General features: G+C 63.9%; 56 protein-coding genes (2 of these 56 cut by a window edge). 25 read left to right on the plus strand and 31 right to left on the minus strand.

What is annotated here, in order from left to right; genetic code table 11:
• A protein-coding gene (rsgA, locus tag H9627_RS02815; protein WP_191732525.1) for a ribosome small subunit-dependent GTPase A crosses the window boundary here: on the plus strand, nt 1–26 show its final stretch. 964 nt of this gene lie to the left of the window's left edge; only the last 26 of its 990 coding nucleotides appear in the window; its start codon lies off the left edge, out of view; the stop codon is at nt 24–26.
• On the opposite strand, the gene H9627_RS02820 is transcribed toward rsgA, so the two are convergent.
• Entirely contained in the window at nt 23–529 is a 507-nt protein-coding gene (locus H9627_RS02820; RefSeq protein ID WP_191732526.1) for a DUF6912 family protein, read from the minus strand. The genes rsgA and H9627_RS02820 overlap by 4 nt on opposite strands.
• Nucleotides 530–531: 2 nt before the next feature.
• Nucleotides 532–942 (minus strand): HAD family hydrolase, encoded by a 411-nt coding sequence (locus tag H9627_RS02825; RefSeq protein ID WP_191732527.1) that lies wholly within the window; start codon nt 940–942, stop codon nt 532–534.
• Between the two features lie 126 nt (nt 943–1,068).
• Here H9627_RS02825 and H9627_RS02830 point away from each other — a divergent pair, with 126 nt between their 5' ends.
• Complete coding sequence (locus H9627_RS02830) at nt 1,069–1,449, plus strand: Rv3235 family protein (protein WP_191732528.1); 381 nt, start codon at nt 1,069–1,071, stop codon at nt 1,447–1,449.
• Between the two features lie 9 nt (nt 1,450–1,458).
• Here the strand turns inward: H9627_RS02830 and secA are convergent, their stop codons facing one another.
• The 9 genes from secA to H9627_RS02875 all read right to left on the minus strand — a co-directional run bounded on the left by secA (nt 1,459) and on the right by H9627_RS02875 (nt 12,064).
• Nucleotides 1,459–3,996 (minus strand): preprotein translocase subunit SecA, encoded by a 2,538-nt coding sequence (gene secA / locus H9627_RS02835; protein ID WP_191732529.1) that lies wholly within the window; start codon nt 3,994–3,996, stop codon nt 1,459–1,461.
• 136 nt (nt 3,997–4,132) lie between these two features.
• Nucleotides 4,133–4,810 (minus strand): ribosome hibernation-promoting factor, HPF/YfiA family, encoded by a 678-nt coding sequence (gene hpf / locus H9627_RS02840; protein WP_191732530.1) that lies wholly within the window; start codon nt 4,808–4,810, stop codon nt 4,133–4,135.
• A gap of 150 nt (nt 4,811–4,960) precedes the next feature.
• Nucleotides 4,961–5,551 (minus strand): ComF family protein, encoded by a 591-nt coding sequence (locus H9627_RS02845; protein WP_191732531.1) that lies wholly within the window; start codon nt 5,549–5,551, stop codon nt 4,961–4,963.
• Complete coding sequence (gene lpqB / locus H9627_RS02850; protein ID WP_191732532.1) at nt 5,551–7,233, minus strand: MtrAB system accessory lipoprotein LpqB; 1,683 nt, start codon at nt 7,231–7,233, stop codon at nt 5,551–5,553. The genes H9627_RS02845 and lpqB overlap by 1 nt, the downstream gene beginning before the upstream one ends.
• Before the next feature lie 5 nt (nt 7,234–7,238).
• The gene (mtrB, locus tag H9627_RS02855; RefSeq protein WP_191732848.1) at nt 7,239–8,702 is read right to left on the minus strand and encodes an MtrAB system histidine kinase MtrB; all 1,464 of its coding nucleotides are present in this window, start codon (nt 8,700–8,702) and stop codon (nt 7,239–7,241) included.
• A gap of 136 nt (nt 8,703–8,838) precedes the next feature.
• Nucleotides 8,839–9,519, minus strand: coding sequence for an MtrAB system response regulator MtrA (gene mtrA, locus H9627_RS02860; RefSeq protein WP_191732533.1), 681 nt, complete (start codon nt 9,517–9,519; stop codon nt 8,839–8,841).
• A gap of 23 nt (nt 9,520–9,542) precedes the next feature.
• Nucleotides 9,543–10,154, minus strand: coding sequence for a dTMP kinase (locus tag H9627_RS02865; RefSeq protein ID WP_191732534.1), 612 nt, complete (start codon nt 10,152–10,154; stop codon nt 9,543–9,545).
• The gene (ahcY, locus tag H9627_RS02870; protein WP_191732535.1) at nt 10,154–11,590 is read right to left on the minus strand and encodes an adenosylhomocysteinase; all 1,437 of its coding nucleotides are present in this window, start codon (nt 11,588–11,590) and stop codon (nt 10,154–10,156) included. Before ahcY ends, H9627_RS02865 begins: the two co-directional genes overlap by 1 nt.
• Nucleotides 11,591–11,710: 120 nt before the next feature.
• Complete coding sequence (locus tag H9627_RS02875; protein ID WP_191732536.1) at nt 11,711–12,064, minus strand: hypothetical protein; 354 nt, start codon at nt 12,062–12,064, stop codon at nt 11,711–11,713.
• A gap of 216 nt (nt 12,065–12,280) precedes the next feature.
• On the opposite strand from H9627_RS02875, the gene H9627_RS02880 reads away from it, so the two are divergent.
• On the plus strand, nt 12,281–13,030 hold the full coding sequence (locus H9627_RS02880) for a hypothetical protein (protein ID WP_191732537.1): 750 nt from the start codon (nt 12,281–12,283) through the stop codon (nt 13,028–13,030).
• A gap of 133 nt (nt 13,031–13,163) precedes the next feature.
• Here the strand turns inward: H9627_RS02880 and manA are convergent, their stop codons facing one another.
• The 4 genes from manA to H9627_RS02900 all read right to left on the minus strand — a co-directional run bounded on the left by manA (nt 13,164) and on the right by H9627_RS02900 (nt 17,433).
• Nucleotides 13,164–14,354 (minus strand): mannose-6-phosphate isomerase, class I, encoded by a 1,191-nt coding sequence (gene manA, locus H9627_RS02885; RefSeq protein ID WP_191732538.1) that lies wholly within the window; start codon nt 14,352–14,354, stop codon nt 13,164–13,166.
• Nucleotides 14,355–15,344, minus strand: a complete 990-nt coding sequence (locus tag H9627_RS02890; protein ID WP_191732539.1) for a hypothetical protein — start codon at nt 15,342–15,344, stop codon at nt 14,355–14,357. It abuts the gene before it with no gap.
• Between the two features lie 120 nt (nt 15,345–15,464).
• Nucleotides 15,465–16,841 (minus strand): phosphomannomutase/phosphoglucomutase, encoded by a 1,377-nt coding sequence (locus H9627_RS02895; RefSeq protein WP_191732540.1) that lies wholly within the window; start codon nt 16,839–16,841, stop codon nt 15,465–15,467.
• Nucleotides 16,842–17,037: 196 nt separating this feature from the next.
• The gene (locus tag H9627_RS02900) at nt 17,038–17,433 is read right to left on the minus strand and encodes a DUF3499 domain-containing protein (RefSeq protein WP_191732541.1); all 396 of its coding nucleotides are present in this window, start codon (nt 17,431–17,433) and stop codon (nt 17,038–17,040) included.
• Between the two features lie 117 nt (nt 17,434–17,550).
• On the opposite strand from H9627_RS02900, the gene H9627_RS02905 reads away from it, so the two are divergent.
• Nucleotides 17,551–18,006: a metallopeptidase family protein gene (locus H9627_RS02905; RefSeq protein ID WP_191732542.1), complete on the plus strand. Its 456-nt coding sequence runs from the start codon at nt 17,551–17,553 to the stop codon at nt 18,004–18,006.
• Here H9627_RS02905 and H9627_RS02910 read toward each other — a convergent pair whose 3' ends face one another.
• The 4 genes from H9627_RS02910 to H9627_RS02925 form a co-directional block, all read right to left on the minus strand.
• Nucleotides 18,007–18,507 (minus strand): hypothetical protein, encoded by a 501-nt coding sequence (locus H9627_RS02910; protein WP_318247750.1) that lies wholly within the window; start codon nt 18,505–18,507, stop codon nt 18,007–18,009.
• Between the two features lie 200 nt (nt 18,508–18,707).
• On the minus strand, nt 18,708–18,962 hold the full coding sequence (locus H9627_RS02915; RefSeq protein WP_173362592.1) for a WhiB family transcriptional regulator: 255 nt from the start codon (nt 18,960–18,962) through the stop codon (nt 18,708–18,710).
• A 477-nt stretch (nt 18,963–19,439) separates the two neighbouring features.
• Nucleotides 19,440–20,558 (minus strand): mannose-1-phosphate guanylyltransferase, encoded by a 1,119-nt coding sequence (locus tag H9627_RS02920; protein WP_191732544.1) that lies wholly within the window; start codon nt 20,556–20,558, stop codon nt 19,440–19,442.
• Between the two features lie 180 nt (nt 20,559–20,738).
• Nucleotides 20,739–21,602: a glycosyltransferase family 2 protein gene (locus H9627_RS02925; RefSeq protein WP_191732849.1), complete on the minus strand. Its 864-nt coding sequence runs from the start codon at nt 21,600–21,602 to the stop codon at nt 20,739–20,741.
• Nucleotides 21,603–21,870: 268 nt separating this feature from the next.
• On the opposite strand from H9627_RS02925, the gene lcpA reads away from it, so the two are divergent.
• The 8 genes from lcpA to H9627_RS02965 all read left to right on the plus strand — a co-directional run bounded on the left by lcpA (nt 21,871) and on the right by H9627_RS02965 (nt 29,595).
• Nucleotides 21,871–23,445 (plus strand): arabinogalactan--peptidoglycan ligase LcpA, encoded by a 1,575-nt coding sequence (gene lcpA / locus H9627_RS02930; RefSeq protein ID WP_191732545.1) that lies wholly within the window; start codon nt 21,871–21,873, stop codon nt 23,443–23,445.
• Between the two features lie 82 nt (nt 23,446–23,527).
• On the plus strand, nt 23,528–24,181 hold the full coding sequence (locus tag H9627_RS02935; RefSeq protein WP_191732546.1) for a TIGR03089 family protein: 654 nt from the start codon (nt 23,528–23,530) through the stop codon (nt 24,179–24,181).
• 57 nt (nt 24,182–24,238) lie between these two features.
• Nucleotides 24,239–25,243, plus strand: coding sequence for an ABC transporter ATP-binding protein (locus H9627_RS02940; RefSeq protein ID WP_191732547.1), 1,005 nt, complete (start codon nt 24,239–24,241; stop codon nt 25,241–25,243).
• 134 nt (nt 25,244–25,377) lie between these two features.
• On the plus strand, nt 25,378–26,685 hold the full coding sequence (locus tag H9627_RS02945; protein ID WP_191732548.1) for an ABC transporter substrate-binding protein: 1,308 nt from the start codon (nt 25,378–25,380) through the stop codon (nt 26,683–26,685).
• 161 nt (nt 26,686–26,846) lie between these two features.
• Complete coding sequence (locus H9627_RS02950) at nt 26,847–27,332, plus strand: SRPBCC domain-containing protein (protein ID WP_191732549.1); 486 nt, start codon at nt 26,847–26,849, stop codon at nt 27,330–27,332.
• A 139-nt stretch (nt 27,333–27,471) separates the two neighbouring features.
• A complete protein-coding gene (locus H9627_RS02955) occupies nt 27,472–28,518 on the plus strand; it encodes a carbohydrate ABC transporter permease (protein ID WP_191732550.1) in 1,047 nt (348 codons plus the stop codon).
• Nucleotides 28,515–29,351, plus strand: coding sequence for a carbohydrate ABC transporter permease (locus tag H9627_RS02960; protein WP_191732551.1), 837 nt, complete (start codon nt 28,515–28,517; stop codon nt 29,349–29,351). The genes H9627_RS02955 and H9627_RS02960 overlap by 4 nt, the downstream gene beginning before the upstream one ends.
• Nucleotides 29,352–29,361: 10 nt before the next feature.
• On the plus strand, nt 29,362–29,595 hold the full coding sequence (locus H9627_RS02965; RefSeq protein ID WP_191732552.1) for a hypothetical protein: 234 nt from the start codon (nt 29,362–29,364) through the stop codon (nt 29,593–29,595).
• A gap of 432 nt (nt 29,596–30,027) precedes the next feature.
• On the opposite strand, the gene H9627_RS02970 is transcribed toward H9627_RS02965, so the two are convergent.
• From H9627_RS02970 to H9627_RS03000, 7 genes are all read right to left on the minus strand, one after another.
• Entirely contained in the window at nt 30,028–30,378 is a 351-nt protein-coding gene (locus H9627_RS02970; RefSeq protein ID WP_191732553.1) for a PIN domain-containing protein, read from the minus strand.
• A gap of 26 nt (nt 30,379–30,404) precedes the next feature.
• Nucleotides 30,405–30,845 (minus strand): helix-turn-helix domain-containing protein, encoded by a 441-nt coding sequence (locus H9627_RS02975; protein WP_191732554.1) that lies wholly within the window; start codon nt 30,843–30,845, stop codon nt 30,405–30,407.
• 180 nt (nt 30,846–31,025) lie between these two features.
• Nucleotides 31,026–31,472 carry a YdcF family protein gene (locus tag H9627_RS02980; protein ID WP_191732555.1) on the minus strand — a complete coding sequence of 149 codons (447 nt, stop codon included), beginning with the start codon at nt 31,470–31,472 and terminating at the stop codon, nt 31,026–31,028.
• A 15-nt stretch (nt 31,473–31,487) separates the two neighbouring features.
• Nucleotides 31,488–31,988: a 5-(carboxyamino)imidazole ribonucleotide mutase gene (purE, locus tag H9627_RS02985; RefSeq protein ID WP_191732556.1), complete on the minus strand. Its 501-nt coding sequence runs from the start codon at nt 31,986–31,988 to the stop codon at nt 31,488–31,490.
• A 135-nt stretch (nt 31,989–32,123) separates the two neighbouring features.
• Complete coding sequence (locus H9627_RS02990; RefSeq protein WP_191732557.1) at nt 32,124–33,356, minus strand: 5-(carboxyamino)imidazole ribonucleotide synthase; 1,233 nt, start codon at nt 33,354–33,356, stop codon at nt 32,124–32,126.
• 48 nt (nt 33,357–33,404) lie between these two features.
• Entirely contained in the window at nt 33,405–33,896 is a 492-nt protein-coding gene (locus H9627_RS02995; RefSeq protein ID WP_191732558.1) for a YdbT family protein, read from the minus strand.
• A gap of 10 nt (nt 33,897–33,906) precedes the next feature.
• Nucleotides 33,907–34,731, minus strand: a complete 825-nt coding sequence (locus H9627_RS03000) for a biotin--[acetyl-CoA-carboxylase] ligase (protein WP_191732559.1) — start codon at nt 34,729–34,731, stop codon at nt 33,907–33,909.
• Nucleotides 34,732–35,165: 434 nt separating this feature from the next.
• Here H9627_RS03000 and H9627_RS03005 point away from each other — a divergent pair, with 434 nt between their 5' ends.
• From H9627_RS03005 to H9627_RS03025, 5 genes are all read left to right on the plus strand, one after another.
• Nucleotides 35,166–36,797 (plus strand): acyl-CoA carboxylase subunit beta, encoded by a 1,632-nt coding sequence (locus H9627_RS03005; RefSeq protein WP_191732560.1) that lies wholly within the window; start codon nt 35,166–35,168, stop codon nt 36,795–36,797.
• Nucleotides 36,798–37,272: 475 nt separating this feature from the next.
• Nucleotides 37,273–38,886, plus strand: a complete 1,614-nt coding sequence (locus H9627_RS03010) for an acyl-CoA carboxylase subunit beta (protein ID WP_191732561.1) — start codon at nt 37,273–37,275, stop codon at nt 38,884–38,886.
• 65 nt (nt 38,887–38,951) lie between these two features.
• Nucleotides 38,952–39,191, plus strand: coding sequence for an acyl-CoA carboxylase subunit epsilon (locus tag H9627_RS03015; RefSeq protein WP_191732562.1), 240 nt, complete (start codon nt 38,952–38,954; stop codon nt 39,189–39,191).
• A gap of 80 nt (nt 39,192–39,271) precedes the next feature.
• Nucleotides 39,272–39,865: a Maf family protein gene (locus H9627_RS03020; RefSeq protein WP_191732563.1), complete on the plus strand. Its 594-nt coding sequence runs from the start codon at nt 39,272–39,274 to the stop codon at nt 39,863–39,865.
• Entirely contained in the window at nt 39,865–40,713 is an 849-nt protein-coding gene (locus H9627_RS03025) for an endonuclease/exonuclease/phosphatase family protein (RefSeq protein ID WP_191732564.1), read from the plus strand. Before H9627_RS03020 ends, H9627_RS03025 begins: the two co-directional genes overlap by 1 nt.
• On the opposite strand, the gene H9627_RS03030 is transcribed toward H9627_RS03025, so the two are convergent.
• Nucleotides 40,710–42,821: an acyltransferase family protein gene (locus tag H9627_RS03030; RefSeq protein ID WP_006769585.1), complete on the minus strand. Its 2,112-nt coding sequence runs from the start codon at nt 42,819–42,821 to the stop codon at nt 40,710–40,712. The genes H9627_RS03025 and H9627_RS03030 overlap by 4 nt on opposite strands.
• A gap of 73 nt (nt 42,822–42,894) precedes the next feature.
• Here H9627_RS03030 and H9627_RS03035 point away from each other — a divergent pair, with 73 nt between their 5' ends.
• On the plus strand, nt 42,895–43,311 hold the full coding sequence (locus tag H9627_RS03035; RefSeq protein ID WP_006769588.1) for a DUF3151 domain-containing protein: 417 nt from the start codon (nt 42,895–42,897) through the stop codon (nt 43,309–43,311).
• A gap of 145 nt (nt 43,312–43,456) precedes the next feature.
• On the plus strand, nt 43,457–44,665 hold the full coding sequence (locus H9627_RS03040) for an acetyl-CoA C-acetyltransferase (RefSeq protein ID WP_191732565.1): 1,209 nt from the start codon (nt 43,457–43,459) through the stop codon (nt 44,663–44,665).
• 60 nt (nt 44,666–44,725) lie between these two features.
• Here the strand turns inward: H9627_RS03040 and H9627_RS03045 are convergent, their stop codons facing one another.
• The gene (locus H9627_RS03045; RefSeq protein WP_191732566.1) at nt 44,726–45,826 is read right to left on the minus strand and encodes an MFS transporter; all 1,101 of its coding nucleotides are present in this window, start codon (nt 45,824–45,826) and stop codon (nt 44,726–44,728) included.
• Nucleotides 45,827–45,866: 40 nt separating this feature from the next.
• Entirely contained in the window at nt 45,867–47,129 is a 1,263-nt protein-coding gene (locus H9627_RS03050; RefSeq protein WP_006769591.1) for an acyl-CoA dehydrogenase family protein, read from the minus strand.
• Nucleotides 47,130–47,440: 311 nt separating this feature from the next.
• Between H9627_RS03050 and H9627_RS03055 the strand changes: the two genes are divergently transcribed.
• Together H9627_RS03055 and H9627_RS03060 are read left to right on the plus strand one after the other, a co-directional pair.
• Nucleotides 47,441–48,622: a TAXI family TRAP transporter solute-binding subunit gene (locus tag H9627_RS03055; RefSeq protein WP_191732567.1), complete on the plus strand. Its 1,182-nt coding sequence runs from the start codon at nt 47,441–47,443 to the stop codon at nt 48,620–48,622.
• A 17-nt stretch (nt 48,623–48,639) separates the two neighbouring features.
• Nucleotides 48,640–50,793, plus strand: a complete 2,154-nt coding sequence (locus H9627_RS03060; RefSeq protein ID WP_191732568.1) for a TRAP transporter permease — start codon at nt 48,640–48,642, stop codon at nt 50,791–50,793.
• A gap of 30 nt (nt 50,794–50,823) precedes the next feature.
• On the opposite strand, the gene H9627_RS03065 is transcribed toward H9627_RS03060, so the two are convergent.
• On the minus strand, nt 50,824–51,762 hold the full coding sequence (locus H9627_RS03065) for a LysR substrate-binding domain-containing protein (RefSeq protein ID WP_191732569.1): 939 nt from the start codon (nt 51,760–51,762) through the stop codon (nt 50,824–50,826).
• A 148-nt stretch (nt 51,763–51,910) separates the two neighbouring features.
• On the opposite strand from H9627_RS03065, the gene H9627_RS03070 reads away from it, so the two are divergent.
• From H9627_RS03070 to H9627_RS03085, 4 genes are read left to right on the plus strand one after another with little or no spacing between them, the layout of a single operon-like run.
• Nucleotides 51,911–53,125: a CaiB/BaiF CoA transferase family protein gene (locus H9627_RS03070; RefSeq protein WP_225213429.1), complete on the plus strand. Its 1,215-nt coding sequence runs from the start codon at nt 51,911–51,913 to the stop codon at nt 53,123–53,125.
• A 7-nt stretch (nt 53,126–53,132) separates the two neighbouring features.
• Nucleotides 53,133–53,549: an acyl-CoA thioesterase gene (locus H9627_RS03075; RefSeq protein ID WP_006769597.1), complete on the plus strand. Its 417-nt coding sequence runs from the start codon at nt 53,133–53,135 to the stop codon at nt 53,547–53,549.
• A 39-nt stretch (nt 53,550–53,588) separates the two neighbouring features.
• The gene (locus H9627_RS03080) at nt 53,589–54,821 is read left to right on the plus strand and encodes an acyl-CoA dehydrogenase family protein (RefSeq protein WP_191732571.1); all 1,233 of its coding nucleotides are present in this window, start codon (nt 53,589–53,591) and stop codon (nt 54,819–54,821) included.
• A gap of 33 nt (nt 54,822–54,854) precedes the next feature.
• On the plus strand, nt 54,855–57,101 hold the full coding sequence (locus H9627_RS03085) for a 3-hydroxyacyl-CoA dehydrogenase/enoyl-CoA hydratase family protein (RefSeq protein WP_191732572.1): 2,247 nt from the start codon (nt 54,855–54,857) through the stop codon (nt 57,099–57,101).
• A 63-nt stretch (nt 57,102–57,164) separates the two neighbouring features.
• Here H9627_RS03085 and H9627_RS03090 read toward each other — a convergent pair whose 3' ends face one another.
• Nucleotides 57,165–57,671 carry the final stretch of a Cj0069 family protein gene (locus H9627_RS03090; RefSeq protein ID WP_191732573.1) on the minus strand. It continues 555 nt past the right edge of the window, so only the last 507 of its 1,062 coding nucleotides appear in the window; the start codon falls outside the window, past its right edge — the gene reads right to left on this strand; the stop codon is at nt 57,165–57,167.

A 57,671-nucleotide genomic window follows, 5' to 3' on the forward strand; every position in this document is an offset into this window, starting at 1 on the left:
GCAGTAACGACGCCTGGGAGCTCTAGAGCAGCTCCACGAGGAAGGGCAGCTCCTCGGGGTCGTACCAGGCCATGAAGTTGTCCTGGGCGTCGCCGACGGTGAGTTCGGCATCTTCGTCACCAAGGTCGGAGGCGTCGATGACCTCGATGGCTGCCTTGGTGTCGGGCTCGGAGCTCTCCACGTCGATGTGGATGGCGGCGACATCGACGAGGTTGATGTGCGCGGGGGTCAGTTTCACCACGGATTCGCCGTTCTCGGGGACGAAGGTGATGTTCTTCTCGTCCACATCGACGGAGACGACGACGCGCCGGTAGGGGAACTGTTCCTCATCACCGACAGCCAGGAGGCGGAGGGATGCCTCGGCGGCGTCCTGGAAGGCGGCGTGGGCGATCTCCTCGTCGTCGCCTTCCGTGTAGTACTCGCGCAGCGCGGGGGTCACGGCGAAGCCGTAGCCGGAGCGGGCGGTGATGACGCTGGATTCATTGAGTCCGCGCAGGGTGCAGAAGGTCGCCGGGATGTAGACGCGCACGGTTAGAATTCCCCTTCGAGTCCGAAGAGACCGACGATCTCGACGACCGCGCGGTCGAACTGCTGGTAGTAGACACCCACAAGACCGTTCTCGACGGCGCCGCGGACGTTGAGGATGGAGTCGTCGACAAGCACGCAGTCCCGCATCGGGAGGTCGAGTGCGTCGGCTGCGGCCTGGAAGGCCTCGGTTTCGGGCTTCTCCGCGCCGATCTCGCCGGAGAGCAGGACCTTGTCCACCACGCCCTGGGTTTCGAGTTCACGGATGGGTGCTGCTGCAAGTCCCCCGGGATCGTTGCTGAGAACAGCGGTGCCCACCCCGTTCTTCCTGGCTGCGGCGAGGAGAGTCCTCCACCGCCGCTGGTCCTCATCTGCTCCATCGAGCACTCCGGCGTAATCCACAATCAGTCCGCGCACTTTTTCCCTTTCATTTTTGTCATTCTCATGCCATATTAGTCATAGTCTGTGTTCGAAGATTGTCGCACAGTTCAGGGGTGGTTGTCGTTTCAGGCCTTGGGAAGTCTCGTCCCGAGGAGTTTTGTCATGCTTCATCCCATTCCGGGTCTGACCCATCTGATGTATCTGGTGCCGGAACCGGCACCTGCTCCCCCACCACAGAAAACGCCCGTGCCCAGGGAGGTGTCGGGGCTGATCCGGGTGGCGCTGGATTCATTGTTCGGGCTACGTCCGGTCACCCAGCTGAACCACCGGCGTTTCGACGCGTCGGTGCGCTCCCACATCACCGCCCGGCAGCGGGCGGGGGACGCGGGCGTCGTCAAGCTCATCTCCTGTCATGTCCAGATGCATGAGCAGGTGGCGGAGGCATTCGGCAGTATCCGCTACGCAGGGGCGATAACAGCCTATGCCGCCCGGCTCGGGGAGTCGGGCGGCACGTGGCGGATGCTGAGCTTCAGAATGCTCTAGGCAAGATTGTTAAGCGTTGGCTTCCTCGTCCTGTTTGACGAACTGCTTGCGCATCAGGAACAGCTGGCGGACCGTCTCCTCCTTGATGGCCTCCTTCATGGCGTTGAACATGTCGCCACCCTCCTTCTGGTATTCCACCAGGGGGTCGCGCTGAGCCATGGCGCGCAAGCCGATGCCCTCCTTGAGGTAGTCCATCTCGTAGAGGTGTTCGCGCCACTTCTGGTCGATGACCGGCATGAGGACCATGCGTTCGATGTTGCGCATCTGGGCCTCGCCACCGAGAGCTGCGACGGCTTCCTCCAGCTTGGCGTATTCTGCGCGGGCGTCCTCCAGCAGTGCGGTGCGCAGGTCCTCGGCGGACAGCTCGCCGGGGGCGCCATACTCGGAACCGTCGACAAGCGACTGCCAGGTGAACGTCGGGCCGTAGAGGGCCTCGAGGGCATTCCAGAGCTTGTCCAGATCCCAGTCCTCGACATAACCGTTGGCGGTGGCCGCGGTGACGTAGGCGGAGACGGTCTCGTCAACCATGTTCTTGATGTAGTGGGAGATGTCGGAGGATTCGAGGATCTCGCGGCGCTCGCTGTAGATGACCTTGCGCTGCTCGTTCATCACCTCGTCGTACTTCAGGACGTTCTTGCGCATCTCGAAGTTCTGGTTCTCCACCTGCGCCTGCGCGCCCTTGATGGAGTTGGTAACGGTCTTGGACTCGATGGGGACATCATCGGGCACGTTCAGCCGGTTCATCATGTTCTCCATGGTGGGGCCGACGAAGCGGACCATGAGATCATCACGCATGGAGAGGTAGAAGCGGGTGGCTCCGGGGTCACCCTGACGGCCGGCACGGCCACGCAGCTGGTTGTCGATGCGGCGGGATTCGTGGCGTTCGGTGCCGAGCACGTAGAGGCCACCTGCCTCCCGGACCTTCTCGGCGCGTTCCTCACACCGCTGCTTCATCTTCGGCAGCTCCTCCTCCCAGGCTGCTTGGTAGGCCTCCTCATCCTCGAAGGGATCGAGGCCACGTTCGCGCAGCTTGATGTCGAGAAGGATGTCGGGGTTGCCACCGAGCACGATGTCGGTACCACGGCCGGCCATGTTGGTGGCGACGGTGACCGCGCTCGGCAGACCGGCCTGTGCGACGATCTGCGCCTCCTGCTCGTGGTGCTTGGCGTTGAGCACATTGTGCTTGATGCCCCGGCGGGTCAGCAGCTGCGAGAGGTACTCGGAGCGTTCGACGGAGACGGTGCCGACGAGGACGGGCTGGCCGTTCTCAATACGCTCGGCGATGTCATCGACCACGGCCGCGAACTTCGCCTCCTGGGTTTTGTACACCAGGTCGGTGAGGTCATCGCGCTGATTGTCGCGGTTGGTGGGGATCTGGATGACGTCGAGCTTGTAGATCTGGTGGAGCTCCGCGGCCTCGGTCTCGGCGGTACCGGTCATGCCGGACAGCTTCTCGTAGAGGCGGAAGTAGTTCTGGAGGGTGACGGTGGCCAGGGTCTGGTTTTCGTTCTTGATCTCCACCTTCTCCTTGGCCTCGATCGCCTGGTGCATGCCCTCGTTGTAACGGCGACCAGCCAGGACACGGCCGGTGAAACCGTCGACGATCATGACCTCACCGTTGCGCACGATGTAGTCTTTGTCGCGTTCGAAGAGTTCCTCGGCCTTGATGGCGTTGTTGAGGTAGCTGACCAGCTGGGAGTGCTCCGGTGCGTAGAGGTTGTCGATGCCGAGCAGGTCCTCGACCTTCTCCACACCCTCCTCCTTGATGCCCACGGTCTTCTTGCGGTGGTCCACCTCGTAGTGGATGTCGCGGGACAGCTGCGGGACGATCTGCGCGAAGACGTTGTACCACTGGGAGGAACCGTCAACCGGACCGGAGATGATCAGCGGGGTACGGGCCTCATCGATGAGGATGGAGTCAACCTCATCGACGATGGCGTAGTGGTGGCCGCGCTGCACCAGGTCGTTGAGGGAACGCGCCATGTTGTCACGCAGGTAGTCAAAGCCCAGTTCGTTGTTGGTGCCGTAGGTGATGTCGCAGTCGTAGGCCACCTTGCGCTCGGCGGGGCGCAGCTCGGAGAGGATGACACCGACGGACAGCCCCAACCAGCGGTGCACACGGCCCATCCACTCGGCGTCACGCTTGGCCAGGTAGTCATTGACCGTGACCACGTGGACACCCTTGCCCTCGAGGGCATTGAGGTAGGCGGGCAGCACACAGGTCAGGGTCTTGCCCTCACCGGTGCGCATCTCAGCGACGTTCCCGAAATGCAGGGCCGCGCCACCCATGATCTGCACCTTGTAGTGCTTCTGCCCCAGCACACGCCAGGAGGCCTCACGGGCGGTGGCGAAGGCGTCGAGGAAGATATCGTCGAGGGTTTCACCCTGGGCGAGCCGTTCCTTGAATTCCTCGGTCTTGGCCTTGAGCTCCTCATCAGTGAGGTTGGCATACTGGTCTTCCAGTGCGATGACCTGGTCAGCGATCTTCTGGAGTCGCTTCACGGCACGGCCTTCGCCGACGCGGAGCATCTTGGACAATCCAAACACGAGCAGTCGTCCTTATTGATAGCATTTCGGAAATTACAATGGGGAACCTACATTGTACGCACGGTTCCTACGAACACAGTACCCGCCACCCACGGTTCGCGGGTGACGGGTAGCTGTGATCTTGAGGGGGTTTTACCTATGAATCTTCGCTTGCGGACAGGGCAATCAGACCGTAATCGAAGGCGTGACGGCGGTAGACCACCGACGGCTGCTGGGTCTCCTCGTTGACGAAGAGGTAGAAATCGTGTCCGACGAGTTCCATCTCGGACAGTGCATCATCCACGCTCATCGGGGTGGCCGGGTGCTCCTTGGTGCGGACGATCTGGCCTGGGACCACATCATCGACCTTGTCGGCGTACGGATCAACATCGTACTTGCCCAGATCATCGGCCCCACGGGCCTCCTGGGACTCGGCGACGAGCTGTGCTCCGAGCTCACCGGTGCTCAGCGGTGCACGGTGTCCGGAACGGGAGATGCTGCGGCGTGCCTTGACCTTGCGCAGGGAGCGCTCCATCTTGGCCAGGGCGGTCTCCAGGGCAGCGTAGAAGCTGTCCTCCTTCGCCTCGGCGCGGGCGATGTGGCCCTTGCCGGTGGCGGTGATCTGGATACGGTCACTCTCATCCGCACGGCGTGGGTTCGGCTCGTGCTGGAGTTCCACGTGGAAGAAGGTCAAGGTCGGATCGAGGCGCTCAATCTTTGCCAGCTTCTTGTGCACTCGCTCAGCGAAGTGCTCAGGCACCTCAACGTTTCGTCCTGTGATGCTCACCTGGGTGTCAGGGCTCAAGGTGTCGTTGGTGTCAGCAGGTGTAGTCACGCTACTTCTCCTCCCAGTAGTGGCCATCACTTGCGTGTGAGTGGGATTACTTCCACGGTGATGACGGGATCAACTTCACCTCTCATAGTACGTCTGGTCATAACCAACGTGCCAACGGGGTCCCCTTTTAATGCGTGTTTGATGCATGATTCACGCGTGACAGTAGGTCAGAGCGCCTCTCACCAGCACACCTGCTGTTCTGAGGCTGTTGGCGGAGGCCTGCAGCGTGGCGCCCGTGGTGACCACATCATCGATGAGCAGCACCGGTGACGGTGGCACGCGCAGCAGTTCCACCCGCATGCTGCGCCGTCGTTCCTCCGCGCCGAGCCCCACGGAATCGGGCGTGCGGGACGGGATGCGGAGGCTGGGGTGCGTCGACAAGCGCGTTGCGGCACAGACCCGCTCGACGGGGTCGCCACCACGGCGGCGTCGGGAACGGTCCCGGGTGGGGGCCGGCACCAGGGTGATGTCGTGTTCGACCTCCCCGCGGGCCGCCAGATGGCTTATCGACGCCCGGATCACCGCCCCCACATGCGCGACCACGTCGCGCCGTCCCCGTTCCTTCATCGCGATGAGCACCGCCCGGTGGGGCCCGTTGTACGGAGACAACGACCACACCGGGAAATCCACATCCACCGACACCCGCTGCGGGGTGGCCCGCCACGCCGCACCGCACCTCGGGCACAACACCGCCCCCGGCACACCGCACCCTGCGCAGGTCACCGGGAGCAGCAGCTCCATCAGTAGGCCACCACCGCGGCCGAACGCACACCCAGCAAACCGGGGACCTCACGCCAGATCGTGTTGTCCGATGCCGGCAGCTGGAGCAGGGCGTGCGCATCGGTGGCGTAGATCGTGGAGGAGGAACTGGCCACGGACACCACCGGGGCGCTGATGTTGCCGCTCGGCAGGGCGCTGGCGCCGGAGCCGTCGATCTCCACGCGCCAGATCGGCAGTTCGGGCATCGACGTGCCCACCAGGAGCGACCCGTCCTGCCGCCAGGCCAGACTCAGGGCGGTCTCCCGCAGCACCGGGGCGACCTCCACAATGTTGGTCACCCCACGTTCCCCCGGTGACGGCCGGGTGACCACACCCATGTAGACCCGGCCCTCGATGATCATCGCCGCCCGCACACCGGTACGCGACAACTGGAATTCCGAGATCGCCCCGGTCACGCCCTCCGGGAGGGTGATCTCCACCTCGGTCTGCACCAGCTCCCGGGTGGTGGAGGACCGGGTCACCCGCACCGGTGTGTCACCGTCGGCCACAGCCCACAGCGCATTGGCCGCGTGTTCGAAGGTCGGCCGGGTGATGGTGTCCGCGGTGAGCACATCGGTGAAGGACCCCTCCGGGGCACCGACCGACAGCCGCGGGGAATCATCACCACGCACCGCCGCGGCCACATTCGCCGAGGTGGAGATGGCCACGGAATCGATGTCCCCCGCGCCGAGGAACCCGGTCAACGGTGTCACGGTCCCCGAACTGACGCGCGAGACCACCCCGTCGCGCAGCGAGAACAGCGTGGACACCGCATTGGTGTAGGCCTCCGGGTTGAACTCCCCGACATCCTCGATGGACAGGACCGGGAAATCAGCCACCAGCGGCGCACCATCCGCGAAGATGGAATAGGGGCCCGGGATCTCGGCGTTGGCGAGCATCCAGACCACCTGGGTGGCGAAACTCAGGCGCTCCTCCTCATTCATCGAACTGAGCCCGGTGAACTGATAGGCCCCGTCGGAGAACCCGACGAAGGAGGCACCCGTGGGCAACTGGTGCACCACACCGGGTGCCAGGTACTGCGACGGCCCCGACACAAGCAGGGACATCAGGGTGGTGTCCAGGGACTGCACCGCATTGTGGATCCACCGCCTGTCCCCCACCAGCACCTGCCCGGAAGGATCGAAGAAGTAGACATTCTTGGGTGTGTAGTGGTTACGCATCTCGGTGCGTTCCAACACCACCCCGTCGGGCAGATCATCAATGCGCCATTCGTTGCCCACCCGCTTCATGACGATCTCGGCCGTGAGATCGGAATTCTCGGGCCGGTACACACCACCGTTGCCGAGGGTGCCCACCTGGGTGCCACGGATGACGATGCGCCGTTCATCCTCCGTGGCCCCCGCCTGCGTGTTCAGGTCAATGCGGTCGACCACGAGGGTGGTGGCCGTGGGATCCCAGTCCTGGTTCGCGTCCTCGGTGAGATATGCCCTCGACGCCTGGTACTGCTGCGCGGGGAAGGCAGCTGCACGGAAGAAACCACGCAGCAGGATATCGGGGTCCGCGCCCGGGGTGGGACCGGCCACCTCCGCGGAGGGGTCATCGGCATTGAAGGAGCGGAGGACCTGCGGATCGGTGTCGCTCGGCAGGGTGGAACAACCGCTCACCAGGAGGGCGGCGGTCATGGCCGCGGTCAGTGTCTTCATCCTTCTCACACCTCCACCTCCCAGGGCTGTGACGGGGCGGCGAGCTCGATCGGGGCGGTGCGGTATCCCAGGTGGGGTTCGCGGGGGATCACGAGCCGGAACATGGATCCGACATCGAGGTTGCCCGCGGCATCCAGGGTGCCGCCGTGTAGGACGGCGTCCTCCCGGGCGATCGCCAGTCCCAGACCGGTTCCCCCTGAATGGCGCACGCGTGATGGATCAGCCCGCCAGAAACGGTTGAACACCAGCTCCTCCTGCCCCGATTTCAACCCGACACCGTGGTCGAGGACAGTGATGGCCACAGCCTCGTCATTCGCCTTGAGGGTGACCTCCACCGGTCTGCCGCGGGCGTGGTCGATGGCGTTGGCCAGGAGATTGCGCACGATGCGTTCAATACGGCGGGAATCCCCCTCGATCATGACCTGTTCCTCCGGCATGTCGACCTTGATCTCCACGCCGAGGTCATCGGCGAGCACCGCCACCTGCTGCAGGGCGGAGGTCACCGCGCTGCGCGCATCATGCCGGGTGGTGGACAGATCCGCTACACCGGCATCATGCCGGGAGATCTCCAGCAGATCATTGAGGAGGGCTTCAAACCGGTCGAGTTCACGCACCATCAGTTCACTGGCACGGCGGGCCACCGGGGAGAGCTCATCCTGATTATCGGCAATGAGATCCGCGGCCATGCGCACGGTGGTCAGCGGAGTACGCAGCTCGTGTGAGACATCCGAGGTGAACTGGCGCTGGAGATTGCCGTACTCCTCCAGCTGCTTGATCTGGGCGGACAGCGATTCCGCCATGGCGTTGAAGCTCATGGCCAGTCGGGCCATCTCGTCCTCACCGTCGACGACCATGCGTTCACGCAGTTTGCCCTGCGAGAACCGCTCGGCGATGCGGCTGGCGGACCGGACGGGGGCGGTGACCTGCTGGGTGGCCAACCAGGCGATACCGACGAGCAACACCACCACCACCACGAGCGCAGCAGCAAGCAGTCCGCGCATCAGTGCGAGGGAGGCCTCATCGTTTTCCATCGAGAACACCAGGTAGACCTGGAGTCCCGGGATGTCACTCTCCGTGGGGGTGCCGATGATCAAGGCGTTGTAGGCGGCACCGTCACCCTGGTCGATGGAGGTGAACTGGTAGGACACCTGGTTCTCGGACACGTAGTATCTGAGCCGGTCCGGGATCCGGTAGCCCTCCGGTGAGACGATCACATCGGCGCCGTCCACGAGGATCACGGGTTCATAGGCCGCGGTGACATCGGCACCGCTGCCCGAGCTGCCGAGGCTGGCCAGGGCCGCTCGGGCGGAGTTGAGCCGCAGCTGCACCGAGCTGGAGGTGCTGGATGCGGCGATCTGCTCCTCCACGACGATGCGGGCACGGTCGATCTCGGAGTTGGCGATGTCAATCTTCTGGTCGACCAGCCGCTGGGTGAACACGGTGAGCATCCCGAGCCCCAGCAGGATCATCACCACCGCGGAGGCGGTGAAGATCGAACCGACGACACGGACCTGCAGGGAGGTGCGCCACTTGTCGACGACGCGGTGACGAAGTCGTCTGAGCCACGTGAGGATGGGAAACCGCCCCTTCTATCTGTGGTGTGCGTTATTCGGCATGACCGGTCTTGTATCCGACACCACGAACCGTGAGAACGATCTGCGGGTTCTCCGGATCCTTCTCAATCTTGGCGCGCAGACGCTGCACGTGGACATTGACCAGACGGGTGTCGGAGGCATGTCGGTAGCCCCACACCTTACCGAGGAGTTCCTCCCGGGTGAATACCTGCTGCGGTTTACGCGCCAGTTCCAGCAGCAGATCAAACTCCAGCGGGGTGAGGGAGATCTCCTCATCACCACGCTTGACGGTGTGCCCGGGCACGTCGATGGTCAGATCACCGACCTCGAGGGTCTCGGCGGGCTCATCATCGGTGCGGCGCAGGCGTGCACGGATGCGTGCGACGAGCTCCTTCGCCTTGAAGGGCTTGTTCACATAGTCATCAGCACCGGATTCCAGTCCGAGCACCACATCGACCGTGTCGGTCTTGGCCGTGAGCATGATGATCGGGACAGCGGAATCCTGACGGATGGCCCTGCAGATGTCGATGCCGTTCATGCCGGGAAGCATCAGATCGAGGAGGATGAGATCGGGCTGTTCCCGCTCGGCGGTCTCCACGGCGAGTGCACCATCGGTGACGGCGACGGTATCGAACCCCTCGGCGCTCAGCACAATGGTGAGCATCTCAGAGATCGCGGGATCATCATCGACGACGAGAATTTTCTGCGGCATGACACACCTTCCAGCTAGACGAATTATCTCATGTTACCTAGAAAGGTCACGATCCTGGCGGCAACGTGGCCGGGATCCTCATCGGGGGCAGCCACGATCCACGGGGATTGCCATTCCTGCGCCGCCAGGCGGCGGTACTGCTCAGCGGTGCGCTCCTGGAGCCCGGAGTCCGTCTCGTAGCGGTCCCGCGTGCGGGACCCGTCCGATGCTTCTCGACGCCTCGCCCGCTCCTGCGCCAGCTCGGCGGGGGTGTCCAGCAGGACCTGCAGGACGGGACGGGGTAACCCGAGACGGCCGAACTCCAGCTCAGCCACCCAGGTGGTCGCGGCGTCGTCACGCAGGCGCGCCGCGGTGTAGGCGGCGTTGGACGCGACGTACCGGTCGAGCAACAGCAGACCCGGGCCGGTGAGCTCATCGAGCGCATCATGCCGGTCAAGGGCGAACAGGGTCGCCATGGCGTGGGCGCTGTCGGTGAGATCCCCCATCCGCCCGTGGAGGGCCTCGGCCGCCAACTGGGCGTGGATCGAGGTGTCATAGCGCGGGAAGGAGAGGACGCGGGCGTCGATACGCTCGGTCAACGCGCGGACCAGCGTGTTCTTCCCCGCGCCGTCGATCCCTTCAATACTGATGATCATCAGTAGCGGTAGTGCTCCGGCTTGAACGGGCCGGCCACGTCCACACCGATGTACTCGGCCTGTTCCTTGCTCAGCTCGGTGAGGTTACCGCCGAGGGCCTCCACGTGAATGCGCGCGACCTTCTCATCGAGGATCTTGGGCAGACGGTAGACCTGGTTCCCGTACTGTCCCTCGTTCTGGAACAGCTCGATCTGGGCGATGGTCTGGTCCGCGAAGGAGGTGGACATGACGAAGCTGGGGTGCCCGGTGGCGTTGCCCAGGTTGAGCAGGCGTCCCTCGGACAGCACGATGATGGACTTGCCGTTGGGGAAGGTGAACTCATCCACCTGTGGCTTGATGGTGGTGCGGATGACATCATCGCGGTGCAGCAGGGAGTGCATGTCGATCTCATTGTCGAAGTGACCGATGTTGCCCAGCAGCGCGTGATCCTTCATCTGGAGCATCTGCTCATAGGAGATGATGTCCTTGTTGCCGGTGGCGGTGATGACGATGTCCGCGTCGGCAATCGCCTCATCGACGGTGACCACGGAGTAGCCGTCCATCAGTGCCTGGAGGGCGTTGATCGGATCCGCCTCGGTGACCCGGACGCGCGCGCCCTGGCCGTCGAAGGCCTCGGCGCAGCCCTTGCCCACATCGCCGTAACCGCAGACCAGCACGTTCTTACCACCCATGAGCATGTCGGTGGCGCGGTTGATGCCGTCGATCAGGGAGTGGCGGGTGCCGTACTTGTTGTCGAACTTAGACTTGGTCACCGCATCATTGACGTTCATCGCGGGGAAGGGCAGAACGCCCTCCTCGGCGAAGTGGTACAGACGGTGGACACCGGTGGTGGTCTCCTCGGTGACACCCTTGATGGAGTCCGCGAGGCGGGTCCACTTGTCCGGCTCCGCCGCGAGCACCTCGCGGAGCATGCCCAGGAAGGCGATGTGCTCATCGGAGTCATTGTCCTCCGGCTGGGGCACGAGACCGGCCTTCTCATATTCGCGTCCACGGATGACGGCCATGGTGGCGTCGCCTCCGTCGTCGAGGATCATGTTCGGCAGGTCACCCTCCCAGCTGAAGATCTGGTTGATGCACCACCAGTACTCATCCAGGGTCTCACCCTTCCAGGCGAACACCGGAACACCCTGCGGGTCCTCCGGGGTGCCCTTACCCACGACGATGGCGGCAGCCGCCTCGTCCTGGGTGGAGAAGATGTTGCAGGAGGCCCAGCGGACCTCGGCACCGAGAGCGGTCAGGGTCTCGATCAGGACCGCGGTCTGCACCGTCATGTGGATGGACCCCGCGATGCGGGCACCCTTCAGCGGCTGCTCGTCCGCATATTCGGTGCGCAGCTGCATCAGACCTGGCATCTCGTATTCCGCGAGACGGATCTGGTGGCGACCGGCCTCAGCGAGGGACAGATCCGCGACCTTGAAGTCCGTGACCTTTGCCATGTTCTGGCACTCTCCTTATAAGAATTGTGAAAATGAATCGGTAAAACCATTGTCCACTCTACTCAACGCAGGTGGAATCCCCGGTGCGCCCCGGGGGCGGCGGTGACGATCAGTGGGGGATTAGTTGAGTGCTTCCAGGTAGGCCTCGAGGTCGTAGTCAACCTCAGACTCCTCCAGGACCCGGGCTGCAGCCACACGCAGACTCTCCGAGCCCTCCCCCATGAGCTGGCGGATGAATGGGTAGTTCTCCACCACTTCACCGGCGGAAAACGGGGCCCCCGCGAGAATGGCGGCGATGGTGGCGGCTGCCTGACCGTTGAGATGCTCCTCCTCGGTGGCGTTGTCCTGGTTGATCACCAGGAGACAGGCATCCTCGAGGGCCTCGAGGATGTCGTCGTTATCCAATTCGGCGATCTCGTCGAGGAAGTCGACGTTGATCTCCTCCTTGAGGATGGAATCGTCCCATGCACCCATTGCTAACAACCTTTCAGTCATTTCTGTAACTTTTATAAACTTTTTGCGATTATTACTTTCAGCCCACTAGCACTGCTTTTGTGGTCCGCCCCGGTGATTTACGTCCTTCCATCCGTATATTGAAGAAGGAACGTGATACGGTCGTTATTAACTTGTTACATTATACCCGTCCACATTCTTGCCACCGGAGGTCCGACGATGAAAAATGAGCGGCTGATGGCTCTCACCTTCATCGTCGTTGGATGCATTGGAGCTGTTGCACTCGGTTTTGTCGTCTGGCAGGCATCCAGCCCCAGCCGACCCACCCTCGATATTGCCATGCACACCACCACCACGACTACCTCAACCCCGGCCCTTTACGAAGAGCCAGGTGAAGAGGACTTTTCAGAGGGTGACACCGAGCCCGCCAAACAGAACCTCGCAGCCGTTGACACCGAGGATCCCTACCTGCCCCCGAACGCCTATGTTCCTTCCCGCAGCCGTGGGGAGCCCGTATCTCCCGGCCTCGCACTGTCCGCACAGGACCAGGTGATCACCTCCGTAACCGGGCCGGGGTCACCGACCCGCGCAACAACGCGTGTGGTTGCACCACCCACCGGCACCGCCTCAGGTGCCACCAGTGTCGTCCCCACTAGTGGCGCCACACCTCCGACCACTCCGGAGGCCCCGGAACCCATGACCCGCACCCCGGAACCCCCGACTCCCCCGTCACCTCCCCGTGATCCGGTCGCGCCGACCCAGCCATCCCCGGCACCCACGACCACCACGGAGGAATCCGAGGACGTCACCACACCCACGGTCCTTCCTCCTGCACCGACGGAAACGGACACGCCGACAGACACGGAAACGGTCATACCGACCGCCACCGCGACAGATACGGTTGACCCTCCGGTGGAGTCCCCCACCCCCACCGAATTCCAGGATGAACCGACGGTCCCGTTGAACCCCGAGACCCCCGTCGGATAGCCGCACCGCACGGCACAACGAATGAGGCCCATGGGCACCCCACCATCGTGGAGTGACCATGGGCCTCATTCGTGTTGTCGGACATCGTCGGTATCAGGCGGTGCCGGGCGGCGCCGGGTGGTGACAGAGGGTGTCAGACGGTCGCGATGAACACCTCTGCATCATCGGCGGTTATTCCGATAACACCGTCTGAGGCCGGAACCCACACGGCATAGCCCGGGGTGAGTTCAATCCGCTGGCCCTCATGGTCCAGGATGACGGGGCCACCGGCGGACTCCGTGCACAGGATGATCATGGGTCCGTCGTGTTCTACGTCGTGGGCTCCGGCCACCCGCACCCGGTCCAGGGTGAACTCACTGACGGGAACCGGATAGTGATGGATGTTTCCCTCGGTGACACAATCCACCACGGCATTGTCAAGGGATTTGAAGTCGAGCACCCGGACGAGTTCCGGCACATCCACGTACTTCGAGGTCAGGCCACCGCGCAGGACATTATCGGAGTTGGCCATGATCTCCACGCCCAGACCGTAGATATAGGCGTGCAGGTTGCCGGCATCAAGGTAGATGCCCTCACCGGGCTTGAGCTGGTAGAAGTTCAACAGCAGCGCACCGAGCACACCGACATCACCGGGGTACCGGTCATGGAGCTCAACGACGTGGGAGAGCACGAACCGGATCCACTCCTGCCCGCCCTGCTCGAGATAGGTGTGGGCGGAGGCGATGATCGCATTGATGAGTTCATGCCGCTTGGTCATCGGGATGGTGATCCAGGTGGTGAACAGTGCGCGCAGGCTCTCCTCCTCCGCCTCCACAGCGATCATGCTGCGGTAGTGGTCCAGCTCATGGCACTCGATGGCGTCGAAGATCTCGAGGGTGCGTGCCAGGGGACGGAAACCTGCCATGGCGATGAAATCGGTGAGGGCGACGATCAGTTCGGGCTTGTGGTTGGCATCCCGGTAATTGCGGTTGGGTGCGTTGAATTCGATTCCGGCCTCATTCTCGCGCTCGAACCCTTCACGGGCCTGTTCGAGGGAGGGATGTGCCTGCAGCGATAAGGGTGCGCCGGCAGCGAGGATCTTCAGCAGGAACGGAAGCTGACCGTCGAAGTCGCGGGCCACCCGCTCCCCCAGCATCCCCACCGGGTTCTCGGCGATGAGCTGGTTGAGGGCGGTGCCGTTGATCGTCGACGGCGCACCTGGATGTGCACCGAACCAGACCTCCGCCTCGGGGCGACCGGATGGCACCTCCTGGCCGCGCATCTCAGGAATCAGGGTGCGTGAGCCCCACGGGTAGGCGCGCAGGGTGCCCTCCAAAAGCTCCATTTACACATCCCTTTCTTCTACGGTGTAGACAGTTGCTGACTGCCCCCTCACGATCAGTCGCAACGTCGAGGCGAGTGGACCCCGGCCGTTGAAGTCACAGTACTGCGCCACGGCATCGGGGATTCCGGGCTCTTCTTCCGCCCAGACAACAGCCCTAAACGGTACCATCCGGGCATCCCCATCCAGGAATGGGTCATAGAATACGTCCGCCTCCGGCCCACGGAGCTGGGACAGGGATTCGTAGAGTTCGGCCCCGTCGAGAACACCACAGACCAGACCGCGTTTGTTCCATAAAGCCGCCACGACATTGGCAATCGCATTGCCCCACTCGGTGCGCCCGGTATGGACGATGCGGTGACCTTCTGCGGCCAACCTCAACTTCCTGCCCTCATTGACTAGTTCGTCACGTTCCGGCGACAGGGACTCAATCTCCTCGTCGATCGAATCCGCCACATGGTCGAGACGGTCGGAGATGATCCGGGGATCCTCCTCCAGCAGATCGAGAACCGCGCTGATGGAGGCGATGGTGCGCGCCGGCGACGCGGAGGTCGCGGTGGGCAGGGTGGGAAAGATGATGGTGTCCCTGGGTGCCTCCTCGATCAGGGGGCCGTCAAGCGGCCCCACCAGGACGGTGACGGCTCCACGCTGGGTCGAGGTGATCAGCGCCCGCAGAGCCTCCTCATCCCCACCGTTGTCAGTGATGACGATGACCATGTCGAGCGCCCCAATATAACCGGGGAGGGCGGAGGTGACCACATAGGGCTGGCGCAGGGGCGCCCGCAGCGCCTCCACCATCCGGGCACACGTCTGGTTGAGCTGCCCCTGGGTGAGCACCACCACGCTCCGCGGGGTCACCCCCTCCAGGGAGGCCAGGGCACCAGAGGCGACGGCGCTGCCGATCAGCCGAACCTGTGCGCCTTCGTAGGCGACATCATAAAAGCGGACGGTCTCCTGGTCGTAGGAAGAACCGTCATAAAAGGAATCCACCACAGGGAATCAATTTCCTCTCCTCGTTCATTCAAGGATAAAGACTTTGATCATCCCGTGGTGGATGCGGGTCCCGTTGGGGCGGGAAGTTCTCCTGCTATACCTTATTAATAGGTGTCATCCTCATGCGCGGATGATGCCGAGGATCTCCTCCACCAGAGCATCAACCTCGGCCTGGGAGGGGGCTTCAACATTCAGACGCAGCAGCGGCTCGGTGTTCGACGCACGGACATTGAACCAGGCCGGGGTCCCCGTCAGCTCCACCGTCACACCATCGAGACGATCCACGCTCTCGGTGCGATCGGCAAACGCATCGAGCACCGCATTCGTGCGCTCCTGCTGCGCCTCGGCATTGGCCAGACGGGAGTTCAGCTCACCGGAGGCCGCATAACGGTTGTACCGGGCCATCATCTCACTCAACGGCTTCTCCTGCCCACCCAGCGCCGCCAGGACATGCATCGCCGCCAGGATCCCGGAATCAGCATTGAAGAACTCGGTGAAGTAGTAGTGCGCGGAATGCTCACCACCGAACACCGCACCATGGTTGGCCATCTCATTCTTGATGAAGGAGTGCCCCACCCGGGTGCGCACCGCGGAACCACCGTTCTCGGCGATGATCTCCGGCACCGACTTCGAGGTGATCAGGTTGTGGATGATCGTGGCACCGGGGCGCTCCTGCAGGTAACGCTCCGCGATGATCGCACAGATCGCCGACGGACTGACCGGATCACCGTTTTCATCGATGACGAAACAACGATCAGCATCCCCGTCGAAGGCCAGGCCGATATCCGCCCCGGTCTCCACCACGAACTTCTGCAGATCAACCAGGTTCGCCGGCTCCAGGGGATTTGCCTCATGGTTGGGGAAGGACCCATCGAGCTCGAAGTACAGGGGCTTGATCTCCAGCGGCAGACCGGCAAAGACCTCCGGCACGGTGAAACCACCCATGCCATTGGCGGCATCAACCGCAACCGTCAGCGGGCGGATCCCACGCAGATCAACCAGAGTGTTGAGGTACTCGGCATACGCGCCCAGCAGGTCGCGTTCGGTGACCTCACCGGGTGCACCATCAAAGGCGGGTACACCCTCAACCAGGTCGTCGATGATGGTGGCCAGGCCCGTTTCCTGCCCGACCGGGCGTGCGCCCCGGCGGCAGAGTTTGATGCCGTTGTACTCGGCCGGGTTGTGGGAGGCGGTGAACATCGCGCCGGCGCAGTTCAGGGTGCCGGAGGCGAAGTAGAGCTCATCGGTGGAGGCCAGGCCGATGTGGATGACATCCAGGCCCTGGGCGGTGACCCCGTCGGCAAACGCCCGGGCCAGTTCCGGGGAGCTTTCGCGCATGTCATGGCCGATGGCCACGGTGGTCTCCCCCTCATCCCTGACCAGGCGGGCGAACGCGGCGCCTGTCTCGCGGATGAATTCGGCGTCCAGATCAACGCCGATGACGCCTCGAACGTCATACGCCTTGATGACAGCCGTTACAGATTCACGGGTACGCATACAACCTCACCAGATAGAAAGAGCAATAGGTTCCGGTAATACTACTCCACCCAGCCATTGCCACCGACACCGCTTGTCGACACCCACCGTCTCCCCTGCCCACCGCCCCACCGGGCGGTGCGGTTCGCGGGATGGCAGAAGGCGCCCACCCCAGGGGTGGGGTGGGCGCCATGCAGCCAGGCCTGACTACTGGAGACTAGGTGTCCTCCGGGTCGGGAACGACGTAGAGGTGACCACGTCGGTGCGCCCGGTATTCCGCACGCTTGGCGGAGCGGTTGACGGGATGGTTCTCCCCCACCTCCTCCTCGGAGCTGACCAGGCCGCTGGCATTGCGGCCGGCCTCACGGACGGCCTCAGCCAGGGCCGTGAGATCCTCATCATCCTCCGGGAAGATGTCATTGACGCGCAACATCTCCCAGCCGAGTGGCGCGGTGATGCGCTCGGCGTGGTGCTCACACAGATCCCAGCTGTGCGGCTCGGCGGCCGGGGCGAGCGGACCCACCACGGCGGTGGACTCCGAATACGCATAGGTGAGGGTGGCCACGGCGGGCTTGCCGCAACCGGGGCGGGAACATCGACGGAACTGACTCACGCTGACAAAGTCTAGACCCTTGGTTGAGGTTTGAATAGTCATACCCCTCCCCCGCGCGTCCTCCCCACCGGCGCGCCGACCCCTTTATGCTGCTCACGGCGTTTAGAATCAACACTCATGCATTCGAGAACCTTCCGCGACAGGCACGGCCGGGGATTGCGGGGACCGCTCCTGCCGACGGCGGTGCCACGCTATGCCTCTCGTCGTAAAGCATTCGACCGCGCCGTGCTGGAGGCCTACGGCCCGCTCTACGCCGCGTACCGCAAAGAGTTGCTCAATCTCGATGTCGCGGTGGACACCGTCCCGCGCATGCGCCTGAGCGCGGACATGACCATCCTCCCGGATGAGATCACCGCGGACGGGCCGGTTCCCCTGGGACGGGTGATCCCCCCTGCCATCGATCCGCAGGGCAACCCGACGCGCGCCCGGATCGTCATCTTCAGGATGCCGATCGAACAGCGGGTGACCAACAAGGCGGAACGCCATGAGCTCCTGACCCACGTCCTGACCTCACTGGTGGCGAACTACCTCAACGTGGAACCCCACGACATCGACCCGGGGTTCCAGTACTGACTAGATGAACAACGCCCACAGTCCCGGCTCGACCTTGGCCAGGGGGATCATGGAGCGGGTGTCGAACAGTCCAGTCAGGGGCTGGAGGCACAGCTCCACCTTCGCGGAATCAATCTTGTCGAAGTCGACGCTACCGTCGGCCTTCATGAGCGCGATATAGCTCACGCCGGTCGGGATACCCTGCCCATCGAGCTCCAGTGGTGCAAGTTCCGTCTCACCGATGCCGTAGTTTGCGGCAATACTCTCGGCCGTCTCGCCACCGCACAGGATCGCAGCCGCGGGGTACTCCTCACCGTAGATATCGGCCAGGGCGACCGCGGTGACATTCAGGCCCAGCCCCTCCACACCGGCGACACTGAGCTCCAGGGCCCCCGCCTCGGGTGCTGTGGAATTGTCACCGGACCTGGTCAGCGCCGCGGAGACCGTGAGGCCCGCGATGACAATCAACCAGATGACGATGATTGCGGCGACGAGGCCCTTGGCTTTTGATGAGAGGGTCACGAAGGAGCCCACCTTTCTACAGGTTCTTCAGTGGCGTGGCCAGGGTTGCTCTGACTGCCTTTTCCACTGTGTCTTGGATGACGTTATATATGACCGGACCAGACAATCTTAGGCCATCTCCCCCGGTTCTGACCGACCCATGACTCCACAGACAATAAAAAACGACCCCTGTCACGTGGATGGGGTCGATGGGGAAGGTGTTAGCCGATCTGGCGTTTGAGGCGACGGCGCTCGCGTTCGGAGAGCCCACCCCAGATACCGAAGCGCTCATCATGTGCGAGGGCGAATTCGAGGCACTCATCCTGAACCGGACATGCCTGGCAGATCCGCTTGGCCTCACGGGTGGAACCACCCTTTTCCGGGAAGAACGCCTCCGGGTCTGTCTGCGCACACAGCGCCTGATCCTGCCATTCCTGTTCCACGGTGCCAAACAGCTCATCCAGAGTCAGTTCCAGCGCGGAACGAGTCTGGGACTGAGCAATGTGCAATGCGGGCTGCCCTGCCGAATCCTCCACGCCCTCGCCCCCCTCTCATTTCACGAACTGGTCACGTTGATCGTCACGGTGATCGTCACGTTGATCCCAGTGGCCCATGTCGCATTTTCCGACGGACCCACCGGGATCGGTTACACCACTTGATTACACACGGGCTCATGTTAAACCGTCAACTGATATTGGAAAAAACCATGAAACTTACATCGATGTGTTTCACACTCGTCACATCAGTCACATCAGTCACAGAAGCTGTGTGGCGGGGGTGGCGTGCGGGGGTGCTACATATGGTGGGACCCGTGAGGATTCCCACCATTCCAGCACTATATCGGCGTGTTGCCCGCACAAGAGCGGAAAGACGGTTTGGTGATACCCGCCCGGCCGGGACATCCCGTGATGCACCCGGGAAGAAACCATCACCGCCCGGTGTTCACCGCCGGGCTACTGGTCCGAGGAGAACCGGATACCACCATCGGGAATGACCACACCCGGGAAGACACGCATGCCCGAACTCAGCTCACACCGGGCACCGATCTGCGCACCCTCACCGATCACGCATCCCGAGATGTGGGCATTGGCTCCGATGCGGGCACCGGAGGAGATGATCGAATTCTCGATGAAGGCACCCGGCTCGATGGTGACACCGTCGAAGACAACCGTGCCGTCCAGACGACAACCCGCGCCGATCTCCGTACCCCGTCCCACAACGGTGCCCCCGAGCAGGATCACCCCGTCACGCACACCGGCGGAGGGGTCAACCCACCCCTCCCCTGTCTGCCCCTCGAGGAGAGGGGAAAAGGCAACACCGCGGACCAGGTCGCTGGAGCCGCGGATGAAATCCTGCGGGGTTCCCATGTCACGCCAGTAGGAGGTGTCCACATGCCCATAGACACGCCTGCCCTCCTGCAGCAGCTGGGGGAAGGTCTCCCGCTCCACGGAGACCACGCGGTCCGCCGGAATGGAGGCGATGAGCTCCCTCTGGAACACATAGCAACCCGCGTTGATCTGATCGGTCGGTGGATCCTCGGTCTTCTCCAGGAATTCCAGGACCCGGCCATCATCATCGGTGGGCACACAACCGAAGGCGCGGGGATTGGCCACGCGCACCAGGTGCATCGTCAGATCAGCCTGCTTCTCGCGGTGGGTGGCCAGAATGTCACCCAGGTCCGCACCGGAGAGCACATCACCGTTGAAGACCACGGCGGTGTCATGGCGGAGCTTGTCGTAGACGTTGCGGATACCACCGCCGGTGCCCAGTGGCTGATCCTCCACGACATACTCGATCTCAAGTCCCAGATCTGAACCATCCCCGAAGTAGTCCTCGAACACCTCGGCCTTGAAGGAGGTCCCCAGCACCACGTGCGTGATACCGGCGGCCTTGATCCTCGCCAGCAGGTGCTTGAGGAACGGGTGCCCGGCCGTGGGGAGCATCGGCTTCGGGGTGTTGATGGTCAGGGGACGCAGACGGGTTCCCTTACCACCGACGAGGATGACTGCATCCACATCGATAGACGCACCCGCGGATGCGTCCTGGGAACCGTTTTTCTCAGAACTAGACATAGAATCCTTGTTTCACTCTCTGCATTGAACGTGATCGAACCGGGAGACCCCACAACGGGGTTGACGTGAATATGTCTGAAATATTCCCCAGGAGAACACGAAAACGATGACTATTACATGAAGTCTTGATGAATACCGGCCAAACAACCGGCGGACGAACTGGCCCGTGTGCCAGATATTCTAGTCGCGCAGCTTCGCGGCCATGATCGCGGCCATGGCCCGGGCGGCCAGACCGAGTCGCAGGACCAACCGGATCGGGGCCTGCCAGAAATGGGGAAGCCGGTCGGCCTGGAAACGGTAGGCGCTCTCGTGGTGCGCCGGCAGGAGGATCTCCGGGTGCTGCGATGCCACATGCCCCTGGGCATGGGTGATCTCGGCGGAGGGACAGAACACATTGTCATACCCGGCGCGCACCAGGCGGTCCCCCAGGTCCACATCCTCCATGTACATGAAGTAACGCTCGTCGAATCCACCGATGCGATCGAATGCCTCCCACGTCAACAGCAGGCAGGATCCGGACAGCCATCCGGCGGTGCGTTCATCCTCCATGTTCCCGGCGTTGCGGTAGTGGGCAGACCAGGGGTTGGTTTTCCAGATGGAGCTGAACAGGGCATGTCCGATGCCGTTGCTCAGGGTCGGGACGGCCCGGGCACTGGGGTAGATGGATCCGTCGGGTTCACGGATCAGCGGGCCGATACTGCCGGCCCGGTCGTTTCTGCGGGCGCAGGCGATCATCTCATCGATGGCACCTTCGCCGAAGATGACGTCGGGGTTGGACACGATGAAGAACTCATCATCGATCTCCCCGGCCTCACGCCGTGCACGCAGGGCCCGTGCCGCAACGTTGACACCGGTGCCGTAACCGAGGTTGCCGCCGGTGAGCAGGAATTCCACATTCGTGCGGTCCGCGGCGGCCTTCTCCGGGACGCCGTCGACTGATCCGTTATCCGCCATGATGACCACGGCATCCCGGGACGTCGCCGCGGGGATGGAGTCCAGGAATGACGCCAGGTGTTCTCCGGGTGAGTACGTCACCGTGATCACGGCGATGGGTGGGTTGGGATTGTTCACAGCCACCAGAGCTTAGCCGGTGGGCCACCGGTTGCAGTCCCGCCACTCCCGCAAGCCACACGTTAAAAATGCGGAGTTGTGCTCCGGGTGTCCTAGAATCCCTAGACAGAGTCTCAATCCCCGGGGGTCTCCAAGTCCCCGGGGTCCCATCCCAGGGGCAGCCTGATCATCGGGGATCACCGTCCGCCGTGGATCACCCGGGTGCCCGCACGCCATCCATCTGTGAAGGGTTCACATCGCAGTGACCGAAAAGTACCGTCCAGTCAGGGATATCCAGGCGGCCCCCGTCGCAGTGCAGAGCACGAAACAGGCCGGGCCCGTCGTTGTCCGCAGTGTGGTGGCGTTCCTCTCCGTCCTGGTGCTGCTCATCTCCGGGCTGGGGTATTTTGCGGTGGGAAGCATCAACGATGTGGCCAATGCCGGAAATCTCACGCTCGGTGGTGGTGCGGGGGTCCGGGATGGTCAGTCCCTCGACGGTGCCACCGATATCCTCCTGGTCGGTTCCGATTCCCGTTCCGATGCGCAGGGCAACACCCTGTCGGACGAGGAGCTGGCCATGTTGCGTGCCGGTGATGAGGAAAACGACAACACCGACACCATCATGGTCATCCGTGTGCCCAATGACGGGTCCTCCGCGTCCGCTGTCTCCATCCCACGTGACACCTACATCCATGATGATGAGTACGGCAACATGAAGATCAACGGTGTGTACGGCGCGTACAAGGATGCCCGCCACGCCGAGCTGTCGGAGCAGGGGTTCACCAATGACGCCGAGTTGGAATCCAGGTCCAAGGAGGCCGGACGCGAGGGGTTGATTGATGCCGTCTCCAACCTCACGGGCATCACCGTCGATCACTACGCGGAGATCGGCCTGCTGGGTTTCGTGTTGCTCACCGATGCCGTCGGCGGTGTGGAGGTCTGTCTGAATGAGCCGGTCAACGAGCCGCTGTCCGGCGCGGATTTCGATGCCGGCCGCCAGACGCTCGGCGGTTCCGATGCCCTGTCGTTTGTCCGCCAGCGCCACGGGCTCCCCCGCGGTGACCTCGACCGCATTGTGCGCCAGCAGGCCTTCATGGCCTCCCTGGTCAACCAGGTCCTCTCCTCCGGCACCCTGACCAACCCGGGGAAGCTCTCGGCCCTGGCTGATGCGGTGATGCGCTCGGTGATCATCGATGAGGGCTGGGATGTCATGGGGTTTGCCACCCAGCTGCAGAACCTCGCGGGCGGCAATGTCACCTTCACCACCATCCCGGTGACCTCGATCGACGGTGTCGGTGATTATGGCGAGTCCGTGGTCACCGTCGACCTGAACCAGGTCCATACCTTCTTCGAGGATGCCCTGGGCAATAACGAACCGGAGGAGCCCTCCTCCGACGAGGACACCTCCGGGGAGGCCACCGGGGAAGCCACGGACAATGCGGACGTCATGGTCCATGTGCTCAATGCCTCCGGGGAGGCGGGGCTTGCAGGTGGGGTCGCCGGTCATCTCGAGGGGCTGGGCTACACCATCGAGGAGACCGGTAATGCCATCGACGGTCTCTACTACGAATCCCAGGTCCTGGCGGCCGATCCGACCGACCCGCAGGCGGAGGCCATCGCGGCGGAACTCGGTGGGCTGCCGATCGTGGCAAACACCTCCCTCGATGCGGACACGATCATCGTGATCTCGCACACCGATTACGCCGGCCCGACCGCGGAGGAAGCCTCCGAACCCACCTCCACGCCCGTCGGCCAGCCCGGTGGGGATGCCTCCGGCGAGCCGATCCTCAGCCCGGAGATCGATGCCGGCGGGGACGGCCCGCGCTGCGTCAACTAGACCGACGGTGTGCAGGGAGCTTCTCGACGCCTGATTCACCCCGAATGCACAACACCGGATGTTTTTCCCTACCCTTGGGGACATGGAACTGCTCTCCCATCTTCTTGCCTCCGATCCCGCCTCCCCCCGTCTGACGGTCTACAACGAAAACACCGGGGCGCGGCTCGATTTCTCCGCCATCACCCTGGACAACTGGGCGTCGAAGGTGGGCAATATGCTCCTGGAGGAACTCGACCTGGATGAGGATTCCACCATCGCGGTCGATCTGCCGGTGAGCTGGCAGGCGGCGGTGATCGTGCTCGGGGCCTACGCCGCCGAGGTCCAGGTGACCTTCGGGGGCGGGGATGCGGATGTGGTCTTCACCTCCCCCGACCGGTTCGGGGCGAACGAGGGCACCGGGGATATCGTGCTGGTCAGCGAGGACCCCTTCGGTCGCGGGGTGGTGGAAAGCGGCGGTGAGCTCCCCCGGGGTGCCATTGACTTCGGGCCCACCGTCCGGTTCTACGGTGACCAGTTCTTCCACCCCACCCGCACCCTGCCGGAGATTGTCGGGGACACCGAGGTGCAGCCGGGGACCCGCCTGCTGAGCACGGGGTGGACCGACCTGGACAGTTTCACCGCCCACGTTCTGGACCCACTGGCGGTGGGTGGTTCCGCGGTGGTGGTGGCCGGGATGGTGGATACCCAGCGTCTTGATCAGATCGCAACCGCCGAGAAGGTCACCGCACGCGTCTGAGAATGTGGCCGGCCCGCAGGTGCACAACTGGGTGTGACACTGCTAACTTCATAGGGTATGGCCACTGTTTCCTTTGACAAAGTCTCCATCCGGTACCCCGGTGCGGAGCGCCCCACCGTGCACGAACTTGATCTCCAGATAGCCGATGGTGAATTCCTCGTGCTGGTCGGCCCGTCGGGATGTGGAAAATCAACCACGCTGCGGGCACTCGCCGGACTCGAGGAGGTCGAATCCGGTGTGATCCGTATCGACGGCCAAGATGTCACCGGGGAGGAACCCGCCGAGCGTGACATTGCGATGGTGTTCCAGAACTACGCCCTCTACCCCCACATGTCGGTGGCCCGGAACATGGGTTTCGCCCTCAAACTGGCCAAACTGCCCCAGGCGGAGATCGACGCCAAGGTGCGGGAGGCCGCCGAGATCCTCGACCTCACCGAATTCCTGGACCGCAAGCCGAAGGACCTCTCCGGTGGCCAGCGTCAACGTGTGGCCATGGGCCGGGCCCTGGTGCGCAACCCGAAGGTCTTCCTCATGGATGAGCCCCTGTCCAACCTCGACGCCAAGCTGCGTGTGCAGACCCGCGCGGAGGTCGCCGCACTGCAGCGTCGCCTGGGTACCACCACCGTCTACGTCACCCACGATCAGGTGGAGGCCATGACGATGGGCGACCGCGTCGCGGTGCTCAAGGGCGGCCTGCTCCAGCAGGTGGCCCCACCCCGGGAGCTCTACGACGCCCCGGTCAATGCGTTTGTCGCCGGCTTCATCGGGTCCCCGTCCATGAACCTGTTCCCCCACGACGGTGTGACCCTGGGTGTGCGCCCGGAATCCATGCTGGTGGTCACCGGTGCGGCCCCGGCCGGATACACGGTGGTGGACGGGACCGTGGACATCGTCGAGGAGCTCGGCTCCGAGTCCTATGTGTACGCCACCTGCGACGGCAACCGCCTGGTGGCGCGCTGGGAGGACACCGTGGTGCCCGCACCGGGTGACCGCGTGCAGTTCGCCTTCGACCCGGCGACCTCACACCGCTTCGACCCGACCAGCGGTGACCGGCTCAGCTGAGGGTGACCACGGCGGGGGTCGCGGCGTCGTCAAGCACTGCCCCCGGCACGGGGGTGATTTGGGGTAAACCGGTGCGGGAAAGTGGCGAAAGTCATTAGATTGAAATCACCTGTTGCAGAGAAAGGTGACCCACCATGTCCAAGTTTTCCCGCAAGACCGGCGTATCGCTGGCCGCAACCAGCCTGATCGCCGCCATCGCCCTGGCCGGTTGTAGCAATGACACCAGCTCCAACGACGCCGGTTCGACCGACACCGGCACCACCGATACCGAAGCCACCACCGCCGCCTCGGGCGAGGAGGGCCGCGGCCCGATTACCTTCGCCATGGGCAAGAATGACACCGACAAGATCATCCCGGTGATCGAGAAGTGGAACGAGGAGAACCCCGACCAGGAGGTGACCCTCAACGAGCTCGCCGGCGAGGCAGATGCCCAGCGCGAGACCCTCGTCCAGTCCCTCCAGGCCGGCAACTCCGATTATGATGTCATGGCGCTCGATGTCATCTGGACCGCCGACTTCGCAGCGAACCAGTGGCTCGCACCCCTCGAGGGTGAGCTCGAGGTGGACACCTCCGGGCTGCTGGAGTCCACCGTGGAATCCGCCACCTACATGGACACCCTCTACGCACTGCCGCAGAACACCAACGGCCAGCTGCTCTACCGCAACACCGAGATCATCCCCGAGGCGCCGGAGAACTGGGCTGACCTCGTCGAATCCTGCACCCTGGCGGAAGAGGCCCAGGTTGACTGCCTCACCACCCAGCTCAAGCAGTACGAGGGCCTGACCGTCAACACCATCGGCTTCATGGAGGGCTGGGGCGGATCCGTCCTGGACGATGACGGCACCACCGTGGTCGTCGACTCCGCCGAGTCCAAGGAGGGCCTGCAGGCGCTTGTCGACGCCTACGAGGACGGCACCATCTCGTCCGCCTCCACCGCAGCCACCGAGGAGGAGACCAACCTGGCCTTCACCGCAGGTGAAACCGCCTATGCCATCAACTGGCCGTACATGTACACCAACGCCGAGGACTCCGAGGCCACCACCGGCAAGTTCGAGGTCCAGCCACTCGTGGGCAAGGACGGCGTGGGTGTATCCACCCTCGGTGGCTACAACAACGCCATCAACGTCAACTCCGAGAACAAGGCAACCGCCCGCGACTTCATCGAGTTCATCATCAACGAGGAGAACCAGACCTGGTTCGCCGACAACTCCTTCCCACCGGTGCTCGCCTCCATCTACGACGATGAGGAACTGATCGAGCAGTACCCGTACCTGCCCGCACTGAAGGAATCCCTGGAGAACGCGGCACCACGTCCGGTCTCCCCGTTCTACACCGCGATCTCCAAGGCCATCCAGGACAACGCCTACGCAGCCATCAACGGCAACGTCGACGTGGACAAGGCCACCGCTGACATGAAGGCAGCCATCGAGAACGCCTCCTAGAACACCAGGGACGTTCCACCCCCATGACACTCCGGTCACCCGCCAGGTGACCGGGGTTTTGTCATAGTCTGGGCAGCACAGGTGTTGTTCCCCAACTACTTCCCCGTGTCGGTTTTCGAGTCGGATTAAGTGTCGGATCCAGCGTCCCTGAGGAGGACCCCATGCCGCATCAACGCTCCCCCGAGACAACTGAGGTGCTGTCCTTCACCATCTCCGGGTTCATCACCCGATGCCCCGTCCAGGTCTTCGAGGCCATTGTCGATCACCGTCAACTCTCCCGACATTTCGCCGTCGGCGGGGCCCAGGGCCGGATGGACACCGGGGCCACCGTGACGTGGAATTTCGACGACGGTTCCGAGCCCTCCACCGTCTGGGTCCGCGAGGCGGTGCTTGCCCGGTGCCTGATCCTGGAGTGGGCCGGACCGGATGCCGACGACACCAATGGACCCACCACCGTGGAATTCGTCTTCCAACCCGCCAATGACTTCACCCGCACGAAGCTGACCATCACGGAATCCGGGTGGGCTCCCACCGCCGCCGGAACCAGGAGCGCCCTGCGCGAATGCCACCGGTGGACCGCCATGCTCACCGGTCTGAAGGCCTGGTTGGAGCACGGGGTCGTTCTGGGCAGGGACCTCCACCGCTAGGGATGTGGGTTCCCCGGTAGGAGTGGGTGGAACGGAGGTGGGGTTGCTGTTCCCCACCGCCACCAAAGCTCTATGATCCAAGTAACACTTTTTCTGATTTCCCGACCCCGTCCCATCTACCCCAAGGAGCAGTGGAGACATGGCCAAGATGAAACAGGCGCGATCAGCCGTGTGGTTGATCGCACCAGCCATGATTGTTCTGACGGTGGTGATCGGTTACCCCATCGTCCGTGCCGTCTGGTTGTCCTTCCAGGCGGACAAGGGTCTTGATCCCACCACCGGATTGTTCACCGACGGTGGTTTCGCCGGTTTCGATAATTACCTGTACTGGCTCACCCAGCGCTGCATGTCCCCCAACGGCACCATGGGCACCTGCCCGCCGGGCACCCTGGCCACCGACTTCTGGCCGGCCCTGCGCATCACGCTCTTCTTCACCGTGGTCACCGTGACCCTGGAAACCATTCTGGGCATGTTCATGGCCCTGATCATGAGCAAGGAATTCCGTGGCCGTGCCCTCGTCCGCGCCGCGGTCCTGATCCCGTGGGCGATCCCCACGGCGGTCACCGCGAAGCTGTGGCAGTTCCTGTTCGCGCCACGCGGCATCATCAATGAACTGTTCGGACTCGACATCAGCTGGACCACCGACCCGTGGGCGGCGCGCGCCGCGGTCATCCTCGCCGATGTCTGGAAGACGACCCCGTTCATGGCGTTGCTCATCCTCGCCGGCCTGCAGATGATCCCCAAGGACACCTATGAGGCGGCACGTGTGGACGGGGCGAGCGCCTGGCAGCAGTTCACCAAGATCACCCTCCCCCTGGTCAAACCGGCCCTGATGGTCGCGGTACTGTTCCGCACCCTGGATGCCCTGCGCATGTACGACCTCCCGGTGATCATGATCTCCGCCTCCTCGAACTCCCCCACCGCCGTGATCTCCCAGCTGGTGGTGGAGGACATGCGTCAGAACAACTTCAACTCGGCCTCCGCGCTGTCGACGTTGATCTTCCTGCTCATCTTCTTCGTGGCCTTCGTCATGATCCGGTTCCTCGGGGCGGATGTCTCCGGTCAGCGGGGAATGGAGAAAAATAGGCAGCGGTGGCGCAGGCCCGGCCGGAAGGGCCCGGCTGTTGCCGGGGCAGGAGTCGGCATCACCGGTGCCGCTGTGGCAAGTGAGGTGGCGTCATCATGAAACGCAAGACCAAGAACCTGATCCTCAACTACGCAGGCGTGGTGTTCATCCTGTTCTGGGGCCTGGCACCGTTCTACTGGATGGTGGTCACCGCGCTGCGGGACTCCCGCCATACCTTCGACACCACCCCGTGGCCCACCCATGTGACCCTGCAGAACTTCCGGGATGCCCTGGCCACCGACAAGGGCAACAACTTCCTGGCCGCGATCGGCAACTCACTGATCGTCAGTCTCACCACCACTATCCTCGCGGTGGTCGTGGGCGTGTTCACCGCCTATGCGCTGGCACGCCTGGACTTCCCCGGCAAGGGGATCATCACCGGCATCATCCTGGCGGCCTCGATGTTCCCGGGCATCGCCCTGGTCACCCCGCTGTTCCAGCTCTTCGGTGACATCGGCTGGATCGGCACCTACCAGGCGCTGATCATCCCGAACATCTCCTTCGCCCTGCCGCTGACCATCTACACCCTGGTGTCCTTCTTCCGTCAGCTGCCGTGGGAACTGGAGGAGGCCGCCCGTGTGGACGGCGCGACCCGCGGGCAGGCCTTCCGCAAGATCCTGCTGCCCCTGGCCGCCCCGGCGCTGTTCACCACGGCGATCCTGGCGTTCATCGCCTCGTGGAACGAATTCATGCTGGCCCGCCAGCTGTCCACCACCGCCACCGAACCGGTCACCGTGGCCATCGCCCGCTTCTCCGGTCCGAGTTCCTTCGAGTACCCGTATGCCTCGGTGATGGCGGCTGGCGCACTGGTCACCGTTCCGCTGATCATCATGGTGCTCATCTTCCAGCGACGCATCGTCTCAGGCCTGACCGCGGGTGGTGTGAAGGCCTAGACTGTCGGTCATGAGCACGAACGAACCCCGGGACCCGTCCGAACACAAACGCAGAGCCCTCCAGCTCGATGCGTTCATCGGATTCCTGGGCTTCTTCGCCTTCCTGTCTGTGATCCAGGCCGTGATCAATGTGTTCCAGCCCGAGCCGAAGGTGTGGCCCGCGCTGCTGGCCCTGGTGCTGGTGCTGGCGACGGTGAGCATGTGGCGGGCCAGGCGCGACCGATCGCCCCGGACGGAGGCTTAAGCAGCCGTGGCCATCACGGTCAACGGCTTTCTCGCCGATGACGGTGATTCCCGCCAGTTGCTTTTCGACGTTCCCGAATCCTTGGCGATCTCACCGGGTCGCTCCTGGATACCGGGACCTGGCAGGGTGGAGCCCACCAGCCCAGTATTCTCTGTCGCTCTCCGCGACATCTCCGAAGATGATCGAAGCGCCCAGCTGCAGTGCCTCTTATGATGTCCGCGCAATGTATTGCAGAGCTGTGCGTACGCGTCGTGCGAACTCGGGACAGTCGGCTTTCCTCAGCGCTGCATCCAGCTGTTGGCTGCCGTGTTTGGAGCCCCAATAATCAAATTGTTGTCGCGTGATTGGCACGACACAATGAGGATTGGAATCAGTAACAAGCATGAAGAACTCATCGGCGGTAATGATCTCGTACGGTTCTTCATCCGGGGTTTACGTAATGTCCGTCGGGTCGTTGTTCGAGATGATCAAGTTTGCCCGCGAGGCAACTGCAGCGGCGTGTACGTGGTAGTCGCCTTCATCCGTGCCGGAAAACTTCTCCTCACCGGAGAATTCAGAGACGACTTCATCCAAACATTGCTGGATCTTTCCCATCCGGTCAGTCACCACCCTGCCGGGGAGTCGCGGATTATTCTTTCGGAGGACCCGGATCGCCTCAGCGAGGATGTCCGTAGTCGCGTGGAGCTGGAACATTCCCTCATTTTCGCAGCGCAGAAAGAACAACCAGTCGAGGCATGTTCTACTGGCGAGCACATTCGCATCCACCAACACCCGTTGCGTCATGCCTTGAGCTTACGGTCCGTGAGAAACTAATCGTCGAAAAATTCCTGATTTTCCGCGGTGGAGGAGCGAAGATCCTGGAATGCTTTTCTGCGTTCTTCTGCACGCTTGTTTTTCAGACGGAAGACCTCGTCCCGCTTGAATCGGGTATGCGACCTCACCTTGAAGGCATCGATTTCACCTTCCCGCACCCATTTCATGAGCGTGGGACGGGAAACACCCAGGATGTCAGCGGCGGTGGTGCTCGTCAGCTCCTCGGGAATCCGGCCAATGGTGACTTCCCCACTGCTGGCGACCGATTTGAGGGCTTGGAGCAGCATGTGTTGAAGATCCTTCGACAACGTGATGATCTGGCCATCGTTGGTCTGAATGGAAATTTCAGATCCGCGCGGAACTGGCGTTTGCTGAGCTTCGCGAATGATATCTTCCGTAATCAGAATCTGCTCAGGGGACATTATTGTTGCACTCATGGGGTCTGTCCTCCTTCAATGGGTAATCTCTTACCCTTCACCGTAGGCGCTTTTCACTTATAAGTGCAACCCCGATTGCCTGCCCGGTTCCACCCCCATCCTGGTCTTCTGGTCCGGGTCGACCCTTTCAGTCTGTTGGAGAAATCCGGCTGGCCATCACCACACCAGCACTCCGGGCACTTAACCCACAATCCTCCGCCACAGCACGCGCAGGGTGGAATGCGGCAGGGCCAGGCATTCACGGAGGAACATCTGGGTGCGCACGCTCAGGGGTGTGTGGGCGGTGACCACGGTGATGGGGATGCCCAGGTGCCAGGCCCACAGGTAGGTGCGCCAGGCGTGGAAGTCACTGGTGACCACGGTCCACCGCCGGGTGTCGGGCAGGAGTGCGTGGGCGTTTTCCAGGTTCTCATTGGTGCTGGTGGCGTGGGGTTCCTCGATGATGGTCTCCACCCCGAGGTCGCGCAGGTAGTCGGCCATTGCGGCGGCCTCCCCCTGTCCGCTGACCACCACCGCAACCGCCCCGGATGCGCCCACCAGTTCCGCAGCACGGTTCAGACGGGAGGCCAAAAGCGCATTGACGTGCCCGTTGACCACCCTGGAGCCGAGCACGAGAATCGGGTTCACGGTGTCGGGGGTGATCTATTCGCCCATGAGGCGCTGTTTCAGTGCCTCGTCCTTGGCCTCCACCTGGGCTGCCATGTCAGCCTGGTAGTCGGCCATCTTCTGCACCAGTGCGGGATCCCCTGCGCCGAGAATGCGCACGGCGAGCAGGCCGGCGTTCTTGGCACCACCGATGGAGACGGTGGCCACGGGCACGCCGGCGGGCATCTGCACGATGGACAGCAGGGAGTCCATGCCGTCGAGGTCCTTCAGCGCCCGGGGGATGCCGATGACCGGCAGCGGGGTGGCGGCGGCGACCATGCCGGGCAGGTGGGCGGCACCACCGGCGCAGGCAATGATGACCTTGAGGCCACGCTCATGGGCGGAGGTGGCGTAGGCCAGCATGCGTTCCGGGGTGCGGTGGGCGGAGAGCACGCCGACCTCGAAGGGGATGCCGAATTCGGCGAGGGCCTCGGCTGCCGGGGCGACGGTGTCCCAGTCCGAATCAGATCCCATGATGAGCCCGACGAGTGGTGCCATTGTGTTCTTCCTCCAGTTACGCCATGAAAGGTTTGTCACGGGAAAGTCTAACCGGCCCGCCCGGCCCACCGGCAACCGTGCCACCCGTGGTACGCCCAGCCCCGTGGGCGGGGGCGGGCGTCGACAAGCATGGTGCTAGGACCAGGTGGCGTTGACCAGGTAGTTGGCGGCGGCGCGGGCCTCGGCGCGCACCGTTGCCAGGTCCTCACCGACCATGTTGACGTGCCCGATCTTGCGGCCCGGACGGAACCCCTTGCCGTAGAGGTGGATCTTGGCGTTCGGGTAGCGCCTCCAGACCTCGGCCATGCGGCGGGCCATCGGCTGCTCCGGATCCACGTCGGCGGCCAGGACATTGGCCATGACGGTGTACCCGGCGAGCGTGTCGGTGGAGCCGAGCGGGTAGTCGAGCACGGCGCGCAGGTGCTGCTCGAACTGGCTGGTCACGCACCCGTCCTGGGTCCAGTGGCCGGTGTTGTGCGGGCGCATGGCCAGCTCATTGACAAAGATCTCGGGCTGGCCGTTGGCGTCGCGGGTCTCGAACAGCTCGACGGCGAGCACACCGGTGACACCCAGTTCGGTGGCGATGCGCTCAGCCAGCCCGCGGGTGGAGTCCTGCAGCTGCGGCGAGAGCTCCGGTGCGGGAGCCACAGCCTCGGCGCACACGCCACCGCGCTGCACCGATTCCACGACCGGCCACGCGGCCGTCTCACCGGAGGGGGTGCGCGCGACCATCGCGGACAGCTCCCGGGTCAACGCGACCTTCTTCTCCGCCATCAGTGCGGTGCCGGCGTCCAGGAGCTTGACGACGAGTTCCTCCAACTCATCCCGCCCCTCCGGGAACCACACGCCGTGACCGTCATAACCACCGCGACGGGCCTTAAGGCACACCTGACCGTCCACAGCCTCGGAGAACGCGAGCGCATCCTCCACGTTGTCGATGGCGGCGAACGGGGGCACCGGTGCACCCAGCTCACGCAGGCGCTTGCGCATGACCAGCTTGTCCTGGGCGTTGACCAGGGCATCGGGGCCCGGCTGGACATTGACACCCTCGGAGATCAGCTGGCGCAGGTGCTCGGTGGGGACATGCTCGTGGTCGAAGGTCATGACATCGGCACCCTTGAGCGCGCGACGCAGATCATCGATGTTGGTGTAGTCACCGATGACCACGTCGGCGGCGACCTGGGCTGCGGAGGCATCCGCGGCTCCGGCCAGCAGGCGGACCGACTGTCCGAGTTCGATGGCCTCGGTGTGCATCATGCGGGCAAGCTGACCGTCGCCGATCACAGCCACGACGGGCATGCCCGGGGCGTGTGCCGACGGGTTGCCGTCACCGTTGTCTGGACTGGTGTTCGTCTCGTTTAAAGTCACAGTGCCTAACTATAGCCAGCCGGACAGCTGCATCCCTACCGGCGATCCCTACCAGTGCTGCAGACCCCTGAGCACGGATTCCACCTTGCGTGCCTTGGGCACATCGGCCATCACATACGGGCGGTGCTGGCCCCCGACACCCAGGATAAGGGTGTTGCGGCGACGCTGCACACCACGGAGATAGTTAATGGGGATGGAATCATAACGGGAGCGCAGACCAGAGGGGCGGACTAGGAGTTTGCGGTCGGTGACGGTGACCCGGTAGCGGCGCTGACGCAGCAGGGGCAGGACGAAACGCCACAGGGCGAGCACCGCCCAGATCGTCAGGATCACCTCGCGGGTGCCGTCCGGGAAATCGGTGGCGGGGACATAGCCGAACCTGTCGGGCAGACGGTCGAGATACCCGATGGCCATCCAGCACACCCCGGTGATGAGGATCAGCTCCATCACGGGAAAGAGCATGGCCGACAGCGGGGATGTCAGATCCACATAGACGTGTTCCTGATCGGTGATCCTCTTATTCATTACTTTCCCCGACATGTTTTCCACCCTACTGCAGACGCAGGTGGGTCACCTCACCGGCGTTGAGGGTATGGGTCTTCCCCTCTTCATCCCTCACCATCAGCTGTCCCCCCTCGGCGATCCCGACGGCCACACCCAGCAGTTCCCTGTCCCCGGGCAGGATCACCCGGACGTCCTGCCCGAGGCTGGAGCACACCGCACGGTAGTCATCGAGCCACACCGTCTCCCCGCGTTCCCAGTCACTGATCCGGGTATGGATATGCCCCAGCACGCTGATGAGCAGCTCGGTGCGGTCTATGTCATAACCCTCCAGCGCCAGGGAGGTGGCGTGGGGAACCGGCAGTTCCTCCGTGGTGAGGTTCAGGTTGATGCCGATGCCGATCACCACGGCGGGTGTTGAATCCAGGGAGGTTGCCTCCACCAGGATGCCGCAGAGTTTATGTCCATTGATCAGGACATCATTGGGCCATTTCAGCCCCGCCCCATCCACACCGAAAGACCGGAGGGTGTCGATGAGCGCCAGACCACAGGCCAGCGGGACGGTGCCCAGGTGTGCCAGCAGCGCGGGACGGGGGCGGAACAGTACAGAGAAGATCGCCTGCGATCCTTCCGGCGCGGTCCACGGCCGGCCCAGACGCCCACGCCCACTGCCCTGGTAATCGGTTGTGGCCACGGTCCAGTCCGGGGCGCCCTCCCGCTCCGCATCCAACAGATCCGCATTGGTGGACCCCGTCGACGGGGTGTAATCCACCCGGGCATAGGGTCCGTGGTCCACCATGGCCACGCGGAGGCGGTCGATATCGAGTGGCTGACGGGAGGGCAGGGAGTACGTGGCGGCGGGATCAAGGGTCATAAGGGTCAATCTAGTCCGGCACCTGAGCAGTGTTCAATCGAAACTCCATCAACAGCAGGCAGTGTCGCACATCCCCCTGCCCCGGCGGTGTTGTTCCCGGCACATCACCCCCGGGATCGGGACTCCGCCACTAGTCTCTGACCGACCGACTCCACGCCCGACACCTGCGGAAACCGCAGAAACCGACCCTCCCGGGGTGGGGTGGATGCGCCCGCGGAACGGCAAGCGGAACGAGCCGCGGTGGGCGTCGGCACGCGTCGGTGCGCGACATCCGGCGACCCGCCGTGGCCCCTCCGACACGACATCACCCCGACACGGCGGAGAAAGTTTCATGCTGAAAAACTATCGCTGTGCAGGGAGGATCCAAAATGTGACCTATTTCACGGAGAAAAGATTGTGGACGATACCCCCGGGTACGGCTACCATTCCAAAACATGACCATTTCCTCACCTTTGATTGACGTCGCAAACCTGCCAGACATCAACACCACCGCCGGCAAGATCGCCGACCTGAAGGCCCGCCGGGCGGAAGCCCACTTCCCCATGGGTGAAAAGGCCGTAGAGAAGGTCCACGCGGCCAACCGCCTCACCGCGCGTGAACGACTTGATTACCTGCTCGATGAGGGCTCCTTCATCGAAACCGATCAGCTCGCCCGCCACCGCACCACCGCATTCGGCCTGGGCAACAAGCGCCCGGCCACCGACGGCATCGTCACCGGCTGGGGCACCATCGACGGCCGCGAGGTCTGTATCTTCTCCCAGGACGGCACCGTCTTCGGCGGCGCCCTCGGTGAGGTGTACGGCGAGAAGATGATCAAGATCATGGAGCTGGCCATCGACACCGGCCGCCCACTCATCGGCCTGTACGAGGGTGCAGGTGCCCGCATCCAGGACGGTGCGGTCTCCCTCGACTTCATCTCCCAGACCTTCTATCAGAACATCCAGGCCTCCGGTGTGATCCCGCAGATCTCCGTGATCATGGGCGCCTGCGCCGGCGGCAACGCCTACGGCCCCGCCCTGACCGACTTCGTGGTCATGGTGGACAAGACCTCCAAGATGTTCGTCACCGGCCCCGACGTGATCAAGACCGTCACCGGTGAGGAGATCACCCAGGAGGAGCTCGGCGGAGCAACCACCCACATGGTCACCGCCGGCAACTCCCACTACACCGCCGCCACCGATGAGGAGGCCCTCGACTGGGTCCAGGACCTCGTCTCCTTCCTGCCCTCCAACAACCGCACCTACGCCCCGGTTGAGGAGTTCGACGAGGAGGACGGCGGCATCGCCGAGAACATCACCGCCGATGACCTCAAGCTGGATGAGATCATCCCGGATTCCGCCACCGTGCCCTATGACGTGCGCGATGTCATCGAGTGCCTCACCGATGACGGTGAGTACCTGGAGATCCAGGCCGACCGCGCCGAGAACGTCGTCATCGCGTTCGGCCGCATCGAGGGCCAGTCCGTTGGTTTCGTCGCCAACCAGCCGACCCAGTTCGCCGGCTGCCTGGACATCGACTCCTCCGAGAAGGCTGCCCGCTTCATCCGCACCTGCGACGCCTTCAACATCCCGATCGTCATGCTTGTCGACGTCCCCGGCTTCCTCCCCGGCGCCGGCCAGGAGTACGGCGGCATCCTCCGTCGTGGCGCCAAGCTGCTCTACGCCTACGGTGAGGCCACCGTCCCGAAGATCACCGTGACCATGCGCAAGGCCTACGGTGGCGCGTACTGCGTCATGGGGTCCAAGGGCCTGGGCGCGGACATCAACCTCGCCTGGCCGACCGCGCAGATCGCCGTCATGGGTGCCGCCGGCGCCGTCCAGTTCATCTACCGCAAGGAGCTCATGGCCGCTGACGCCAAGGGCCTGGACACCGTCGCCCTGGCACAGTCCTTCGAGCGCGAGTACGAGGACCACATGCTCAACCCGTACCTCGCCGCCGAGCGTGGCCTCATCGACGCAGTGATCCTGCCGTCCGAGACCCGTGGCCAGATCACCCGCAACCTGCGTCTGCTCAAGCACAAGAACGTCTCCCGTCCCGCACGCAAGCACGGCAACATGCCGCTGTAAGCACCTGCGATCACCCGCACGCCCGCACCCCAGGCCACCCGCCGCATGGTGCGGGCGGTGTGTTTCCGGTGCTTGTCGACGCCCGGACACACCCCCTCAGGATGTGATCTGACCCGGCACCGACTCCCCTGGTTGAACCCTGCCACATACCCTGACCCACACCTGACCGGGGTCACTTTCCACCTCACGGGGGGAGGAGGTCACATGGGCCACACGCTGGGGTTATGTGAAAGTGTGGGCAGATCGACCGGGCAAATCTGGGAAATAAGGGGCATGGTGAACTAGCATTCCCCTTAGCGAATGGTGAGAATCGCGGACCCCGCGATATCCCAACCGGTCGTAAATTCATGTGCCGCCACAATCCCCTCACCAGGGGATTGGATGTAGCTCGATCTGCATCCAACGTGGCGGAATTCACCGTGAACAAGTCCCCGTATTACTCACGAACTCACACCAGGATTTAGACTAAGAAACCATGACTGCAGCAACGACAGCACCTGACCTGACCACCACCGCCGGCAAACTCGCGGATCTCCGCGCCCGCCTTTCCGAGGCCCAGGCCCCCATGGGCCAGGCTTCCGTGGAGAAGGTGCATGGCGCAGGTAAGAAGACCGCACGTGAGCGCATCGAGTACCTGCTCGACGAGGACTCCTTCGTGGAGGTCGACGCCCTCGCCCGCCACCGTTCCAAGAACTTCGGCCTGGACTCCAAGCGCCCGGTCACCGACGGTGTTGTCACCGGTTACGGCACCATCGATGGCCGCAAGGTCTGTGTCTTCTCCCAGGACGGCGCCGTCTTCGGCGGTGCCCTCGGTGAGGTCTACGGCGAGAAGATCGTCAAGATCATGGACCTGGCCATCAAGACCGGTGTTCCCCTCATTGGCATCAACGAGGGCGCCGGCGCCCGCATCCAGGAAGGCGTTGTCTCCCTGGGTCTGTACTCCCAGATCTTCTACCGCAACACCCAGGCCTCCGGTGTCATCCCGCAGATCTCCCTGATCATGGGCGCATGTGCCGGTGGCCACGTGTACTCCCCCGCCCTGACCGACTTCATCATCATGGTGGACAAGACCTCCAAGATGTTCATCACCGGCCCCGACGTGATCAAGACCGTCACCGGTGAGGAGGTCACCCAGGAGGAACTGGGTGGCGCGTACACCCACATGGCGCAGTCCGGCACCTCGCACTACACCGCGGCCGATGACTCCGACGCCCTCGACTGGGTCCGCGACCTGGTCAGCTACCTGCCGTCCAACAACCGCGCGGAGACCCCACGCCAGGACGCCGACATCATGGTGGGCTCCATCAAGGAGAACATCACCGAGACCGATCTCGAGCTGGATACCCTGATCCCGGATTCCCCGAACCAGCCGTACGACATGAAGGATGTCATCACCCGCCTCGTCGATGACGCCGAGTTCTTCGAGATCCAGGAGGGTTACGCCGAGAACATCCTCTGTGGCTTCGCCCGCATCGAGGGTCGTGCCGTGGGCATTGTGGCCAACCAGCCGATGCAGTTCGCCGGCTGCCTGGACATCAAGGCATCCGAGAAGGCCGCCCGCTTCATCCGCACCTGCGACGCCTTCAACATCCCGATCATCGAGCTTGTCGACGTCCCCGGCTTCCTGCCCGGCACCAACCAGGAGTTCGACGGCATCATCCGCCGTGGCGCGAAGCTGCTCTACGCCTACGCTGAGGCCACCGTCGGCAAGATCACCGTGATCACCCGCAAGTCCTACGGCGGTGCCTACTGCGTCATGGGCTCCAAGGACATGGGTGCAGACCTGGTCTTCGCATGGCCCACCGCGCAGATCGCCGTCATGGGTGCCTCCGGCGCCGTCGGCTTCATCTACCGCAAGGAGCTCAAGCAGGCTGCAGCAGCCGGCGAGGATGTCACCGCACTGATGAAGAAGTACGAGCAGGAGTACGAGGAGACCCTGGTCAACCCGTACATGGCTGCCGAGCGTGGCTACGTCGACGCCGTCATCCCACCATCCGAGACCCGCGGCCAGATCATCGAGGGTCTGCGCCTGCTCGACCGCAAGGTGGTCAACGTCCCGGCCAAGAAGCACGGTAACATCCCGCTGTAAACCGTCTTCCCCTCCGGCACCACGCCGGAGAAGGCTTTGTCCACAGATTTTCTTAAAGGAGAACCATGTCCGAAGAGACCACCCCCGAGGCACCACAGAAGCCCGTCCTCCAGGTGCTGTCAGGCAACCCGGATGACTCCCAGGTGGCCGCTCTGACCGTCCTGTTCGCGGGGTTGGCCTCCGCGGCTGCGGCCTCCGCTGACACCGTGGAGAAGGACCGCAACCGGTGGGGCAGCCTGGAGGAGCGTCTGCAGCGCCCGGCGACCTACAACCCGAGTGCCTTCCAGAACGTGAGCTTCTACTAGAGTCTCACCACCTAAAGACAAGGGACACCGTGATCCGATCAGGATCGCGGTGTCCTTTGTTGTGACTAGACTCTGTCCTCATGCAGATCGTCCTCGCCTCACAGTCCCCCTCCCGTCTCATGATCCTCCGGCAGGCCGGTGTGGAACCGGTGATCCACCCCGCCCACGTGGACGAGGACGCCATCATCGCACAGCTTGACGGCGCGGACCCTGACGAGATTGTCACCCGTCTGGCCCTGGCCAAGGCCCAGGCCATCGCCCCGGAACACCCCGGTGATGTGGTCATCGGTGGGGATTCCATGCTGCTCCTGGACGGCCAGCTGCAGGGCAAGCCCCACACCCCGGAGGCGACCATCGAGCGGTGGCGGCAGCAGCGTGGCCGGACCGCGCACCTGATCACCGGGCATGCAATCTGCCTGGGTGAGCGTCGCGTGGTGGAGGCATCACGCACCACGATCCACTTCGCCGACGCCAGCGACGCCGATATCGAGGCCTATGCCCGCTCCGGTGAACCCCTGCAGTGCGCCGGTGCGTTCACCCTGGAGGCCCTCGGTGGTTGGTTTATCGACGCCATCGAGGGTGATCCCTCATCCGTCATCGGTCTGTCACTGCCGGTGGTGCGCCGGGCACTCTACAGTTTCGGGCTCAACGCCAGCGACTTCTGGACGGAGTGATGCTGCGGGGGATCCTCACATCCATTGCAATCCTGTGGCTGCTCACCCCGGTCATCCCGTTCATCCACCCGGTCATGATCGCCATCCAGGCGGGTGCCTGGATGGCCGTGGTGGTGTTGGTTCTGCTCATCCTGCCCGGGTGGAGGACACGCCTGACCGCCGTGGTGGTGCTGCTGGCGTTTCTGGAAATACCCCACCTGCGTCCCGTGCCGGAATCCCCGGAGGGGGCCATCCGGGTGGCGGTGATGAACACCCAGTACCAGCGCACTGATCCGGATGAGTTGTCCGCCGAGATCACCGCGGTTGCCCCCGATGTTGTGGTGCTCGCGGAGACCACCCGCGATGAGGCCACCGCCGTGGCCTCGGCCACCGGGCTGACCATCACCGGTCCCCCGATCAAGACCGGTGGTTCCGGGGTGGCGGTCCTCATGCGGGAGGCGGCGACGGTGGGCCCGCAGCTGCGGGCCGGACTGCACCAGCTACCGGTCGTCGACAAGCAGGGGGTGACGGTGGTGGGTGTGCACACCGTCGCGCCGGTCAACGGGCGTCAGATCCAGCTGTGGACCCATGATTTCGAGCAGTTGCGCAGCGTGACGGAGGGGACCGCGCCGCTGATCATGGCCGGTGACTTCAACGCCGGTGTCCTCCACCCGACGTTCCGGTCGCTGGGGCTGCGTGACTGCGCACCCCGGACGCCCACGTGGCCGTCGTTCGCGGCGGTGCTCAGGATTGATCACATCCTGGTGCGTCCGGAGGCCAGCTGTGGTGCCTCGGGGGCGTTCCGGGTGTCCGGCACCGATCATGTGGGGGTGTGGGCGGATGTCATCCCCCGGTCTGACATCGCCTAGCGCAGGACCATCCTGATCTGCTCCCCCAGCAGCGGGGCCAGGGACAGGGCGTAGTCATCGGACATGTGGTTGCCGTCGCGGTAGACGTAGATATTGCCGATCACCGGGGGACAGAAATCATCGATACAGAACCAGTTGGAGGTGTCCACCGCGAGCATGCCCGGTCGGGCCCCCAGCTCGCCTGCGGCCGGATCCTGGGGCGCGTAGAACAGATCCCGTTCCAGCCCACAGGCACGCAGGTCACGCTCCTCGTCGTAGCACTGCGACACCATCCAGGGAGCGCCACCCTCCTGGATGAACCAGGGATTGTCCCGCAGCCCCAGGAAGGGGATGGCGCGATTCTCCAGGAAGTCCCACAGCGTGGGATAGGAGGCGGGGACCTCATCGATACCACTGCCCTTCTCCAGGAGGGGACGCGTGGAATTGGAGATCACCAGGTCGGGACGGACCTCATCGAGACGCTGGGCCACATTCTCGTTGAACCGGGCGCACTCATCGGAGAAGATCCCATCCAGGTCCTCGATGAAGGCCGGGCACGACTGACGCACCAGCGGGATGACCCGGAAACCGTGTTGCCTGCCCAGGGAATCCAGCGGGGCCATCCACTGCTCGGCGTGCGAGCCACCCACCAGGTAGACCTCGCGGTCGCCGGAGAGATCACCGAAGGTGCAGAAATCCGGGTCATAACGGTCCGGGGGCAGCTCATCGGGATCATCGCCGATCACCGACATGCAGCCCTTCGCCCACGCCGGGGAGACCGTATCTGCCAGGATATAGGGATCGGGTGCGGGTTCCGCGTCAGGTACCGGCACGCCGGCCAGTGCCATCGCACCGGGGTGGAGCCGCGGATCCAGGGTGGCGTCCTGGGATTCCAGGACACGGTTGTAGAAGATCTGTGGCGTGGTGGTCATGGAGGCGGCCACCACCACGATGGCCACACCCACCACCGCCCGCCAGCGGGCAGCCGGCACGGTGCGCAGCTGCTCCAGTGCCGCGGCGGTGCGGTGCTCCCGGAACACCGGACGCTTACCGCGCTGCTGGAGGGGCTTCTCCACATACTTATTGGTCAGCCACGCCAGCACCACCGACACCGCGATCACGGCCGTGCCGAAGAGGACATTCACCTCGTCGAGTTCGAAGAAGGCCAGGCCCACGATGAGCAACGGCCAGTGCCAGAGGTAGAGCGGGTAGGCGATATCCCCCAGCCACCGCATGAACGGTGAGGCCAGGAACACCGACACCCGCCCGTCACCGAGAATGATGAGGCAGGCACCGATCAGTGGGTACAGGGCCGGTGGGCCGGGGAAGGTCTGGGCACCGTCCATGATCAACCCGGTGGACAGCACCATGAACAGACCCACGAACCCGAGGATCTCCCGGGTGCGGGCGGACAGGATCACCCGGGGTGCGTAGAGGACAAACAGGGCACCCAGGCCGAGTTCCCAGAAGCGGGTGAAGGTGGAGTAGTAGTTGACGGGCTGGTCGATGAAGTGCCACAGCATCGCGGCAAAGAAGGACACGGAGGTCAACACCGCCAGCACCGGGGTGGCGAGCTGCATGGAGTTGAGTTCCGGGCGGTACCGCCTGATGAGCACGATCGCAATGCCGAGCGCGATGGCGAACAGGTAAAACTGGCCCTGCACCGACATCGACCACAGGTGCTGGAACGGGCTGACCGAGGCGGAGGCCGCCCCGTAATCCGCCCCCTGGCTGGCCAGTTCCCAGTTCTGCACATAGAACAGGCTGGCCACCACCTGGTTGGCCACGTGGATCCGCTGGAGGCTGGGCACAAACGCCAGGATCACCGCGAGGGTGACACCCAGGACGAGAACCAGGGCGGGCACCAGCCGGCGCAGGGTCCGCCAGAACGGCCACCACGGGTTGATGGAGGCGTTGTCACGGTCGGCGTAGCGCAGCTGGGATCCGAGGAAGAAATACCCGGACAGTAATAGGAACACATCCACGCCACCGGAGACGCGGCCCACGAAAACGTGGAAGATCACCACGAATGCAATGGCGATGCCACGGAGACCATCGAGATCGTACCGGTACGAGGAGCGGGGAACCCTGGGTAACGGTGCGGCCTTATGACGGACGTCCCTGATCACTCCACAACCTCTTCCTCTAACCTTCACAACTCATCGATCATCCCATACTCGGCAGAATAGCTAGTATGTGGGCATGGTTCAGATCAATGACATGCTCGCCCCACCGCCCGTGAAACTGCCCGAGGATCCCGCCCAGGGGGAGGATCCCACCCTCACCCAGACCGCGCTGCGGCACCCGGACAGCCCGCTCGTGTGGGCTGTGCGTGCCGAGGAGGCGATCGGTGCGGCCACCACCGACGAGGAGAAAATCACCGCGTATGCATTTGCGCGGACCGGTTACCACCGCAGCCTCGACCGTCTGCGCGCCAACGGGTGGAAGGGTTGGGGCCCGGTCCCCTACGCCCACGAACCCAACCGCGGCGTGCTGCGCGCGATCGCCTCGCTGGCCCGTGCGGCACAGCTGATCGGTGAAACCCCCGAATATGACCGCTGCCGCCAGATGCTCTCGGACGCCGATCCGGAGTCGGTGGCGGTCCTGCTGGACAACTAGCACGCTTGTCGACGCCCCACCGCCGCCCCTCCCGCACGTTCCGTGCGGGCTTTTTCCTTACGGGGTGGGTATCAATCGGAGACCGCGTTGATATCAATGTGACGGGCGCTACATCCTGACCCCCGGGGCGAATAGAGTCACTTTCATGACTACATCTTCCAAGACACCCAATGACCCATCCGACATCGTCATCCTCGGCGCCCGGCGAACACCCCAGGGGAAACTGCTCGGCCAGCTCTCCACACTGACCGCCACCCAGCTGGGTGGGCGTGCCATCGCTGCGGCACTGGAATCCGCCGGTGTCCGGCCCGATCAGGTGGACCAGGTGATCATGGGCCAGGTGGTGCAGTCGGATGCCGGACAGAACCCGGCGCGCCAGGCCGCCGTCGAGGCCGGTATCGGCCTGGATGTCCCAGCGGTGACGGTCAACAGCGTGTGCCTGTCGGGGCTGCGCGCCATCACCGACGCAGCACGTCTCCTCCGCCTCGGTGAGGCCGAGGTGGTGGTCGCCGGTGGGCAGGAGTCCATGTCCGGTGCCCCGCATCTGCTGCCCGGTGCCCGCCGGGGCGTGGCCTACGGATCCGTCACCGCGGTGGATTCCCTGGAGCGCGACGCACTCACCGATGCCTTCGATCAGCGGTCGATGGGTGTGAACACCGATGAGGGTAATGGTCAGTTCACCATCTCCCGTGAGCAGCAGGATGAGGTTGCCGCGTTATCGCATCAGCGTGCGGCCGCCGCCTGGGAGGAAGGGGCCTTCGATGCAGAGATCGCCCCGGTGGAGGTGACGGTGCGGAAGAAGGGCACCATCACCATCGACCGTGATGAGGGCATCCGTCCCGAGACCACCGTGGACACCCTCGCCGGTCTGCGCCCCGCCTTCACCCCGGATGGTTCCATCACCGCGGGCAACTCCTCCCCCATCTCCGATGGTGCGGCGGCCACCGTGCTGAGCACCCGGGCCTTCGCCGAGGCGCACGGTCTGGAACCACTGGCCACCATCGTGGGGTGGGCCAACACCGCGGGACCCGATACCCTCTTGCACGCCCAGCCCGCACGCGCCACCCGGGCGGTCCTGGAACGCGCAGGCTGGAGCACCGGGGACCTGGACTTCCTGGAGATCAACGAGGCCTTCGGTGCGGTGGCCGTGGAATCCCTGCGTGAGCTGGACTACCCCCTCGAGCGCACCAACATCCACGGTGGCGCCATCGCCCTTGGACATCCGGTGGGGACATCCGGTGCCCGCATCGTGGTGCATGCGGCGCATGAACTCGCCCGGCGTGGCGGGGGACGTGCCGCGGTGTCCATCTGCGGTGGCGGCGGCCAGGGTGATGCGCTTCTGCTCGCCCGCTGATCAACTACCTCCACACACCAGACCCCGCCCGTATGAGATACGGGCGGGGTCTGGTCGTCGTCACGCATCCACCGGCCGGGTGGAGACCTGGAGCAGGAGGATCACGGCGAGCACCAGCGCCGGGACCCAGAACGCCCAGGCGGACGAGGTGGTGTAGATCGGCAGCAGGATCAGCGGGGTGAGGGAGGAACCGTAGAAACGGAACGCCTGCACCGTGGAGATCAGGGAGGTCCCACCCGGGGACTGCAGCACCGACAGGTTGATGCTCATCTGCATGCCCTGCGCAGCCAGGGTGGTGATCGACCAGACCGCGGCGAGCAGGCCGACCGCGGGGGCGAGCGGGATGATGAGCAGCGCGATGGCGCCGACCACGATGCTGGTGAGCAGCACCGTCCGGGCACCCCACCGATCCGCCAGTCGTCCGATGCTGCGGGAGAACACGAAGGCGGCCAGACCGCCGCACATGATCACCGCTCCCCTGGCGGGGGCATCCAGACCGAAGGCGTCACCGGCCCACAGGGAGGTGATCACCCCCATCCCGATGAGACCGAACCCGATGCCCAGGCAGCTGATCATGTGGACGATCACCGGCCACCACCTGATCCGGGCATCACCGGCACCGGGGTGATCACCCGGCGGTGGGATGTCCGGGGTACGGATGATGAGCACCCACAGTGCGGCGAGGAAGACCACCAGGAACATGTTCTGCCACCCGACCAGTGTGGAGACACCTGCCACCAGCGGAGCCGACAGCATCCCCAGGGACTGCATGGCGGCGTAGGTGCCCAGGGCGGATCCGAGGCGGTCCGGTGGGATGATCTGGCGCAACATCACCTGCAGCACCGGCAGCGTGAAGGCATTCGAGATGCCCATGATGACATACCCCACCAGGAATAACCCCCACACCGGGGTGAGGATGCAGGTCAGGGCACCCAGCAGCGTCATCACATAGGCGGCGATGATCACCCGCGCGGGCCGCAGATTGCGCACCAGGCGGGTGGAGACGAGCATCACCGTGGCGAAGGGGACCAGATAGGCGGCCATGGTGAAAGCCGCCTGTTCCAGGGAGATATCAAAGGTCTCCGCCACATCGGGCAGGATCACCGCGATCGCCTGACCCGAGAACGGGCCGATGAAGCCACCGACATAGATGGCACTCATGCGTAGTTTGTTCACGGACCCACCCTGCCACACGGGGGTACTAACGGAACGCGCTCTCACCGGTGAGTTTCTGACCGATGATGAGTGTGTGGACCTCATCGGTGCCCTCATAGGTGCGCACGGACTCCAGGTTGTTGGCGTGGCGCAGCGGTGAGTAGTCCAGGGAGATGCCATTGCCACCGAGGATGGTGCGGGCCTCACGGCAGATCTCGATGGCGGTGCGGCAGTTGGCCAGCTTACCCACGGAGATCTGGTGGTTCTCCAGGGTGCCGGCATCATGGGCGCGACCCAGCTGGAGGGCCAGCAGCTGCCCCTTATTCAGCTCCACGGTCATATCGGCGAGTTTCTTCTGGGTGAGCTGGAAGCTGCTCAGCGGGCGGTCGAATTGCATGCGGGTGCTGGAGTACTCGATGGCAGCCTCGATGGAATCGCGGGCAGCGCCCAGTGCACCCCAGGCGATGCCGAAGCGGGCCTCATTCAGGCACATGAACGGCCCCTTCAGTCCCGGGTTCTTCGGCAGGATCGCATCCCCGTCCAGTCGCACATTGTCCATGTGGATCTCGCACTGGATGGAGGCACGCATGGACAGCTTCTGGGTGATGGCCTCCGCGTGGAAACCGTCGGTGCCGGTGGGGACGATGAAACCGCGCACCTTCTCACCATTGTCACTGCCTGGTCCGGCGAGCACGCCGGCGGCGCGGGCATCCTCATCGGAGACCTTGGCCCAGATGATGGCCACATCGGCGATGTTGGCCAGACCGATCCAGCGCTTCTCACCGTTGAGCACCCATTCACCGTTCTCCCAGGTAGCGCGGGTGCCCATGGAAGCCGGGTCGGAGCCCGCGGTGGGTTCGGTGAGTCCGAAGCATCCGATGATCTCACCCTTGGCCATCCCGGGCAGCCAGGTCTGCTTCTGCTCCTCGGAACCGTGCTTGGCGATGGCGGTCATGGCCAGGGACCCTTGGACGGAGACCACGGTGCGCAGACCGGAATCCCCGGCCTCGAGTTCCTGCATGGCGATGCCGTATTCCGTGGCGGTGCGCCCACCGCAGCCATAACCCTCGATGTGCATGCCGAAGAGGCCCTCCGCGGCCATCTCCGGGAGCAGCTCCCGTGGCAGGACCGCATTGTCGTACCACTCGGCGATGTTGGGGCGGATCCGGCGGTCGACGAACGCGGCGATCCGGTCGCGGACCTCGATTTCCCCCGGGGTGAGCAGGCCCTCAATGTTCATCAGGTCGGTGACGTGCTTGGGGGTGGTCGTGGTGGGTTTGGCGGTCTGGTCGGCGAGGTGCGTGGTCATGGAAAACTCCTTGCAGGCGGGATCGACTGTGGCATAAACGTCGATCAGGTAAATGTGTGCGTGTGATCACAAGATCAACACCAAATCCCGGCGGTTGCAACGGATTTGAGCCAGGAAAGTTGATTACCGCCATCAATGGTCCGCCATTGTTACCGGAACGGTATTAATTTGCCACACATATATCCCAAAACACATATCCCGACCAGAATGACCCGCATCACATATCATTCCGGGGTGACGCCTTCCATCCGGTAACCCCATCCACACATCTCAATCCTTTAGCCCACCAGCCACACCAGGAGAACCGACCGATGTCACACACAGTCTCTCGACGAAACTTCCTCAAGGGAATCGGAGCCCTCGGCATGCTCACCGTGCTCTCCAGCTGTGCCCGAACCCCGCAGCAGGCGGCAGCAGTAGGCGGAGGACTGCCGGCCATCTCGGTCTGGGCCACCTACCCCACCGGAACCGGCACCTACAATGACCTGGCGGCGCTGGCCAACATGGTCTCCGCCAACGGCGGTACCCGCGTCAGGCTCATGACCGACAACACCGGCATCGGCCGCCTCGGCCCCGTGATCAACGGCACCGCCCAGTACGGCCGTGTAGGCGATGAGTACTACTACGCCTTCGAGGGCAATGACGAATACACCTCGGAGAACTGGGGCCCCACCCCCATCCGCCTGGTCTGGACCCCGCCTGGAAACTACGGCATCCTCACCCGCAGGGATTCCGGCATTGAGACGGTGGCCGACATCAAGGGCAAGCGCTATCCCCGCCTGATCTCCTCCACCTCAATGAACCGCAAACTCGAAGTCGCCCTCGCCCTGGGCGGGCTCACCACCGATGACGTGGAGATGGTGGACATCGCCTACTCCGAACAGGCCGAGGCTATGAAGACCGGCCACCTGGATGTGATGTACCAGAACGTCGTCGGTGGCACCATCGAGGAACTGAACTCCCAGTATCCGATCCGCTGGCTCGACCTTAGCGGGGGCACTCCGGAGCAGTACAAGTTCTGGGAGGAGCTTTCCCCGATGTCGATCCCGGGGGAATTCCAGGACGGTGTGGGAATGAAGCCCGGTGAGAGCTGCGTGAACATGCGCTACTCCCTCCCGATCATCGCCCTGGAGGACCGCCCCAAGGACGAGGTCAAGGCCATCCTCGACCTGCTGCGCGACAACATCGACAATCACCTCACCGACACCCCGGACATGGATAATTTCACACCTGACAGCGTGATGCTGGTTCCCATGACCGTGCCCTTCCACGAGGGGTCAATCGAATTCTTCAAGGAGATCGGCCGATGGACACCGGGACTCCAGCGCCGGCAGGATGCCCTGCTTGAACGGGAGAAGGCCATGCAGAAGCAATGGCCGATCTTCTGGAAGGAAAACCGTGACAAGGACAACGCCCGGGAGCTCTGGGTCGAATGGAAACGCGAGAACCTCCCCGCCCTGCCCGAAGTCACCGACGTAGAGACAACCACCTAAGGCCTTAAGGAACGATCATGACCATCAGCATCAATGAGGACACGACCAACTCCTCCACCACAGTGGCACCCATAACAATGGCAACTGAACCCTCCCCCGGAACCACCACCGACAAACTCATCGTCGCCCCCGACAAGCCGAATCCCCGGCTGACCACCTTCTGGAAATCAGTGGTGGTCGCCCTGGCGGTGCTGGGCATCGGAGGGACCATGAATCAGGTCTTCTTCTGGGAACTCTTCGGGCTCAATCTTCCCACCAACTCCTTCCTGTTCCTTATCTCCGCCTGTTTCCTGCCGATCATCTTCATCGTCTACCCCGCCCGGAAATCCTCCGCCGACACCAACAAGGTGGGAGTCCCCTGGTACGACGTCCTCCTGGGGGTGTTGTTCATCGGTGCCGCACTCTGGCTCAGTTCCAGCGGCCCGGAGATCTCCGAGTACGGATGGACGATGATCGCCCCGGTCACCGCCCAGGTGCTCAGCGTGTTCTACTGGGTGGCCGTCCTGGAGATCCTGCGCCGGTGCGCCGGTCCCATCGTCGCCGGTCTCGCGCTGGCTGTGTCCATCTACCCGATGTTCGCCGACATCATCCCCATCGGTTTCCTGCAGGGCATCTCCTATGACCCGGTCACCCTGGCCCAGGTGCATGTCATGGGCACCGAATCCATCCACGGGCTCCCCCTGCAGACCGCGGCCACCATCCTCGTCGGTTTCATGCTCTTCGGTGTGACCCTCCAGCACACCGGCGGTGCGGAGTTCTTCAATGATCTTTCCCGCGCCATCTTCGGCAGATACCGTGGTGGTTCCGCCAAGGTCTCGGTGGCCAGTTCCGCATCGATGGGTATGATGTCCGGTTCCGCGGTCTCCAACGTGTTGACCACGGGCCCCATGACCATACCCGCGATGATCCGATCCGGTTTCACGCCGAAGACTGCCGGCGCGATCGAGGCCACCGCCTCCTCCGGTGGTTCCATCACCCCACCGATCATGGGTACCGCGGCCTTCCTCATGGTGTCTTTTCTGGGCATCCCGTATACCGAGATCATCATCGCCGCGACAATCCCTGCGGCACTGTACTTCATAGGCATCTTCCTGCAGGTGGACGGTTACGCCGCCCTCCGCAACCTCCATGGTGAGGACAGGAAGCTGCTGCCCCGCGTCAGCCAGGCCCTGCGTGACGGGTGGCCCTATGTGATCGCCCTGGGCATCCTCACCGGCATGCTGCTGACCATGCCGTCCGAGGCCCAGGTGCCCTTCTATATCGTGGCCCTGCTGCTCGGCATCGCACTGGTGCGCCCATCCGTCAAGTTCGGGTTCAAGGAACTGTTCGAGATGATGCTGGATGCCGGCAAGTCACTGGGTCAGATCATCGCCATCATTGCCGGTGTGGGGCTGATCCTGGGTGGTCTCTCCTCCACCGGCGTGGCCCTCTCCCTGTCCCGCGACCTACTGATGCTGGTGGGCGGAAACCTCATCCTCCTGCTCATCGCCGCAGCCGTGGCCTGCTTCATCCTCGGCATGGGCCTGACCATCTCTGCGGCGTATGTCTTCCTGGCCATCGTCATGGTCCCGGCCATCATCGCCATGGATGTCAACCCCATCGCAGCCCATCTGTTCATCATCTACTGGGCATCCATCTCTTACATCACGCCCCCGGTGGGACTGGCCGCCTTCGCTGCGGCGGGCATCTCCAAGGCCTCACCGATGGCCACCAGTTTCGAGGCCATGCGCTTCGGTGCCGTGAAATATGTTGTCCCGTTCGGTTTCGTCCTCAACCCCGCACTGGTCGCCCAGGATTCCCTGCCGAACATCATCACGTCCGGACTGGCCTCCATCGTCGCGGTGTTCGCGATCTCCGCAACTTTCTCCGGCTACCTCCAGTTCATCGAGGCACGGGTGAACCTCGTCCTCCGGGTTGCCCTCGGTATCGGTGGTTTCATGGTATTCCTGCCGCAGTGGTCGATCACCCTGTCCGGTCTGGCCATCATCGTGGCGGTCGCCGTGCTGGCACTGGTGTTGAAACGACGTCACCGGGCACACACCTCCGCCGAGGATGCCGTGCTCAACCGGGTGGACACCACCCCGATGACCCCGGTCGTCGCATCCGATCAGGTAACCCCCACCATCACCCCAACCCCCACCACCGAAAACTACCCCGACAACAGGGGTTGATCACCTGACCGGCATCCCCGACGCTGATCGTCAGCGCGGGGATGCGGTGGATGATCCGGCCTTCCCATCCGGGGAGGCGAACGCAGCGAAGGTCCGGCGCGCAGTCTCGAGAACAGACTGCAGCGCCGGATTCGTGTTTGAGCGGTCCCAGATCAGGCGGACATCCAGATGTTTGTTCGTGGCCACGATGGGCAGGAAGGTCACGTTCTCCCCCTGGACATAGTTGCGCACCGAGTCCAGGGTGAGGGTGCAGCCCATCTCCGCTCCCACGAGGACCATGAGGGTGGAGGAATCCGGGGCGGTGTAGATCACGTTGGGGATGAAGCCTGCCGACATGCTCAGGGAACTCATCCGGCTATACAGGGCTGAGCCGAAACCACTGGGCAGCACGATCCAGTCCTCGCCGGCCAGTTCGCGGAAGGACACCTCGGAGCGGTCGGCCAACCGGTGGGTGGAGGGCACGGCCACGAGCAGTTCCTCGACCCCGACCACGAGCGAGTCGATCTCGGTGGGCAGGAAATCCCAGCGGCCGATTACCGCATCGAGGGTGCCGTCGAGCACCCGCTGTAGCCCGACGTGGGCGAACTGGGAGGATTCGAGTTCAAGGGTGATCCGGGGGCATTCCTTCTTCACGCGGCGGACCAGGTCGCCGAGGCTCTGGTGAACGGAGGCGCCGGCGAAGCCGAGTTTCACCACCCCGATCTCGCCGTGGACGGCCTCGTGGACGGTGCGTCGGGCGGCCTCGGAGGCGTCGACAAGCTTTTTGGCGGGTTCGACCAGGGCGGCGCCGGCGGCGGTGAGTTCGACGCTGCGGGTGCTGCGGATGAACAGTTCAGCCTTGAGGCTCTGCTCCAGTTTCTTGATGATCCGGCTCAGCGGCGGCTGGGCGATGCGGAGCCGGTCGGCGGCGCGCCCGAAGTGGAGTTCCTCCGCCACCGCGAGGAATGCCCTCGCCTGTTCAACCTCCACGCTAAAACCCCTCCCACCTGCATGAATACACCCAGATGATTATGTACTAACAAGTATCAATGACCCTAGCATTAAGTATTGGACAGCGCGCAATGTCAATGCTTTTATGAGTCATGTCACTAAAAGATAAATGGAAGAGGTCCATCACATGACAATCCAGGACAGGCCCGTCCACACCGGGCACGGCCCCCTCGAGGGCATAGTCGTTGCAGACTTCTCCCGCGTGCTCGCCGGACCCTATGGCACCATGCTGCTCGCGGATCTGGGCGCCACCGTGATCAAGGTGGAGGCCCCCAACGGCGATGACACCCGCGCCTGGGTCCCCCCGGCGCGCGACGGGGTGGGCACCTACTACCTCTCGGTCAACCGCAACAAGGATTCGGTGGTGCTGGATCTGAAGAACCCGGCGGACCTCGAGACCGCCTATGACATCATCGACCGCGCCGATGTCTTCGTGGAGAATTTCAAGCCGGGCGGTCTGGCCCAGTACGGCCTGGATCCGGAGTCCGTCGCGCGTCGCTGGCCGCACCTGGTGCATGCCTCCATCACCGGTTTCGGCCTTGAGGGCGGCGCCCACATGCCGGGTTATGACCTGCTGGTCCAGGCGATGTCCGGTCTCATGCACGTCACCGGCAGCCAACACGGTCCCCCGCAGCGCACGGGTGTGGCCATTTTCGATGTGGTCACCGGTATGCACGCCGTCATCGGCATCCTCGCCGCGCTGCGTGAGCGCACGGTCTCCGGACTGGGCCAGCACATCGTGCTTGATCTGCTGTCGTCTGCCCAGTCCAGCCTGGTCAACCAGTCCACCGGATACGCCGCATGTGGTAACGAACCGATGCGCATGGGCAATGAGCACCCCAGCCTCTACCCGTATGGCCCGTTCATGGCCTCCGACCGCGAGGTGGTCATCTGCGTGGGCAATGACTCCCAGTTCACCCGCCTGGTGACGCTGCTGGGTCTGCCTGAGCTGGCCGATGATCCCCGGTATTCCACCATGCGGGGCCGCAATCTCAACCGCACCACCCTGGAACCGTTGATCACGCAGGCGCTGGCCTCCCGGACCGCCGATGAGTGGTTCGAGGCCTTCCAGTCCATCAATGTCCCCTCCGCCCCCATTCTCACCGTCGGGGAGGGTGTGCGCTTCGCCCAGAAACTCGGGCTGGAGACCGTCGTGGAGGTCGGTGACGGTGAGGCAGCGGTCCCCCTGATCAAGAACCCGATCTCCTTCAGCCGCAGCGAGGTGAGCTACCACAAGGCCCCGCCGGCACTGGATCAGGACGGGGAGGCGGTGCGCACCTGGCTGGCCAACACCGCCCCCACCACCGCCGCCGCAGTCCGTCTCTCCCGAGTGGAGGTGTAACACCAACATGTCCCGTGCACCCGCCAACTGTTTCAGCACCGACCTCGATGTGCGCTGGTCCGATCAGGACCTCAACGGTCATGTCAATAACGCCCAGGTGATCACCCTCGTCGAGGAGGCCCGGGTCCGCGCCGTCCTGTCGTGGTCCGGCACCTCCCCGTCCGCCACCACCCCGCGGGTGGTGCGCGCCGTGAACACGCTTTACGACGAAGAACTCAGCTACGGCACAGTCACCGCCCGCGTGTGGATCTCCCGCCTGGGCACCACCTCCTACACCGTCTGCCATGAACTGGTCCAGAATGACCGGCCCTGCGTGTACAGCGAGGCCGTCATCGTCGTCCTCGACCCGGAGACCCGCACACCGACCCCGATCTCGCCTGAGCTGCGTGCCCAGCTCGAACAGCAACAACCCGCCTACCTCTAGCTACCCCGAGAATCCCACCCCCACAACCGGAGAATAATCATGAGCGCACCGACCCTGTCCCCTGCCACCGTTCCATCTGTCACCGAGCACCCCGACTTCCTACTCCTGGATTCGGACCTGTCCGCCGAGGACATCGCCCTGCGTGACCGCATCCGCGCCTTCGGGCAGGAACATATCCTGCCCATCATCAATGAGTACTGGGAGCGTGCCGAGTTCCCCATGGAGGTCCTGGAACCACTGGCGGACCTGGGCATTGTGGGCACGTTCATCCAGGGCTACGGGTGCCCCGGTCTGTCGCGTCAGGCCGCCGGGATCGTCGCCCGTGAACTGGGGCGTATCGACGGTTCGGTGAACACCTTCTTCGGTGTCCACTCCAACCTGGGCATGGGTGCGATCTACACCCTGGGTAATGAGGAGCAGCGCCAGCGGTGGCTGCCGGACATGGCGAAGCTGAAGAAGATCGGTGCCTTCGCCCTGACCGAACCCAACCACGGTTCCGATTCGGTGGCACTGGAGACCTCCGCCCGGCGCGAGGGTGACCACTGGGTGCTCAACGGACACAAGCGCTGGATCGGCAACGGACATGCCGCCGATGTCATCGTGGTCTTCGCCCGCGATGAGGCCGACGGCAACGTCAAGGCCTTCGTGGTGGAGAAGAACGAGGACGGCACCTACCCGGAGGGTTACCAGCCGGAGGTGATCACCGGAAAGGTGGGCAAGCGTGCCATCCTGCAGGGCGACATCGTCATTGACAACCTGCGGGTACCTGTGGAGAACCGCCTGGAGAACTGCGAGTCCTTCGCCGGGGTGAACCGGGTACTCTCCGCCACCCGCGGTGGGGCGTCCTGGGAGGCCGTCGGCCACGGGATGGCAGCCTTCGAGCTGGCCTCCCAGTATGCGCTGAGCCGGGAGCAGTTCGGTGCCCCCATCGCCGGGTACCAGCTGGTGCAGGAGAAACTGGCCACCATGCTCTCCGATGTCACCCAGATGCAGCTGCTGTGCACCCGCATGGCCCAGCTGCAGGAACGCGGTGAGTTCACCGGGTCCATGGCCGCCATGATCAAGATGGTCACCTCCCGCAAGGCGCTGGCCGCCTGCCGCGAGGCCCGTGACATGTTCGGTGGCAACGGTCTGCTCCTGGAAAACCACATCGCCCGGCACCTGACCGACATGGAGGTGGTGTCCACCTACGAGGGCACCGATTCCATCCAGGCCCTGCTGGTCGGCCGGGAGATCACCGGCATCTCCGCATTCACCACCAAGAAGCGATAAACACCCGCCCCTTTGGTACCGAAAGGACACATCATGACTTCCCAGATCAACCAGGCCGTGGTCATCGGCGCAGGCTCCATGGGCGCGGGTATCGCCACCCTGCTGGCCAACGCCGGCATCACCGTCACACTCCTCGACCGGCACTCCGGTGATCCGGAGGACCCCAACCGCCTGGCGGAGAGCGGTCTGGAACGCCAGATCCAGCGCGGGGCCTTCTACCGCCCCGAGTTCTCCTCCCGCATCCAGACCGGCAACATCGTCGATGACACCGCAGCCCTGACCCGGGCCGACTGGATCATCGAGGCCGTCTTCGAGGACCTCACGGTCAAACACGACACCTTCCGCCTCATCGAGGAGCACCGCTCCCCCGGTTCCCTGGTCTCCTCCAACACCTCCACCATCCCCCTGGCCCAGCTGACCGAGGTCATGGGCACCCCGATGCGCCTGGATTTCGCCATCGTGCACTTCTTCAACCCGCCCACCACGATGCGGTTGGTGGAACTGGTCACCGGCCCCGACACCACCCCGAAGACCGCCACCGACCTGACCCGGATCATCGAACAGCAGCTGGGCAAGGTGGTGCTGCACTGCCGCGACACCCCGGGATTCATCGCCAACCGCATCGGCAACCTGTGGATGGCCGCCGGTGCCCGGCACGCCCTGGACAACAACATCCCCATCGAGCTGGCCGACGCCCTGTTCGGTCGTCCCTTCGGGGTGCCCCGCACCGGTATCTTCGGACTTTTCGACTACATCGGACTCCAGCTCGTACCCGGCATCTGGGGTGGCCTGACCACCGCCCTGCCCGCCGATGATGCCTACCACCGCTTCACCATCACCGACCACCCCCTGTTCACCGGGCTGCTGGAACGCGGATGGACCGGGCGCACCGGCCCCTCCGGGTTCTACCGGGGCCGCGACGAGGTGGTCACCCCGGGCTTCGACTACCGCAACGCCATCTCCTTCCCCGACCCCGCCCTGGAACAGCGCACCGCAGCGGGAGTCATCGCCACCGACAGCCCCGGTGGCCGCTTCGCCCGGGATACCTTCCTCACGCTGCTGACATACTGCTGTGACACCGCCGCGGAGATCGCCGGAACCGTGGAGGAGATCGACCTGGCCATGCAGCTGGGTTACGGCTGGAAGAAGGGCCCGTTCGCGCTGGCCGATGACATCGGGCTGGACACCCTCCGGGAGCTGCTGGAGACCCAGGGCACCGATCGCGTTCCAGCCCTGCTCACCACCGCGATTGACCGCGGTGGCTTCTATCCCGCAGCCGGCACCACCCTCACCACCGACGGCGAACCGGTTGCCACCCGGACACGCGAGGGCGTGCTCACCGCAGCACAGCTGAAGGAACAGGGCACGGTCATCTTCTCCACCGAGGGTGGAACCGTCACGCTCCTGGAGGACGGTGTCGCACTCCTCGACCTGGCCACCCCGTTGAACTCCTGTACCCGGGAGGCCCTCGAGCTCATCGCCATGACCGGCAGGGAGGGTGCCGCCCGCGGTATCCGGGCCCTGGTCATCGGCAATGACGAGGCCCGCGCCTTCTGCGCCGGTGCCGACCTGTCCACCCTGGCCAAGGCCGCCGCCGACGGCGATGCCCACACCGCGGCAGACCTGTTCCGCATCGGCCGGGAATCCTTCGAGACCCTCCTGCACGCGGAGTTCCCCGTGGTGGCCGCGGTCCGTGGTGTGGCACTCGGCGGTGGCGCCGAACTGCTCCTGCACTGCGATGCCGCGGTCCTCCACGCCGACAGCCGCATCGGTTTCCCCGAGCGCACCGTGGGGCTGATCCCCGCCTGGGGTGGCACCGCCCGCACCATCGACCGCCTCACCAGGGCCGGCAAACCCAACCCGGTGAATCAGGCTTTCCAGCTGTTCATGGATGCCCAGCCGTTCCCCTCCGCGTTTGAGGCCCGCCACTTCGGTCTCCTGCAGCACGACGATCCGATCATCATGTCCACCGACCACGTCCTGGCGGAGGCTGTCCGGATGGCACGGGATCTCATGGACGACTATCAGCCGGCACCCGAGGCCCGCATCACCCTCGCCGCGCCGGGGACACTGACCACACCGGCCGGGGACTTCACCGACAATGACCTGATCATCGCCGAGGCGCTGAAGAATCTGCTGACCTCACCCGAGCGGGAGACCCTCACCGCGGAGGAACTGGGTTCCAGGGAGGCGACCACCGCCGGCGAGGTGATCATCCTGCCGTCGAATGTGGCCCGCACCGCCCACATGGCCAAGGCCAGGAAGCCGCTGCGGAACTGACCATCACCCCCGGCGCGCGGGTTCATCCCGCGCGCCGGGGGTGATGCGTCGACAAGCACCCGACTACCCGGCGTGCGCGGCCTCGATGCGCTGGATGGCCTCGCGGGCGACCAGCTGCTGGATCCCCATGTCCAGCTCGGAGGTGAAACCGACACAGGAGCAGTTGATCTCACCGAGGACATAGGTGTCGGAGCCGTCGGGGGCGGTGTCGAGCATGAAGTCGGCGGTCCAGATCAGCGGGATGTTATCGCCGCCGAGTTTCTCCGCGATGACCGGACGCGCGGCGGCGAACATGTCGATGAGGTCCTGCCAGTCCTCCGGCCGGTCATAGGTGTAGTGCGCCCCGGAGAAGAGGGTCGCGGAGAAGTTGTCCTCGCCCTCGGCCGGCTTCTTGTGCACCACGAACACCGGGTGCGGGCCGACCAGCAGGATGCGGATCTCGCCCTCGACGATGCGGGGCATGAACCGCATGTCCACCAGCATGCCGTTGTCACCGACGATGTACTGGTCACAGAAATCCATGAATTCGCCCAGCTGGCGGATCTCGGTGTGGTTGTCCACCGCCTCGGT

The organism is Corynebacterium gallinarum (genome assembly GCF_014837045.1).
In the GTDB taxonomy this organism is placed as follows: Bacteria; Actinomycetota; Actinomycetes; order Mycobacteriales; family Mycobacteriaceae; genus Corynebacterium; species Corynebacterium gallinarum.

Excerpts from the sequence above, each read along its gene's own strand:
- H9627_RS02830 (WP_191732528.1), top strand. The coding sequence starts at position 1,069 with ATGCTTCATCCCATTCCGGGTCTGACCCATCTGATGTATCTGGTGCCG.
- H9627_RS02845 (WP_191732531.1), bottom strand. The coding sequence starts at position 5,551 with ATGGAGCTGCTGCTCCCGGTGACCTGCGCAGGGTGCGGTGTGCCGGGG.
- lpqB (WP_191732532.1), bottom strand. The coding sequence starts at position 7,233 with ATGAAGACACTGACCGCGGCCATGACCGCCGCCCTCCTGGTGAGCGGT.
- mtrB (WP_191732848.1), bottom strand. The coding sequence starts at position 8,702 with ATGATCCTGCTGGGGCTCGGGATGCTCACCGTGTTCACCCAGCGGCTG.
- mtrA (WP_191732533.1), bottom strand. The coding sequence starts at position 9,519 with ATGCCGCAGAAAATTCTCGTCGTCGATGATGATCCCGCGATCTCTGAG.
- H9627_RS02865 (WP_191732534.1), bottom strand. The coding sequence starts at position 10,154 with ATGATCATCAGTATTGAAGGGATCGACGGCGCGGGGAAGAACACGCTG.
- ahcY (WP_191732535.1), bottom strand. The coding sequence starts at position 11,590 with ATGGCAAAGGTCACGGACTTCAAGGTCGCGGATCTGTCCCTCGCTGAG.
- H9627_RS02875 (WP_191732536.1), bottom strand. The coding sequence starts at position 12,064 with ATGGGTGCATGGGACGATTCCATCCTCAAGGAGGAGATCAACGTCGAC.
- H9627_RS02880 (WP_191732537.1), top strand. The coding sequence starts at position 12,281 with ATGGCTCTCACCTTCATCGTCGTTGGATGCATTGGAGCTGTTGCACTC.
- manA (WP_191732538.1), bottom strand. The coding sequence starts at position 14,354 with ATGGAGCTTTTGGAGGGCACCCTGCGCGCCTACCCGTGGGGCTCACGC.
- H9627_RS02895 (WP_191732540.1), bottom strand. The coding sequence starts at position 16,841 with ATGCGTACCCGTGAATCTGTAACGGCTGTCATCAAGGCGTATGACGTT.
- H9627_RS02905 (WP_191732542.1), top strand. The coding sequence starts at position 17,551 with ATGCATTCGAGAACCTTCCGCGACAGGCACGGCCGGGGATTGCGGGGA.
- H9627_RS02920 (WP_191732544.1), bottom strand. The coding sequence starts at position 20,558 with ATGTCTAGTTCTGAGAAAAACGGTTCCCAGGACGCATCCGCGGGTGCG.
- H9627_RS02935 (WP_191732546.1), top strand. The coding sequence starts at position 23,528 with ATGGAACTGCTCTCCCATCTTCTTGCCTCCGATCCCGCCTCCCCCCGT.
- H9627_RS02940 (WP_191732547.1), top strand. The coding sequence starts at position 24,239 with ATGGCCACTGTTTCCTTTGACAAAGTCTCCATCCGGTACCCCGGTGCG.
- H9627_RS02945 (WP_191732548.1), top strand. The coding sequence starts at position 25,378 with ATGTCCAAGTTTTCCCGCAAGACCGGCGTATCGCTGGCCGCAACCAGC.
- H9627_RS02950 (WP_191732549.1), top strand. The coding sequence starts at position 26,847 with ATGCCGCATCAACGCTCCCCCGAGACAACTGAGGTGCTGTCCTTCACC.
- H9627_RS02955 (WP_191732550.1), top strand. The coding sequence starts at position 27,472 with ATGGCCAAGATGAAACAGGCGCGATCAGCCGTGTGGTTGATCGCACCA.
- H9627_RS02960 (WP_191732551.1), top strand. The coding sequence starts at position 28,515 with ATGAAACGCAAGACCAAGAACCTGATCCTCAACTACGCAGGCGTGGTG.
- H9627_RS02965 (WP_191732552.1), top strand. The coding sequence starts at position 29,362 with ATGAGCACGAACGAACCCCGGGACCCGTCCGAACACAAACGCAGAGCC.
- H9627_RS02970 (WP_191732553.1), bottom strand. The coding sequence starts at position 30,378 with ATGACGCAACGGGTGTTGGTGGATGCGAATGTGCTCGCCAGTAGAACA.
- H9627_RS02975 (WP_191732554.1), bottom strand. The coding sequence starts at position 30,845 with ATGAGTGCAACAATAATGTCCCCTGAGCAGATTCTGATTACGGAAGAT.
- purE (WP_191732556.1), bottom strand. The coding sequence starts at position 31,988 with ATGGCACCACTCGTCGGGCTCATCATGGGATCTGATTCGGACTGGGAC.
- H9627_RS02995 (WP_191732558.1), bottom strand. The coding sequence starts at position 33,896 with ATGTCGGGGAAAGTAATGAATAAGAGGATCACCGATCAGGAACACGTC.
- H9627_RS03000 (WP_191732559.1), bottom strand. The coding sequence starts at position 34,731 with ATGACCCTTGATCCCGCCGCCACGTACTCCCTGCCCTCCCGTCAGCCA.
- H9627_RS03005 (WP_191732560.1), top strand. The coding sequence starts at position 35,166 with ATGACCATTTCCTCACCTTTGATTGACGTCGCAAACCTGCCAGACATC.
- H9627_RS03010 (WP_191732561.1), top strand. The coding sequence starts at position 37,273 with ATGACTGCAGCAACGACAGCACCTGACCTGACCACCACCGCCGGCAAA.
- H9627_RS03015 (WP_191732562.1), top strand. The coding sequence starts at position 38,952 with ATGTCCGAAGAGACCACCCCCGAGGCACCACAGAAGCCCGTCCTCCAG.
- H9627_RS03020 (WP_191732563.1), top strand. The coding sequence starts at position 39,272 with ATGCAGATCGTCCTCGCCTCACAGTCCCCCTCCCGTCTCATGATCCTC.
- H9627_RS03025 (WP_191732564.1), top strand. The coding sequence starts at position 39,865 with ATGCTGCGGGGGATCCTCACATCCATTGCAATCCTGTGGCTGCTCACC.
- H9627_RS03035 (WP_006769588.1), top strand. The coding sequence starts at position 42,895 with ATGGTTCAGATCAATGACATGCTCGCCCCACCGCCCGTGAAACTGCCC.
- H9627_RS03040 (WP_191732565.1), top strand. The coding sequence starts at position 43,457 with ATGACTACATCTTCCAAGACACCCAATGACCCATCCGACATCGTCATC.
- H9627_RS03045 (WP_191732566.1), bottom strand. The coding sequence starts at position 45,826 with ATGAGTGCCATCTATGTCGGTGGCTTCATCGGCCCGTTCTCGGGTCAG.
- H9627_RS03050 (WP_006769591.1), bottom strand. The coding sequence starts at position 47,129 with ATGACCACGCACCTCGCCGACCAGACCGCCAAACCCACCACGACCACC.
- H9627_RS03055 (WP_191732567.1), top strand. The coding sequence starts at position 47,441 with ATGTCACACACAGTCTCTCGACGAAACTTCCTCAAGGGAATCGGAGCC.
- H9627_RS03060 (WP_191732568.1), top strand. The coding sequence starts at position 48,640 with ATGACCATCAGCATCAATGAGGACACGACCAACTCCTCCACCACAGTG.
- H9627_RS03070 (WP_225213429.1), top strand. The coding sequence starts at position 51,911 with ATGACAATCCAGGACAGGCCCGTCCACACCGGGCACGGCCCCCTCGAG.
- H9627_RS03075 (WP_006769597.1), top strand. The coding sequence starts at position 53,133 with ATGTCCCGTGCACCCGCCAACTGTTTCAGCACCGACCTCGATGTGCGC.
- H9627_RS03080 (WP_191732571.1), top strand. The coding sequence starts at position 53,589 with ATGAGCGCACCGACCCTGTCCCCTGCCACCGTTCCATCTGTCACCGAG.
- H9627_RS03085 (WP_191732572.1), top strand. The coding sequence starts at position 54,855 with ATGACTTCCCAGATCAACCAGGCCGTGGTCATCGGCGCAGGCTCCATG.